The sequence below is a fragment of the Pantoea sp. Ft-CA_14 genome, assembly GCF_024520875.1.
Classification (GTDB): domain Bacteria; phylum Pseudomonadota; class Gammaproteobacteria; order Enterobacterales; family Enterobacteriaceae; genus Pantoea; species Pantoea agglomerans.
On sequence record NZ_JALNPM010000010.1, the window covers coordinates 1 to 57,529 of the forward strand.

Consider the following 57,529-nt stretch of genomic DNA (forward strand, 5'->3'; position numbering starts at 1 on the left):
GTCGTTAGCTCAGTTGGTAGAGCAGTTGACTTTTAATCAATTGGTCGCAGGTTCGAATCCTGCACGACCCACCAATTCAGAATAAAGCGCCTTAAGGCGCTTTTTTCGTTTCCGCGGCACGGACTTTACCGTGCAGGATGAGAACCTGCTGCAGGTTCGCCTGAATCGCCGGGAGCGATTCAGGCTGATGCGACAGCATCACCCGCAGGGCGAGGCTCACGACGGGCCGAGGCTATCCTGCACGACCCACCAATTCAGAATAAAGCGCCTTTAAGGCGCTTTATTCGTTTCTGCTATTGAGAGATTTCCTGCGCTTCAGGGTAAAACTGCTTTTTCCAGCTATTTCAGACTTTAAACAAAGTGCTGGCTCAGGGAGCAAGGGCGAAGCTGCCCTTTGCTAAGGTACTGGATAAGCTCTCGCCTTTTCGCAACCTTAACAATTTCAGCTCTCAAGTCGTTTCACAGCGTGCCGATAACGTATCTGACAACTTACAGGGAGAAAAATGATGTCTTCAATTTCCGGAATTCTAAGCAGTGCAGTCAGTGGCGGTGACAGCGGTGGCGGCAGTGTTGCCTCGCAGGTCGCGGCGCTGAATAAACAGATTCAGAACGTCTTAACGCAAGTCAAAGAGCTGGCCGACAACAAAGAACTGACTGACGAACAGAAGTCTGAAATGCAGCAGATGTATCAGTCACAAATCACCATGTTGCAGGCACAGATTGCTCAGCTGGAACAGAAGCAGGCCGAGCAGGATCAGCCAAAGAGTGACAGCTCGTCCGTCAGTGAGAGCAAAGCAGACGGGATTAACCGCCCTACCGACACCAACAAAATTGATGTCTACATCTAAAATGCGGGCCTGGCCTCGCGTTGTTGCGCCAGCAGCGTCGCCTGCTGGCGCACCTCCTGCCAGATCGCTTCGGCAGCAGGCGTCAGCGAACGGTTTTTACGCTTGATCAGCGTGAGGCTGCGATTGATTTCAGGATATAGACGCCGCACCGTTAATGCGCGATCCGCCGGTAACGGTAACGCCAGCGCGGGCAGAATACTGATGCCGATCCCCACCTGTACCATCGGAAACAGCGTAGCGGGATGACCAATCTCCTGAACGACTTCAGCCCTGATATTCTGCTGCTGCATCGCCGCATCAATGAGGACCCGACTGCCCGAAGCGTAGTCCTGAAGCACCATGGTGCGGCCATCCAGCATTGACCATTCTGCCCTTTCCACCTGCGCCAGCGGATCATCATCACGGCATAGCAGCAGGAAAGGCTCATCCAGAATCGCGATGCTGTCAAAATCGCTGTCGCTGAGTGGCCCAATCACAATCCCGAAATCGACTTCGGCGTTACGCACACTTTGCAGCACCCACTGCTGGGCGCGATCGTGCAGTATCACTTTGATGTCAGGAAAGTGTTGCTGGCTGGCGGCCAGACATTGCGGCATCAGATGAGCGGAAATGGTCTGGCTGGCTGCCACCCTGACGGTACCACTGCGCTGTTCGCCAAAACTGCGGATATCCAGCAGCGTGGTATGAATCTCCTCCAGCAGGCGCTCCATGCGTGACGCCAGCTGTTTTCCCGCTTCAGTCAGCATCACCTCCCGGGTGGTTCGATCCAGCAATCGCACGCCGGTTTCCGCTTCCAGCTCTTTAATACTGTGGCTGACCGCCGACTGACTCAGACCTATCGCCTGCCCCGCCTGGCTGAATCCGCCATAGTGAGCCACCGCAATAAAGGTTCGTAGCTGACGCAGGGTGTAATTCATCGATTCCGCTCATAGATTAATTCAATAAATCAATTTTATTTCTAAACAGGTTTCACGCACAATCGCGCTATTGAAAAATTTACCGGAATTTAACAATGGGATTTTTAAAACTCGATCCGATGATGGTTAAACTCATCATCACTGTGCTACTGGCCTCTTTCCTGCCAGCCAGAGGGATCTACGTTGATATATTCAGCTATCTCGCGACGGCAGCGATAGCACTGCTGTTCTTTATGCATGGTGCCAAGCTGTCGCGTGAAAAGATCATCTCAGGCAGCAGTCACTGGCGGTTGCATCTGTGGATTATGTTCAGCACCTTTGTGCTGTTTCCGGTGCTGGGTCTGTTGCTGGTCTGGTGGCATCCGGTTAATGTCGGCCCGGAAATTTATACCGGCTTTATCTACCTCTGTATCCTGCCTGCGACCGTGCAATCCGCTATCGCGTTTACCTCCATGGCGGGCGGTAACGTTGCGGCAGCGGTATGCAGCGCCTCTGCATCAAGCCTGCTGGGTGTGTTTATTTCGCCGTTGCTGGTGAACCTGGTGATGGATATTCACAGCAGCGCGCCCAGTGATGGACTGGAGCAGATCGGGAAGATTATGCTGCAACTGATGGTGCCTTTCGTGCTGGGACACCTCTCACGGCGCTGGATCGGGGGCTGGGTTGAGAAGCACCGCAGCCTGATTGGCAAAACCGACCAGACCTCCATTCTGCTGGTGGTCTACTCCGCCTTCAGTGAAGCGGTGGTTAACGGCATCTGGCATCGCGTTGGGTTGATTACGCTGCTGTGGATTGTGGCAGGCTCAATCATCCTGCTGACCGCCGTGCTGATTATCAACCTGCTGGCCTCGCGTCTGTTCCGCTTTAAACGCGCCGATGAGATTGTGGTGCTGTTTTGTGGTTCGAAGAAGAGTCTGGCGAATGGCGTGCCGATGGCGAATATCCTGTTCCCGGCCAGTACCGTGGGGATTATTGTGCTGCCGCTGATGATTTTCCATCAGGTACAGCTGATGGTCTGCTCATTTATTGCCGGACGTTATAAGAAGACCAATGAGAAGCAGCAGCAGGCTGTGCAGGTCAAGGATTCGGTAATGGAGTCTCAGAAATAGATCGGCTGCCCGCCAGTGCGGGCAGCGTTACTTACGGGTCTGAAGCGGTTTAACTAACCCTTCCAGACCCTCAATTTTTATTGTCAGGGTGAGTTGCATGAGATCACCCAGCAGACCAGACGGAAAGTCCCCACTGCGGGCAAACCACAGCAGATAAGGCTCAGGCAGATCGATCAGCATCCGCCCCTTATATTTGCCAAACGGCATAGGCGTATTGGCTATCGCCACCAGCTGATGTTCATCCATCTGAGGCTCCCAGCAGGCGGATCATTTCCGCTTCATCAATCACTTCAATGCCAAGCTCCGCTGCTTTCGCCAGCTTTGAACCAGCCGCTTCACCGGCAATCAGCAAATCAGTTTTCTTTGAGACACTGCCGCTGACTTTTGCGCCCAGCGCGATCAGCTGCGCTTTGGCATCATCGCGGTTCATCTGCGACAGTGAGCCGGTCAGCACCACCGTTTTACCCGCGAACGGACTGTCGATCTCTTCGGCTCTCACCACCACCACCTGCGGCCAGTGAATACCGATATCCTCGACCAGCTGGCGGATAACCTCACGGTTGCTTTCCTCTTCCATGAAGTTGCGCACGTGTGCCGCAACGACTTTGCCGACATCCGGCACCGCAATCAGCGCCTCAAGATCGGCATCCATGACCTTCTGCAACTCACCAAAATGGTTAGCCAGATTGGCAGCGGTGGCTTCACCCACTTCACGAATGCCCAGTGCATAGAGGAAACGCGCCAGCGTAGTCGATTTCGCTTTCTCCAGCGCGTCGACAACGTTTTGCGCCGATTTCGGCCCCATGCGATCCAGTCCGGTCAGTTTGCCCGCCGTGAGACGGAACAGATCCGCTGGCGTGTTGACGTACTCTTTCTCCACCAGCTGGTCGATAATCTTATCGCCCATGCCATCAACATCCAGTGCCCGGCGCGAGACAAAATGCTTCAGCGCCTCTTTGCGCTGAGCACCGCAGATTAAACCGCCCGTGCAGCGCGTGACCGATTCCCCTTCGACCCGTTCTACTTCGGAACCACAGACCGGACAGTGTGCCGGGAACAGGACTTCACGCGTCTGTTCAGGGCGCTCGGCCATCACCACGTTGACCACCTGCGGGATCACATCACCGGCGCGGCGAATAACGACCCGATCCCCGATGCGTAATCCCAGCCGCTCGATTTCATCCGCGTTATGCAGCGTGGCATTGCTGACGATCACGCCCGCGACCTGCACCGGCTCAAGGCGAGCCACCGGTGTGATAGCCCCGGTGCGGCCAACCTGAAATTCGACGTCCCGCACCCAGGTCAGTTGTTCCTGTGCCGGGAATTTAAAGGCAATCGCCCAGCGCGGCGCGCGCGCCACAAAGCCCAGTTTTTCCTGCAGTTCCTGTGAATCGACTTTGATCACCACGCCATCAATATCAAAACCCAGATTCGGACGCTGTTGCTCAATATCACGATAGAAGGCCAGGGCTTCTTCTGCGTTGTGCACCAGCTTAATGCGGTCGCTGACCGGCAGGCCCCAGGCTTTAAACTGTTGCAGACGCCCCATGTGACTGTGCGGCATCTCACCGCCTTCCAGCAGGCCAAAACCGTAGCAGAAGAAGGTCAGCGGACGTTTGGCGGTAATGCGCGGATCCAGCTGACGCAGAGAACCGGCTGCTGCATTGCGCGGATTAGCAAAGACTTTGCCATCAGCCCGGCGTGCTTCCTCATTCAGCTTTTCAAAGCCGCGCTGCGTCATAAATATTTCGCCACGCACTTCCAGCCGTGCCGGAATGTTGTCGCCTTTAAGCCGCAGCGGGATAGCGCGAATGGTGCGGACATTGGCGGTAATGTTCTCGCCGGTTGTGCCGTCACCGCGCGTTGCGGCCTGGACCAGCAGACCATTTTCATACATCAGGCTGACCGCAGCGCCATCGAGCTTGAGTTCACAGCAGTAGGTTATGTCGTCACTGCTTTTCAGGCGATCCTGCACCCGCTTGTTGAAAGCCATAAACGTGGCTTCATCAAAGGCGTTATCCAGCGACAGCATCGGGACTTCATGGCGCACCTGCTCGAAGACCGTCAGCGGCGCGGCACCCACGCGTTGTGTCGGCGAGTCTGGCGTAATGAGATCCGGGTGTTCCTCTTCCAGCTGACGCAGTTCGCGCATCAGACGATCGTATTCAGCATCCGGCACTTCCGGCGCATCCATAACGTGATAGAGATATTCATGATGGCGCAACGTGGTGCGCAGTTCGGTGATGTGATCCTGGACGGATTTCATAAAGCCCCATCAGATAAAAAACCCCCGACAGGCGGGGGTTTGTTTTTAACAATTCAGATAGCGTTTAGCGCAGGTCTCAGACGCCAACCACATCGCGGATACGCGCTTTGTAAGTTTCCAGCTTCTGTGGCGTCATCATGCGACGCTCATCATCCAGCACCACGCCACCTACATCATCAGCGATACGCTGAGCCGACTGCAGCATCAGCTTGAAGTTCTGATTCGCATCGCCATAAGAAGGCACCATCATAAAGATAGAGATGCCAGGCGTGCTGAAATCGGTCATCAGGTCAGGATTGAATGAGCCCGGCTTAACCATATTGGCCAGACTGAACAATACCGGGCCGCTGCCAGCCGGACTGAGATGACGATGGAAAATGTTCATTTCACCAAACTGGAAGCCCGCCTGGAGAATACCCTGCAGTAGTGCCTCACCGTTCAGTTCACCGCCCGAGTGTGCGGCAACATGCAGCACCAGTACCGCTTCTTTCGGTTTTTCCGCTGGCGCTTTAGCAGCAGGCTGTGCTGGCGCGGGAGCCGGTGTCACTTCAGGCTGCGGCTCAGGTTCTGCCTGGTACTGCGGTGCTGGCTGTACAGATTCCAGCGGGTCGAGATCCAGCAGCGGGTCGGCCTGAACGGGCGGCGCGACAAAAGTGGGTGCGGGCTGCTGACGAACCGGTTCAGGGCGCGACTGCGGAGCAGGCTGCGGTGCCGTGTTAAAAAGCGGGTCGCTTTCAGGTTCGGGTTGAGGTGCGGGTCGTGGCGCAGGCTGACGCACAGGCTCAGCGGGCGCAGGCTTACGCGGCGCTTCTGGCTGTGGCTCGCGAATCTCATCGAAACGCGGTTCCTGATGTACGTTGCGATCAGAACGAACGCGAACCTCGCCGACGCCATCATCCTCGTCGTCAATCAGGTCCTGCTCATCATTTTCATCACGTTGTTTTAGACGTTTGTGCGGGCGATCGCGGAACACTGACGAACGCTCTTTACGGCTGGTCCACAGCCCGTGAAGAAGGAGCGCTATAATGGCGATCGCGCCAACAACGATTAATATCAGACGCAAATCCTGCATCATTGTATTCTCTGTTGTTCCAATACCTTGCCACCGCGGCAAACTTTATCCTCTAACTGTATTTGCCCTGCTACACAAGTGCAAGTCTGTGCACTATTTTCTGACAAATAAGATAGGCAACCCACGCTTTTTCGCTGTTTTTTTACCCAAACGGCACCTGGCCTGGAGAAAAAGCCAGGTTATAGTGGGCGCGCCTTAACATCTTCAGGAGAACTGGCTTTATGGCCCTTGAGAATTCCGTCTCAAATTTTAACGGCATGCACTACTTTAGCCAGGGCTGGAAACTGGTACGTCTGCCTGGCATTCGCCGCTTTGTGGTGATGCCGTTGCTGATCAATATCGTGATGCTGGGTGGCGCTTTCATCTGGCTTTTCTATCGTCTCGGTGACTGGATCCCGCGTCTGATGGCCCATATTCCGGACTGGCTGCAGTGGCTGAGCTATCTGTTATGGCCGCTGTCGGTGATTGCGATTGTGCTGGTGTTTAGCTACTTCTTTTCGACCCTGGCAAACTTAATTGCCGCTCCGTTTTGCGGCCTGCTGGCCGAGCAGCTGGAAGGCCGCCTGACAGGCAAGCCTCTGCCGGACAGCGGCTGGGCTGGAATGATCAAGGATGTGCCGCGCATTATGAAGCGCGAGATGCAAAAACTGGGTTATTACCTGCCCCGCGCGCTGGGACTGCTGCTGCTCTACTTTATTCCTGGCTTTGGCCAGACCGTTGCGCCGGTGCTGTGGTTCCTGTTCAGCGCCTGGATGTTGTCCATCCAGTATTGCGACTATCCGTTCGATAACCACAAAGTGCCGTTTCAGCAGATGCGCAACGCCCTGCGTCAACACAAAACGGCCAATATGCAGTTTGGCGCGCTAATCAGTCTGTTCACCATGATCCCGGTTCTGAACCTGGTGATCATGCCGGTTGCCGTCTGCGGTGCCACCGCCATGTGGGTCGATCGCTACCGGTCAACGCTGGCACGTCATGAGTTGCGTTAAATTCATCAGCGCGCCTTATGCTCTTTTTAGCAGGGCTTATTGCCGGGCGACATATAGATATACGATTTCTTTCCTTCCGCCACCAGGCAGAAAAGGTATGCTCATAGGGTTCCCAATAATTCATACAGTTAAGGACAGGCTATGAGTAAGATCTATGAAGACAACTCTTTGACAATTGGTCATACGCCATTGGTTCGACTGAACCGCATCGGTAACGGCCGCATCCTTGCGAAAGTTGAATCCCGTAACCCGAGCTTCAGCGTAAAATGCCGTATCGGTGCCAATATGATTTGGGACGCAGAAAAACGCGGTATTCTGAAACCGGGTGTTGAACTGGTTGAACCGACCAGCGGCAACACCGGTATTGCTCTGGCCTATGTCGCCGCAGCGCGTGGTTATAAATTAACGCTGACGATGCCAGAAACCATGTCAGTGGAGCGCCGTAAATTGCTGAAGGCGCTGGGCGCGACGCTGATACTGACCGAAGGCACCAAAGGCATGAAAGGTGCCATCAGCAAAGCTGAAGAGGTTGTTGCCAGCAATCCGGATAAATATGTGCTGCTGCAGCAGTTCAGCAACCCGGCCAACCCGGAAATCCATGAAAAGACCACCGGCCCGGAAATCTGGGAAGACACGGACGGCGAAGTGGATGTCTTTATTGCCGGTGTCGGAACCGGCGGTACGCTGACCGGCGTGAGCCGCTACATCAAAAACACCAAAGGCAAAAAAGATCTGATTACCGTCGCGGTTGAGCCGACCGATTCCCCGGTGATTGCTCAGGCGCTGGCGGGCGATGAGATCAAGCCCGGCCCACACAAAATTCAGGGTATCGGCGCAGGCTTTATCCCGGGCAACCTTGAGCTGAATCTGGTGGACCGCGTCGTGGCCATCACCAATGAAGAAGCGATCAGTACGGCGCGTCGGCTGATGGAAGAGGAAGGTATTCTGGCCGGTATCTCATCCGGTGCTGCCGTTGCCGCGGCGCTGAAGCTGCAGGAAGATGAAGCCTTCGCCAACAAAAATATTGTGGTGATCCTCCCCTCCTCCGGTGAACGCTATCTGAGTACCGCCCTGTTTGCCGATCTCTTCACTGAAAAAGAGCTTCAGTAGCAGAGGCCGATAGTCCGAAAATGGAGAAAAAAGCACCCAATCGGGTGCTTTTTTGTGGTGCAGATCTCACTTTCATCACCCGGCAGATTGATTTCAGTGACGCCGCTCTGGTATTTAGACTGCCAATTATTTCGATGCCTGAAATTAATCCGCGTTTGAAGTGGATCAAGCTGAATCGATTTACGGATTCAGTGAAACGGCGAATCACGGCATAATTAACCGGTGACGTGTAGAATCGGTTTTGAGACGCAACGGACTGTAGATTTGACGCATGCGCGTCTTTGGTCAGCATGAAGCTATACCCGCGCACCTACACAGGCTAAAGTAAAGGCTCCAGGCTAGACTTTAGATCCATAACACTCATCCTGATAACGTTGGGGAAATAGAATGTTCCAGCAAGAAGTTACCATTACTGCACCAAACGGTCTGCACACTCGCCCAGCTGCGCAATTCGTTAAAGAAGCCAAAGCTTTCCAGTCAGAAATTACCGTGACCTCTAACGGTAAATCAGCGAGCGCGAAGAGCCTGTTCAAGCTGCAGACACTGGGTTTAACCCAGGGAACGGTTGTGACCCTTTCCGCGGAAGGTGAAGACGAGCAGAAAGCAGTTGAGCATCTGGTCAAACTGATGGCTGAACTGGAGTAATCTCCGCTCAGCTCTCCAGCAAATCGACTCCTCTGCGCCATTGAGTGCAAACATCTTGATCGCGGACAACCTGTCCGCGTTATTGCTTTCGTAGAGTACGTGTCCCGCGACAATGGCACCGCACAGAGTCCCATCAGCCATCGTGATTAAAAGGTAGCGTTATGATTTCAGGCATTTTAGCATCACCAGGTATCGCTTTCGGCAAAGCACTGCTGCTGAAAGAAGACGAGATCGTCATCAACCGCAAGAAAATTTCTGATGACCAGGTTGAGCAGGAAGTCCAGCGCTTCCTCGATGGCCGCAGCAAAGCGGCATTACAACTGGAAGCGATTCGCGTCAAAGCGGGTGAAACCCTCGGTGAAGAGAAAGCAGCAATCTTCGAAGGCCACATTATGTTGCTGGAAGATGAAGAGCTGGAGCAGGAAATCATCGACCTGATCAAAAAAGATCACGCTTCTGCCGATGCTGCTGCTTACTCGGTTATCGATGGCCAGGCGAAAGCACTGGAGGAGTTAGATGACGAATATCTTAAAGAGCGTGCGGCTGACGTACGTGACATCGGTAAACGTCTGCTGCAAAACATCCTCGGTCTGCATATCGTTGACCTGAGCGCTATTCCGGACGAATCCATTCTGGTGGCAAAAGATTTAACGCCGTCAGAAACCGCACAGCTGAACCTGAAGAAGGTGCTGGGCTTTATCACCGATCTGGGTGGCCGTACCTCACATACCTCAATCATGGCGCGCTCGCTGGAGATCCCAGCCATTGTTGGTACCGGCAATGTGACCGTCACGGTTAAAAATGGCGATTTCCTGATTCTGGATGGCGTTAACAATGCGATTCACGTCAATCCTTCAGAAGCGATTCAGGAAGAGCTGAAAGCCGTACAGAACCAGTATCTGTCGGAAAAACATGAATTAGCTAAGCTGAAAGATCTGCCAGCCGTTACGCTGGATGGTCATCAGGTTGAAGTCTGCGCCAACATCGGTACTGTGCGCGATATCGCCGGTGCTGAACGTAACGGCGCTGAAGGCGTGGGTCTCTACCGCACCGAATTCCTGTTTATGGATCGTGACTCACTGCCAAGCGAAGAAGAGCAGTTCCAGGCTTACAAAGCCGTCGCTGAAGCCATGGGTTCACAGGCCGTTATCGTGCGTACCATGGACATCGGCGGCGACAAAGATCTGCCTTACATGAACCTGCCAAAAGAAGAGAACCCGTTCCTCGGCTGGCGCGCTATCCGTATCGCCATGGACCGCAAAGAGATTCTGCATGCGCAGCTGCGTGCCATCCTGCGCGCCTCCTCTTTCGGTAAACTGCGCATCATGTTCCCGATGATTATTTCGGTTGAAGAAGTACGCAGCCTGAAAGCGGAACTGGAACTGCTGAAAGCGCAGTTGCGTGAAGAAGGTAAAGCCTTTGATGAGAGCATTGAAGTCGGCATCATGGTGGAAACCCCGGCTTCAGCCGTGATTGCTCATCATCTGGCGAAGGAAGTCGACTTCTTCAGTATTGGGACAAACGATCTGACGCAGTATACTCTGGCGGTCGATCGTGGTAATGATTTGATCTCGCACCTGTACAACCCAATGGCGCCGTCTGTGCTTAACTTAATCAAGCAAGTCATTGATGCATCTCACGCTGAAGGTAAATGGACCGGCATGTGTGGTGAGCTGGCAGGTGATGAACGTGCTACACTACTGTTACTGGGAATGGGGCTGGACGAGTTCAGCATGAGTGCCATTTCTATCCCTGGCATCAAGAAAATCATTCGTAATACTAATTTTGAAGATGCGAAGGCATTGGCGGAGCAGGCACTGGCTCAACCGACAGCGGAAGATTTAATGAACCTGGTAAACAAGTTCATTAAGGAAAAAACGCTCTGCTAATCCGCATGATGCTGGCCCCAAATTACTGCTTAGGAGAAGATCATGGGTTTGTTTTCTAAACTTTTTGGCGAAAAAACGGATAGCGCTGGGACAATTGACATCGTAGCGCCTCTGTCAGGCGAAATCGTGAACATTGAAGACGTACCAGATGTGGTGTTTGCAGAAAAAATCGTGGGCGACGGTATTGCGATCAAGCCCAGCGGCAACAAAATGGTTGCTCCTGTTGATGGCACTATCGGTAAGATTTTTGAAACCAATCACGCTTTTTCGATCGAATCAGACAATGGCATTGAGCTGTTCGTCCACTTCGGTATCGATACGGTTGAACTGAAAGGTGAAGGCTTCAAACGCATCGCTGAAGAAGGCCAGAAGGTCAAAAAAGGCGACGTGGTTATCGAGTTCGACCTGCCGTTGCTGGAAGAGAAAGCGAAATCAACCCTGACACCGGTTGTCATCTCCAACATGGATGAAATCAAGGAATTGATTAAGCTGACTGGCCAGGTCACCGTCGGCGAAACGCCGGTGATTCGCATCAGAAAGTAAGCATTCGTTCATAACATAACGGCACCCGCGGGTGCCGTTATCGTTTCTTCTTTCTGCCTGTTCAGGGCTGCCAGTGCGGCAGACGCAGCGTCAGTTCCAGTCCGCCTTCTGGCCGGTTTCTTGCCTCGACCTCACCATGATGCGCCAGCACCACCTTGCGCACGATAGCCAGTCCCAGACCATAACCTTTGCCCATCAGCGGCGAATTCACCCGCACAAACGGGTCAAAGATGCTGGAGAGTTTATCCTCATCGACACCCGGCCCCTGATCGCGCACCTGAATCACCAGCCACTGCTGTTCTGTGCGCAGATGAACATCAATCCGCTGCCCTGGCTGAGAGAAGCGCAGCGCATTGCGTAATACATTCTCTGCTCCGCGCCGTATCAGCTCTGCATTGCCCCGCACGGTGTAATCAGCCCGATCGTCGACCTGCAACTCTACCTGCACGCCTGGGATCTGCGCTTCATAACGGACATCGGTAATAACCGCCTGCAGCAAGCCGGTCAGATCAAAATATTGCTCATCCGGGATGCTTTCATGCTCAGCCCGCGACAGTGTCAGCAGTTCACCGATCATCTTGTCCAGCCGACGCGCCTCTTCATCAATGCGATCAAGCGAACTATTCACACTTTCTGGCGTCTGTCTGGCCAGCCCGGTCGCCAGCTGCAGTCGCGCCAGCGGTGAACGAAGCTCATGTGAGATATCATGCAACAGTTCTTCACGGGCGCGCACCAGGGTATCGAGCCGCTCGACCATGGCGTCAAAGGCTTCAGCGACGTTTGAGATCTCGTCGTGGCGCTTACGCATGATCGGAAACAGCCGCACGCTTAAATCGCCCTCAGCCACGCGGGAAAATCCTTCCCGCAGCTGACGCATAGGTCGCGTCAGATTCCAGGCCAGAAGCAGACTGAACAGCAACCCTACCGAGCCAGCGAAGACAAACATCGGCTCAGGAATATTCAGAAATTTGCGCGGCATCATGTTCAGCGTACTGTCTTTACGCATGCCATCCAGGTCGTAGCGCAGCTTATAGGCTTTGCCATCCGCGCCGCGAACCCAGCGCACCACCTCTTCAGGAAAACGCCCTCTGATATCCAGGTTGCCGCTGTTTTCTGATTGTGACGGTTTTGTCTGTTGGGTAACGTGGAAGAACTGCCGGTCGCTGTTATCCCAGTCCGAGAGCATCGCATTCAGCGCATCAGGCCCGCCCCGCTCCAGCACTGACGCGGCGGAGGTCATCTGCAGATCCACAATACGGCGGATAGCCACGAGTTCAGGCGGTTCATGCCGTTTACCGGAGAGCGTAAAGCCGAGCCAGATAAGCTGGCTCATGATGACAAAAACGATCCAGAAGCCGATAAAGATCTTCCAGAACATGCGTCCACGGTAACTCTGTTTCATCGAATACGGTAACCGATGCTGCGAACGGTTTCGATGTTGATGCTGTCAGCGGTTAATGCACTGAGCTTCTGACGAATGTTACTGATATGTACATCGACGCTGCGGTCATAGGCTTCACGCGGACGACCGAGTCCCTTTTCAGAGAGCTCATCTTTTGACACCACTCTGTCCGGCGCACGCAGCAGCAGATCCAGCAGATTAAATTCCGACGCTGTGAGATCAAAGGTTTTACCCTGCCATTCGCTTATGCGGGTGGCGGGATTAAGCATCAGTTCCCCCCAGCGCAGCGGCTCTCTGGCGTCTGGCTGTGGCGCCTGCTCTTCGAAACGGCGCAATACGGCGCGCAGTCGTGCCACCAGCTCTCGGGGATAGCAGGGCTTGGGCATATAGTCATCCGCGCCCATCTCCAGACCGATCACGCGATCAATATTATCGCCTTTGGCGGTCAGCATAATCACCGGTATCCGGCTGTTCTGGCGCACCTGACGCAACACATCAATGCCGCTCATGTCGGGCAGCATAATGTCCAGGATCATGGCGGTGAACTCTCCCGATAACGCGCCCTGCACGCCGGCGCTGCCGGTCAGAACCAGCTGAGCATCAAACCCTTCCCCGATCAGGTACTGGCTTAACATCGTGCCTAATTCAACATCATCATCAACAAGCAAAATTTTCATGGTTATCTCTCTGGAGAATTGCCGCTATTTTGTCCTGTGCTGAACATTCGCGCAGCCTGATTTACGCGATCCTTACAGATTCAGTCTGTCTGGCACCGAAAATTGTGGTTAAAAAAAGGCCTGTGGGCAGTAAATGCACGCACAGGCCTGATTCCGCATCGGCAGAGGTTACTGATGGTAGAGTCCGGTAGAGAGATAACGGTCACCACGATCGCAGGCGATCGCCACCACCACGCTGCCAGGATTGGCCTGCGCGATGCGCAGCGCTCCCGCCACCGCGCCGCCTGAACTGACGCCACAGAAAATGCCTTCACGGCGTGCCAGCGCGCGCATCGTCTCTTCCGCTTCCTTTTGCGTCATATCCATCACATCATCCACCAGATCGGGACGGTAGATCCCCGGCAGATAGGCCAGCGGCCAGCGACGAATACCCGGAATACTGCTGCCTTCGCTGGGCTGCAAACCGATCACCTGCACGCCCGTGTTGAGCTCTTTCAGATATCGTCCTACGCCGGTAATGGTGCCGGTGGTGCCCATGCTGGAGACAAAATGAGTCATGCGCTGGTTCGACTGCTGCCACAATTCCGGGCCGGTGGTCTGATAGTGACCCAGCGGATTATCGGGATTATTAAACTGGTCCAGCACCCGGCCTTCACCGCGCGCCGCCATCGCCTGGGCCAGATCGCGTGCGCCCTCCATGCCCTGTTCACGTGGCACCAGGATTAACTCTGCGCCATAGGCGCGCATCGCGTCCTGCCGCTCCTGACTCATGTTGTCGGGCATCAGCAGGCGAAGTCGGTAGCCTTTCATCGCCGCGATCATCGCCAGCGCAATCCCGGTGTTGCCGCTGGTAGCTTCAATCAGCTGATCGCCAGGTGCAATATCACCACGCAGCTCTGCCTGATTGATCATCGACCAGGCCGCGCGATCTTTTACCGAACCTGCCGGATTATTGCCTTCCAGCTTGAGCCAGACCTCGCTGCCGTTGGCGGGCGTCAGGCGCTGCAACTTAATCAGCGGGGTATTGCCGATGGTATTTTCGAGAGTCGTCACGGTGCGGTTCCTGGCATCTTACAAACCAGATGCGAAAAAAAGGCGGGAGTGTCACTCCCGCCCGGTGTTGAAGAGAAAATATCAGGCGCTTTGTGCAAAGGCAACTGCGCGCAGTGGCGTATCGCCCTTATAGAGACGCGCCTGCTGCAAGCCAACAAACAGACGCTCGCCGCGAATCGGCGCTGTCTGCTCACCTTCAAACACCACCGAGACCGGCTCGCTTTGCCAGCCTGCAGGCTGGACGACCAGCTGCCAGAAGTGTCCACGCGGGCTCACTTCCAGTACCTGTACCGGCAGCGGGGTTTCCAGACTGCTGCGGCGTGACACGTCGATTTCCCACGGACGCAGGAACAGCTCAACCGCGCCCTGGTGGGCCGAGGTATAGCCCAGCGGCCAGTGGTGCGCGCCAACGTGGAACTGTGATCCCTGAATCTCGCCATCAAAGCGGTTCACTTCACCCAGGAATTCCAGCACAAAACGGGTCGCCGGATCGCGCCACACATCATCTGGCGTGCCGACCTGCTCGATGTTGCCCTGGCTCATCACCACCACGCGATCTGCCACTTCCATCGCCTCTTCCTGGTCGTGGGTGACAAACACGCTGGTGAATTTCAGCTCTTCATGCAGCTGACGCAGCCAGCGGCGCAGCTCTTTACGCACCTGAGCATCCAGCGCGCCAAAGGGTTCATCCAGCAGCAGAATCTGCGGTTCAACCGCTAACGCACGCGCCAGCGCCACACGCTGTTTCTGGCCGCCCGACAGCTGTGCCGGGAAGCGATTCGCCAGATGAGCCAGCTGCACCATCTCCAGCAGACGGGTAACACGCTGTTTGATCTCCGCCGTTGAAGGACGCTCACGACGTGGCAGCACGGTCAGGCCAAAGGCGATGTTGTCGAATACCGTCATATGACGGAACAGTGCGTAGTGCTGGAAGACAAAACCGACCTGACGATCGCGCGCATGCAGGCGGCTGACATCGTTGCCATGAAAACGGATGTGACCGCTGTTCTGATGCTCCAGCCCGGCAATGATGCGCAGCAGCGTGGTTTTACCCGAGCCTGATGGGCCAAGCAGCGCCACCATTTCACCCGAGGCAATATCCAGAGAGATATCGTTCAGCACCGATGTGCGACCAAAGGATTTGTTGATCTTGTTAATCTCAATGCTCATGATTTCCCTCCTGTTGCAGGCGTTTGTGCTGTTGCTCTAAACGCCACTGCACAATACTTTTCAGAAACAGCGTCACAATTGCCATCAGGGTTAACAGGGCGGCCGCGGTAAACGCGCCAACGGTGTTGTAGTCCTGATGCAATAATTCAACCTGAAGCGGTAACGTGTAGGTCTCACCGCGAATCGATCCCGATACCACCGAGACCGCACCAAATTCACCAATCGCACGGGCGTTGGTCAGCACGATGCCATACAGCAGCGCCCAGCGAATGTTCGGCAGCGTTACGCGGCGGAACATCTGCCAGCCAGAGGCGCCCAGCAGCACTGCCGCTTCATCTTCGTGACTGCCCTGACTCAGCATCACCGGGACCAGTTCGCGCACCACAAACGGACAGGTCACAAACACCGTCGCCAGCACCATGCCAGGCCAGGCAAACATAATCTGGATGTTATGCGCATCCAGCCAGCCGCCTGCCGGGCCATTAACGCCCCAGAACAGCAGATACATCAGACCGGCCACAACCGGCGACACGGCAAAAGGAATATCAAACAGGGTCAGCAGCAACTGACGCCCCGGAAAGGTGAAGCGCGTCACCAGCCAGGCGAGCAGCGTGCCGAACACCAGGTTAACCGGTACGGTGATCAACGCCACCATCACGGTCAGCCAGATGGCGTGCAGCATGTCCGGATCCGCCAGATTGCTGAGAGCGACAATCAGCCCCTGATTCAGCGCTTCCCAGAAGATGGAGGCCATCGGCACCACCAGCAGCAGAATCGAGATCAGCGCGCCGATACTAATCAGCAGCCACTTGCCCCAGTTCACTGGCTGACGTGCAGCGTGATTAATCTGTGAAACCTCAGCCATTAGTGACCTCCCAGACGACGGCCAAAGCGGCTCTGTAATGTGTTAATCGCAAATAACAGAATCAGCGATGCCGCCAGGATCACCGAGGCGATGGCGCTGGCCGCCGGATAGTCGAACTCCTGCAGCCGGACAAAAATCATCAGTGAGGTGACTTCCGTTTTCCAGGCGATGTTACCGGCAATAAAGATCACCGCACCAAATTCACCCAGGCTGCGGGTAAAGGAGAGCGCAGTCCCGGCCAGCAGCGCCGGAGCCACTTCCGGCAACACGACGCGGCGGAAGCTCTGCCATGGCGTGGCACCCAGCGTTTCGGCCGCCTCTTCATACTCCGGGCCTAACTCTTCCAGCACCGGCTGTACGGTACGCACCACAAACGGAATGCTGGTAAAGGCCATGGCGATGGCGATACCAATCCAGGTGTAAGAGATTTTGATGTCGAACTGAGCGAACCACTGTCCATACCAGCCGTTGACCGAAAAGAGTCCGGCCAGGGTCAGACCCGCCACCGCCGTAGGCAGTGCAAACGGCAGATCCATCAGGCCATCCAGCAGCGTCCGGCCCGGAAAACGGTAACGGGTCAGGATCCATGCCATCAGCATGCCGAACACCGCATTAAACAGTGAGGCGACGCCTGCAGAGAGCAGCGTTACTTTATAGGCGGCAATCAGCTGCGGATTGGTCACCACATCCCAGTACTGTTGCAGCGTCATCTGCGACAGCTGCATGATCACCGCGCTGATAGGCAGCAGCAGAATCAGACAGGTAAAGAGCAGACTGGTGCCGAGGCTGAGACCAAAGCCGGGCAACACGCGTTTCTGGCTGGCTGCAAACATTATCCGCGCCCCGCCGCTAACAACTTATCAAGCTCACCGCCGCTGACGAAGTGCGTCTTCATCACCTTATCCCAGCCGCCAAACGCCTCTTCCACCCGGAACAGGCTGGTCTGCGGGAAGCGATCTTTCTGCTCCGCCATCAGCTGTGCATTGTTCACGCGATAGTAGTAGTGAGTAATAATATTCTGCGCTTCAGGTGTATAGAGATAGTTCAGATAAGCGCTGGCCGCATCAGCGGTTTTATTGGTGGCGACGTTTTTATCCACCCATGCCACCGGAAACTCCGCCAGAATGTTGGTTTTCGGCACCACCACTTCATACTCATCTTTGCCGTACTGGTTGCGGATGTTATTCACTTCGGACTCAAAGCTAATTAATACGTCGCCCAGGCCACGCTCAGCAAAGGTCGTGGTGGCACCGCGACCACCGGTGTCGAATACTTCAACGTTTTTCAGAAATTGCGTCATAAAGGCACGGGTTTTGGCCTGATCGCCCCCGTCCGCTTTCTCCGCTGCGCCCCAGGCGGCCAGATAGGTGTAGCGGCCATTACCTGAGGTTTTCGGATTCGGGAAAATCAGCTTCACATCACTGCGGGTCAAATCTGACCAGTCGTGAATCTGTTTTGGATTCCCTTTGCGCACCAGAAACGCCATGGTGGAGTAGAAAGGCGAGCTGTTATTCGGCAGACGGCTTTTCCAGTCTGCGGCAATCAGGTTGCCTTTATCGTGCAGCACCTGCACATCCGTAACCTGATTGTATGTGACGACATCCGCGCGCAGTCCCTGCAGGATAGCCAGCGCCTGCTTCGATGAACCGGCGTGCGACATCTTAATGGTCAGTGGATCGCCGGGATGGCTGGCATCCCACTGTTTAACGAAGGGAGCATTCAGGGCGACAAACAGCTCCCGCGAAACATCGTAAGAGCTATTAAGGAGTTCAGTGGCATTGGCTGCGCCGGCCAGGCTCAGCGACAACGCGATACCGCTCACGATTTTTTTCATCGCTTGTAATGTCATTTGGCACCCTGAAAAAGTTTGATGCGGATCTCACCCGCTGAGGCACCAGTTTATTTATAACTCAGTGAAAACCAGTAACGGTTTTATATATCGTTTGATGATTTCAAAGTCGAAAAAAGCATAAGACGACGGCACTGTTTATGCAGAAATCAGCAAAAGCCGATAGGGAGGAGGAACCCCGTGCCGTGCGCGCCGGCAAAGGTTTTGAGAGGCTCAGCGGCCGCCTGACGGGCGGCGCGCTGAAGACGAGGGATTAACGCTGCCAGACAATCTTGCTGATTTTCCAGCTTTTCAGCGTATCGTCCGAGGGCATTAATCCCTCTGGTCCATGCCAGTCACCCTGATAAACATAGGTCAGATGCTGACTGTCAGGCGCACGGCACGCCACGTCACGTGCATCGGTGCCGCTGGCTAAGGTGCAGTTGTCGAAGGCTTTGCTGAACTTATTACTGAAGGCATCACCCACTTTGCTGCCATCGCTGCTGGCGATTGCGCTGTCCATGACCTCAATACGTTCGACCTGCGACTGCCCGTAAATCACCAGCTTAACTTTGCCATCATCCAGCGCCTGCCAGAAAGAGACCACCTGACCGTTCTGGCTGCGCATGCCCTGACGCAGGCTATAGTCACCGTTCAGTCCGGCATTAATCGCGTCCTCTTTCATGGCGGTCGAGGCAGTTAACCCACCCACACCCTGTTCAGTCGCGGTCAGCGAGGAACCGAACCAGTTCCACGGCAGCGCCGAAGACCAGTGATACGTCAGCGGATTCCACCAGCTTGCCTGCTGGCTGCTGTCAGCGCCGGAACCCGAACTGGCACAACCGCTCAGTACAACCGCGGCGATCAGTAGCGTGGAACGAACAGCTTTCATGAGAACTCCTGTAAATGCGATGCCGGAAAGGCGGAACTGATTGGAGTCGCAAAGCGACAAAAAGTTTAGTGAAGATGATGTTCGGGCAGAAAGCAGTCGCGACAGCGGCGGCTGGATTGCAGCCAGATCAGCGCCAGCAGGTCAAAGAGCGTCAGCAGCAATGGCAGCGGTGAGGTGAGCAGATCGCCCTGCACAAACTGCATTCCCTGCCAGAGCAGATTCACCAGCAGCGACAGCGCCAGCACGCTGCGCCAGTGCTGCCAGAGTCGTGGCAGGCGGGTGCGATAGCCGGTCAGCAGCAGGCCTGCCAGCGCCGGTAAACCCAGCGCAAGGCCGATCCAGAACGCCTGACGATCCGGATAGAACAGCGCCAGCAGATCGTTGCCCTGCTGCCGAGACGCCCCGGCCATCACCAGCAGCAGCCAGGTCCGCGCCTGGAGTAACAGGATCAGCCAAAAAAGAAACGGCAGCCGCAGCTGCCCTCTGGCGTCATACTCGTCCGGCAGATAGCCCGGTGACGGCTTAGTATTCACGATCTTCGATCAGACGTTTACCAAACAGCAGCGCATCGACCGGCTCATAATCAAGCTTCTCATAGAACGCCACCACCTGATCATTCTCTTCACGGATCATCAGATGCAGTTTCGGACAGCCGCGCGCGATAAGCTTCTTCTCCAGACGGTTCATCAGCGCATTCGCAAAGCCGCGTCCCTGATAGTCGGGATGCACGGCCAGATAGTAAGCCGCGCCGCGATGGCCATCATAGCCGCCCATCAGTGTGCCAACGACCACGCCGCCCACTTCAGCGACCAGAAAGAGATCGGGGTCGTGATTCATTTTGCGTTCGATATCCAGCTCAGGATCGTTCCATGGCCGTAACAAATCGCAACGTTCCCATAAGGTGATCACTTCTTCAAAATCTTCCTGGCGGAAGGCGCGGATTTCCATCTTCTTTACCTGCAAATAAGCACAATTTGCTGATTATCACGCATTCTCTGCCGCACGCAACCCTCCATGACGGGCGACAAATAAAAAAAGCGCAAATTTACTGTTCGCGACCTGCAATACAAAGTAATGCCCTGAAATGGTTCTGTGATCGCAGGCAGCAGCCCCTTAGGCTATAACACCGGCAAGATTCCTGTTACCGGACCCGCACATGCACCTGCTTAAACGTTTGATTCATCGCCGTCAGTTACTGCTTTCCGGGCTGGCTCTGGCCATTTTATCGCCGCGCGCGGTTCAGGCTAAAGAGCAGTCTGCGCTTACTGGTGCAAATCGTCACTCGCGCCCTGCCCCGCCCGCAAAGAACGGGAAACGTATCGTGATGATCGACCCCGGTCACGGCGGCATCGACTCTGGTGCCGTTGGCGAAGAGGGTTCAGAAGAGAAACACATCGTGCTGGAGATTGCCGGTAACGTGCAGCGTCAGCTACAGAGCCATCCGCGCATAGAAGTGCGTCTGACCCGCGACAGCGACCACTTTATTCCGCTCTATCAGCGGGTGGAGATCGCCCACCAGCACGGCGCAGATCTCTTTATGTCGATTCATGCCGACGGTTTTACCAGTCCCGATGCCAGCGGTGCCTCGGTGTTTGCGCTCTCTAATCGCGGTGCCAGCAGCTCGATGGCGCGCTATCTGTCACAGCGGGAGAACGATGCGGACAAGCTGGGTGGCGTGAAAGCGCAGCAGCAGGATCACTATCTGCAGCAGATCCTGTTCGATCTGGTGCAGACGGACACCATCAAAAACAGCCTGACGCTGGGCAAGCATGTACTGGATCAGATCCGCCCGGTTCATCATCTTCACAGCCAGCACACCGAGCAGGCGGCCTTCGCAGTACTCAAGTCACCGTCGATCCCCTCGGTGCTGGTCGAAACCTCCTTTATTACTAATCCGCGTGAAGAGCAGCTGCTCGGCACCACCGCGTTTCGTCAGAAAATCGCCTCGGCTATTGCCAGCGGCATCGTCAATTACTTTGATGAGTTTGATCGCCGCAACGCCTGATGCGTGTCGTCGGTTCAGGCCGTGCGACTCGCCGCACTCATGCAAGCGGCGCGGTTTTGCGTATAATCGCGTCAGACTTTGACAAACCATAAGCGAAAAAATGGCTGATATTTCCCGCGTAAAAGCGTTCCTGCTCGCATTGCAGGATGAGATTTGTAACCAGCTGGCGGCTGAAGATGGCGGCGCAGCGTTTGCTGAAGATAGCTGGCAGCGCCCTGGCGGCGGCGGCGGTCAGAGCCGCGTGCTGCGCAACGGCGCGGTGTTTGAGCAGGCGGGCGTCAACTTTTCGCACGTGCATGGCGATCAGATGCCGGCATCCGCCACTGCACACCGGCCGGAGCTGGCGGGTCGCAGCTTTGAAGCGATGGGCGTGTCGCTGGTGATCCACCCGAACAATCCCTATGTACCTACCAGCCACGCCAACGTGCGCTTTTTTATCGCGGAAAAACCGGGTGCCGATCCCGTCTGGTGGTTTGGTGGCGGATTTGACCTGACCCCTTTTTATGGCTTCGAAGAAGATGCGCTGCACTGGCACCAGACCGCCGCTGACCTCTGCCAGCCTTTTGGCGAGGATGTCTATCCGCGCTATAAAAAGTGGTGTGATGACTATTTCTATCTGAAGCATCGTGATGAGCAGCGCGGCATTGGCGGCCTGTTTTTTGACGATCTCAATACGCCCGACTTTGAGCAGAGCTTCAGCTTTATGCAGGCGGTAGGCCGCGGCTTTATGGATGCCTATCGGCCGATTGTGGCGCGCCGTAAAGATCACCCGTGGGGCGATCGTGAGCGTCAGTTCCAGCTCTATCGCCGTGGCCGCTATGTGGAGTTTAATCTGGTGTGGGACCGCGGCACGCTGTTTGGTCTGCAGACCGGCGGTCGCACTGAGTCGATCCTGATGTCGATGCCCCCGCTGGTGCGCTGGGAATATGATTATCAGCCCGATGCCGACTCACCTGAAGCCGCCCTCTATCGCGATTTCCTGCCGGTGAAGAACTGGCTGAATCTGCCAGTCTGATCGTTTCTGCCGCTGCAGCGCGGGTCTCAACCCGCGCTGCGCTTACCTCTCGCCTGATCGGCCTCTTCTTTTTTACAGGGCACAGATTGCTACAGTGTGGCCTGCGTCATTCCTCCTGACTGCTATGCTTATGGGTGGAATATGGCGCACCCCACGGTTAACACCGCATGACGGCTCCTTCGCACCGCCTCGCAGCGCAACAATCAGAGAAACCGCATGTTCATCAGAAACTCTCTGTTGCAATGTTATGGGTTCGCGTTCCCGGTAGCAGAACATGCCACAGACCGGCTGCGAGGCCTGAGGTGCCCCCTGTTCGCTTTCATTTTTCTTTTCAAGGAGTTTAGAGATGAACCAGCTAGAAGCCCTAAAACAGTTCACCACCGTGGTGGCGGACAGTGGTGATATCGAATCGATTCGTAATTACCATCCGGAAGACGCCACCACCAACCCCTCACTCATTCTGAAAGCGTCCGGTCTCGAAGGGTATAAGCACCTGATGGATGACGCGATTGAGTACGCCAAAAAACAGGGCGGCAGCAAAGAGACGCAGATTATCAACGCCAGCGACAAAGTGGCGATCAACCTTGGTATGGAAATCCTGAAAAGCATACCGGGCCGTGTTTCGACCGAAGTGGATGCGCGCCTCTCCTTCGATCGTGGCATGTGTGTGACCAAAGCAGAAAAACTGATTCGGATGTATGAAGAGCACGGTATCGATCGCTCACGCGTACTGATTAAGCTGGCCTCAACCTGGGAAGGCATCCGCGCAGCGGAAGAGCTGGAGAAAAACGGCATCCAGTGCAACCTGACACTGCTCTTCTCCTTTGCTCAGGCGCGTGCCTGTGCCGAAGCGGGCGTGTTCCTGATCTCCCCGTTCGTTGGCCGCATCTACGACTGGTATAACTCGCGCAAACCCATGGACCCCTATGTGGCGGATGAAGATCCGGGCGTGAAATCCGTGCGTCGCATCTACGATTACTACAAGAAGCACCGTTACAGCACCATCATCATGGGCGCCAGCTTCCGTAAAGTGGAGCAGATTATCGCGCTGGCGGGCTGCGACCGCCTGACCCTGTCACCTAACCTGCTGGAAGAGTTGCAGAACAGTGATGCGCCGCTTGAGCGCAAACTGGAGCCTTCAACTGAAGGTTTCCACCAGCCGTCGCCGCTCTCCGAGGCGGAGTTCCGTTGGGAACATAATCAGGATCCAATGGCAGTTGAAAAACTCTCTGACGGCATCCGCCAGTTCGCGGTTGACCAGCAGAAGCTGGAAGATGTGCTCGCCGCACGCCTGTAGTCTTTATTTTAGTCGGGCGGGACTTTCCCGCCCTGATGCATAACAAGGGAGAACTTTATGTCCTCACGCAGAGAGTTGGCAAACGCGATTCGTGCACTGAGCATGGATGCGGTACAGAAGGCAAATTCAGGCCACCCCGGAGCGCCAATGGGAATGGCCGATATCGCCGAAGTGTTGTGGCGCGACTTCCTCCAGCATAATCCGACCAATCCCGCCTGGCTTGATCGCGACCGCTTTATCCTCTCCAACGGCCACGGCTCGATGCTGCTCTATAGCCTGCTGCACCTGAGCGGTTATGACCTGCCGATTGAAGAGTTGAAAAATTTCCGTCAGCTGCACTCTAAAACGCCAGGTCACCCGGAAATCGGCTACACCCCAGGCGTTGAAACCACCACCGGCCCGCTGGGTCAGGGACTGGCTAACGCCGTGGGCTTAGCCATTGCAGAACACACGCTGGCCGCGCAGTTTAACCGTCCGGATCATGAGATTGTCGATCACCACACCTATGTGTTTATGGGCGATGGCTGTCTGATGGAAGGCATCTCGCACGAAGTCTGTTCACTGGCGGGGACCCTGGGTCTCGGCAAACTGATCGGCTTCTATGACCATAACGGTATCTCGATCGATGGCGAGACCGAAGGCTGGTTTACTGACGACACCCATAAACGTTTTGAGTCCTACAACTGGCATGTGATTGGCGATATCGACGGCCATGACGCTGATGCCATTCGTGAGGCGATCAAAGAAGCGCAGAGTGTCACCGATAAGCCTTCACTGATTATCTGCCGCACCATTATCGGTTTCGGTTCGCCGAACAAAGCCGGTAAAGAGGAGTCGCACGGCGCGGCGCTGGGTGAGGCAGAAGTTGCCCTGACCCGCAAACAGCTCGGCTGGAACTATCCGGCGTTTGAGATCCCGGCTGAAATCTACCAGCAGTGGGATGCCAAAGCGGCGGGTGCTGAACGTGAAAAAGCCTGGGATGCAAAATTTGCGGCTTACAAAGAAGCCCATCCAGAGCTGGCGAAAGAGTATGAGCGCCGGATGAATGGCGAAATGCCCGCCAACTGGGAAACCGAAGCGACCCGGTTCATTCAGGAGTTGCAGGCTAACCCGCAGAAAATCGCCAGCCGTAAAGCGTCACAAAACTCGCTGGAAGCCTACGGCAAAATGCTGCCGGAGTTCCTCGGCGGTTCTGCTGACCTGGCACCGAGTAACCTCACCATCTGGTCAGGTTCTAAATCGATCAAAGAGGATCCGGCCGGTAACTATATTCACTACGGCGTGCGTGAATTTGGTATGACGGCGATTGGTAACGGTATCGCGCACCATGGCGGTTTCGTTCCCTACACCGCAACCTTCCTGATGTTTGTCGAATATGCGCGAAACGCCGCGCGTATGGCTGCGCTGATGAAGGCACGACAGATTCTGGTCTACACCCATGACTCCATCGGTCTGGGCGAAGATGGCCCGACGCACCAGCCGGTAGAGCAGATCGCCAGCCTGCGTCTGACGCCAAATATGAGCGTATGGCGTCCGTGCGATCAGGTCGAAACGGCCGTAGCGTGGAAAGCCGCCGTCGAACGTCATCACGGCCCGACTGCGCTGATCCTTTCGCGTCAGAATCTGCTGCAGCCGGAACGTACCCCGGAGCAGATCGAAAACATCAAATGCGGCGGCTACGTGCTGAAGGATTGCGACGGCACACCAGAAGTGATTCTGATCGCGACCGGTTCAGAGATTGAGATCACCCTGGGTGCAGCGGATAAGCTCACTTCAGGCGGTCACAAGGTGCGGGTGGTTTCACTGCCTTCTACTGACCTGTTTGATGCGCAGGATGCCGCTTACCGCGAATCCGTACTGCCAAGCGGCGTGAAAGCGCGTGTGGCGGTAGAAGCGGGTATTGCTGACTACTGGTTCAAGTATGTCGGTCTGGACGGTGCGATTGTCGGTATGACCACCTTTGGTGAATCCGCCCCGGCCAGTCAGCTGTTCCCGGAGTTTGGCTTCACGGTTGAGAATATCGTCAGCCACGCTGAAGCATTACTCAAGCCAGTTTAATGCTTATGCCCTTCCCGGCTCACCGGGAAGGGCCATTTCCACTTATAGCCTGATACATAAAAAAAACTCCATTCCCCTCTTCCCGCCCTGCGCAAACTCATTACTATAGAGCCGTCATACTTAATGCTGCCTGTGCGCTGGCTGTCCGTCTGTTCCTGCTGTTGTTCTGCCGGGATAACGCGGTTCTGTCCTGATGCATCCCGATGAGTGAAGGCAGATTTCCTCCGATTTTATAGCGAAGCCACTTCCGTTGAACATGCGCACACCCTATTTACTGGCCCTGATGGTTTCACTGCTTCCATTAAAAAGCATGGCGCAGGTCGCGCCCGATCCGCTGCTGGCCTCTCAGATTGTTGATCGCTATGCGGAACATATCTTTTACGGCAGCGGTGCAACCGGCATGGCACTGGTGGCGATTGATGGTAATCAGCGGGTGTTCGCCAGCTTTGGTGAAACCCGTCCCGGCAACAATGTCCGTCCGCAGAAAGATTCGCTGATTCGCATCGCCTCGCTGAGTAAGCTGATGACCAGTGAAGTGATGGTGAAGCTGGCTGAGCGCGGACAGATCCGCCTCGACGATCCCCTGAGTAAATATGCGCCGCCGGGTTCACGCGTGCCCACCTACAATGGTCAGCCCATTCGCCTGATCAATCTCTCGACCCACACCAGCGGACTGCCGCGCGAACAGCCAGGCGGCAAAGCGCAGCGTCCGGTATTTGTCTGGCCGACCCGTGGTGAACGCTGGGCGTGGCTGTCGCGCGCTAACCTCAAAGCGGCGCCGGGCAGCAGTGCCGCCTACTCCAACCTGGGCTACGATCTGCTGGGTGATGCGCTGTCGCGCGCCACCGGCAAACCCTATCCGGCGCTGTTTCAGCAGCTGATTACCCGCCCGCTCGGCATGAAGGACACGACGTTTACGCCGTCGCCTGAGCAGTGCGGACGCCTGATGGTGGCGGAAAAAGGGGCCAGTCCGTGCAATAACACCCTGGCGGCGATTGGCAGCGGCGGCGTTTACTCCACGCCGGATGATATGGGCCGCTGGATGCAGCAGTTCCTAAACTCTTCGGTTAACCACCGCACGCCGCAGATCGATCGACTGCAGACGCTGATCTATCGTCGCGATCAGCTGAGCAAAGTAGAAGGCATGGATGTGCCGGGTAAAGCGGATGCGCTGGGGATGGGCTGGGTCTTTATGGGGCCGAAAAATGGTCGCCCTGGCATTATTCAGAAAACCGGCGGCGGTGGCGGTTTCATCACCTATATGGCGATGGTGCCGCAGCATAACGTGGGGGTATTTGTGGTGGTGACACGCTCGCCGCTGACCCGCTTTACGCCAATGAGCGACGGCGTGAATAATATGCTGGCCGAACTGGTCGGTAATCAGCTTGGCTCACCGATGATGGTGCAGGCGATTCGTTAACGCTGCTGTACGCCACCGTCAGACTGGCTGACCCACAGGGTTGGCCAGTCATCACTGCTGTGCCAGGCGTCACAGGTCGACTCTTCCGCATACTCCGCTAACACAAAACGCGTGCCATCAAACTGCCAGCGTGTGGCACTGCCACAGTCACCCAATCCACGCCCTTTACCAAAGGTGTAGAGCTGGCCGCTGGCCGCATCATATTCGGCGTTAATCAGCTCAAGCTGCCGATCACTGGCACCTGGTGGGGTAAACGGCAGAGTTAAGGTGATGCCGCGCGCGACATACGGCTGGCTGCGCGTTACTTCAAACGCCAGATCGATCACGTTATAAGCTCCCATTTCACAACTCACCAGCAGCAGCGCGCGCTGATCGGTGAGTGGCGCCACGCTGACTTCACGGCGCAGTGGATCGAGTGAGCAGGAGTCGGTATTGACCCGCCAGGTGCCGTAATCAATTAATCCGCTGGTCTCATCGCGTGTTAATGCCGCGGGTGGCTCGACAGCAGGCGGCAGTGGCGGCAGCGCAGGCGGCGGCGGAACATCCCAGCTGGCGCGATCGCCACGTTTGACCCATGCGCTCATGCTGTTGACCCGCCCCTGGGTGTCATCCATCAGCAACAGCGCGGCCTTCATGCCGCGCAGGGAGATCAACGCATTGGGATCGAAAGTGAGCTGAAGGGTTTTCGCCTCCATCACCAGATCAAGAAACTCATCAATTGCGATGGCATTGCTGGTGGCGAGATGGTGCGGTTCAACCGTCCAGTGTTTGAGGTCGGGTTTCAGACGACGCTGATCCAGTAGCAGGTTATCCTGAAGCGAACCGCCAGGCAGCGCGCCACTGTAGGCACTGCCGTAGTCGATTCGCAGCAAGGGGCGATCGTTGACGCCCGCATGCCGCGAAATCGTCATCACTAACCCTTTGTCGCCCGGAATATTGCGCGCCACGCAAAAGGCTTCATTGTTGCAGGTGATTTGCCAGTCGTTGAATGACTTTTGCAACGGTTCCGCCTGAACACAGGCAACCCACAGAGACGGCAACAGCCACAGCGATTTCATCCAATACGACATTAAGAAAATCGATCCCCGAATACCCAGAGTGGAGAGGATAGCGCATCAACGGGCCTGCCAGGGTTCCCATTCTGTGAACCTGTGCAAAAAGCGCAGTTAACTGCTTAAAAAGCGTGCATGAAAAGTGGATTATGCTTCACTTTCCACGCTCAACGCTGTCACGCTGCAACAGGCTAACTGCATGATTTTTTATGGTATCAGCCAGCCAGCGATCTGCGCATGCTGCAACAGCATGACGGTTTTGCCGTCGCGAATGCGGCCATCGGCGACCATTGCCAGTGCATCAGGGAAAGGCAGTTCCAGCACATCGATCGACTCATCTTCAACACCGCCGCCCGCATTGTCGCGCAGCGATTCATTATATTCCGCTGCGAAAAAGTGGATCAATTCAGTGACGCCGCCCGGCGACATATAGCAGGCATAAAGTTTCTCCACGTCGCCCACCGCATAACCGGTCTCTTCAATCGCCTCTTTGCGAATGCAATCTTCCGGAGAGTCGTCGTCCAGCAAGCCGGCACAGGCTTCAATTAACATGCCGCCCTCGTTACCGTTGACGTAAGTGGCGATACGGAACTGGCGCGTCAGGACCACGCTGTTCTTTTCACGGTTATAGAGCAGGATGGTCGCCCCGTTTCCGCGATCGTAGACTTCACGTTTATGGCGGATAACCTCGCCACGACGATCGGTGATCTCATAGGTGTAGTTACGCAGCACAAACCAGTTTTCGGACAGGAGCTTATCTTTGATGATGTTGATCTTAAACGACATGAGGACTCCGCTACCGCATAAAGGGAGCCTTTCATCATAGGGGCAAGCTTGCGGGAAAACTATCTTAATTCTCGCGGTGAATGAGGCGGTTTACGCCAAAAAAAAGCCAGCCCGAAGGCTGGCCTGATTGCTGCAGCGCTTATCAGCGCGAGGTGTCGTCAGCCAGTCGGGTCGGCTGAGGCTCCTCTTCGTGATGATCCTGTTCGGTCTCAGCTATGGCGTGAACACGCTTACGCACGCCAAACCATCCCAGCACCAGCAATACCGCGATCAGCGGAATGGAGGCGATGGTGTAAGTCCCGTTCGGGTAGTCAAACGCCATCAGCACCAGCACGCTGAACAGGAACAGCAGCGTCAGCCATGAGGTAAACGGCGCGCCTGGCAGCTTGAAGCTGACATCATCCGCCTTACCCTCTTTAATGGCTTTGCGCAGACGCAGCTGACAAACCACGATAAAGGCCCAGGAGGAGATAATCCCCAGCGAGGCGACGTTCAGGACGATCTCAAACACCTGAGAAGGCACATAGTAGTTAAGCACCACACCAATCACATAGACGGCGATGGTCACCAGAATACCGGCATAAGGCACCTGCTGACCGTTCATCTTAGACATGAATTTCGGTGCAGAGCCACCCATCGACATGGAGCGCAGAATACGCCCGGTTGAGTAGAGGCCCGAGTTCAGGCTGGAGAGCGCCGCACTCAGCACCACGATATTCATGATACTGCCAACGTAAGGCACGCCCAGCTTCGAGAAGAAGGTAACAAACGGACTCTGACCCGCCTGATAGGCGTTCCACGGCAGCAGCAGCACCAGCAGGACCACCGAGCCAACGTAGAACAGGCCGATACGCCAGATCACGCTATTGATCGCTTTCGGCAGCATGGTTTTCGGGTCTTTACATTCGCCGGCCGCCGTACCTACCAGTTCGATAGAGGCAAAGGCGAACACTACACCCTGAATCAGCACCAGCGCAGGCAGTAAGCCGTGCGGGAACATGCCACCGTTATCGGTGATCAGATGGAAGCCGGTACTGTTGCCATCCAGCGGTTTGCCGGTGCCAAGGAATACCACGCCCACCACCAGGAAGATCACTATCGCCAGCACTTTCACCAGCGCGAACCAGAACTCCATCTCGGCAAACCACTTTACGCCGATCATGTTCATGGTGCCGACAATCGCCAGCGCGCCCAGGGCGAAGACCCACTGTGGCACATCACCAAACGCGCCCCAGTAGTGCATGTAGAGCGCGACGGCGGTGATATCGACGATGCCGGTCATTGCCCAGTTGACGAAGTACATCCAGCCCGCCACGTAGGAGGCTTTCTCACCCAGGAATTCACGGGCGTAGGAGACGAAGCTGCCGCTGCTGGGACGGTGTAACACCAGTTCGCCCAGCGCACGCAGAATAAAGAAGGAGAAGATGCCACACACCAGATAGATGATGGCTAAGGCGGGGCCAGCAGCCTGCAAACGGCCACCTGCGCCCAGGAACAAACCGGTACCGATGGCACCGCCGATCGCAATCATCTGTACGTGACGGTTACCCATCGCCTTCTGGTAGCCGGCGTCATGAGAGTTGAGCCAGCGTCGTTTCGCAGCGCGCATCTCGCCTGGGGTTTTGTTTTTAGATTTCATAGCATTCCTGTTTGTCCTGACTATCAGTCGTCGCCCCCATTTCAGGCGTAATGCCCTGTGAAATGGGGTATTTTCCTCTGTGCGTTTGCCTGTGAGTGAGTGCCAGACAGCGCGGGAATTTACGGCGATGAATCCTACCCGTTCTGCAAGAACGAAGCAAAATATACCGGGCAGATGCACAGGCTGATTTGTAAGAATCCATCCTGATGCACAAAAACAAAAAAACCGGCCATTTTCAGGCCGGTAAAAGCTACAGGGATGGAAACAGGAGGGTTGGGTTAGCGATAAATCTCTGCGGTGCCGCTCCACAGGCTGGAATCGCCTGGGTTATCGACACCGATAACGCGGTAATGGCTGGCGCCCATCTCTTCCGCTTTTTGCGACAGCTGGCGATTCGCATCGTCCAGCGAGCCGCGAACGCCGGAGACCGAAACGCTACCGATGCTCTGCATACTCTGCGCCTGCGACTGATCGACCGGCGCGGCGGCGAAAGTGGCAAATGAGGCGGTAGCCAGTAATGCGCCCGCCAGGACAGCATTCAGCTTTTTCATTGGATGCTCCTTAATCTGTGATCGGGGTTGAGTTGATGACTGGATGAATTATTAGCGCTGCAATGAAAAGCAACATCGGGACGATGTAAACCTGTTCCTTTTTTAAGCGTTGAACAGCAGCACGTCCTGGGAACTGTCAGTTGCGGTCATTTTATGTGCGATGTGTAACGTCCTGTGCGATAAACAGGGAATGGATCATTTGCGTTACGTTAATGCGCTCTTATAATTCCCGCACTTTCAACAGGGCCATTCATGTGATTGTTAAACGTTCCGTAACTCAAAGCATCGCTCAGGCGCTCAGCGCCATTGTCCTGCTGTCGCTGCTCACCACCGGTCTGGCATTAGTCACGCTCCTGAGCAGCCAGCGCGACGCGGAGGCGATCAATCTGGCGGGTTCACTGCGCATGCAGAGCTATCGCATGGCCTGGGATGCCAGCCGTCAGCCGCAAAATCTGGCTCATCATCTGGCGCGCTATCAGCAAACGCTGGATGCCCCGGTGCTGCAAAAACTTGATCGGCCCTGGGTACCCCGTGAAGTAAGTGTTCGCTATCAACGGCTGCGTGCCGCCTGGCCCTCGCTGCAGCAACAGTTGCAACAGGGCGATACCGTGGCTTATCAGCAGCAGGTGCCGATCTACGTCGGTGAAATCGATCGCTTTGTGCTGGGTCTGCAACGCTATACCGAGTTGAAAATGCATCTGGTGGCCGCCAGCAGCCTGGTGGGGGTCATTGCGATTGTGGCGCTGGCACTGATGACGATTCGCTTTACCCGACTGCAGGTGGTGCGCCCGCTTAATGCGCTTGTCACCGCCAGTCGCTATGTTGAGAGCGGCAACTTTGCTTTTCCGCCGCTGCACGTTGAGCAGCAGAATGAACTGCGGGTGCTGTCGCATGCCTTCAGCGGCATGGCGGCACGGCTGCATTCGCACTACCAGCTGCTGGAAAGCACGGTGCGCGCCAAAACAGAAGATTTAACCCAGGCGAATCGCACGCTGTCGCTACTCTATGACAGCTCACAAATGCTGACCGCCAGCCCGCTGCATCCGGCACTGTTTGAAGCCGTGTTAACCAATGTACTGACGCGCGAGAAACTGACGGCGATCCGGCTCGACAGCGACCAGTTTCAGTTTCGTGCCGGTGATGATCAGGCAGCCGGTCAGTGGCAACGTCTGCCGTTACAGCAGGACGAGCAGCAGATTGGCGAGCTGCGCTGGCAGACAGCTGGTGCCTCGCCTCCGGATGAACTGATGCGCAGCCTGGCGGCGATGCTGGGACGGGCTATCTGGATCTGGCAGGCACAGCAGCAGTATCAGCAGATGCTGCTGATTGAAGAGCGCACGACCATTGCCCGGGAATTACATGACTCGCTGGCGCAGTCGCTCTCGTTTTTACGCATTCAGCTGACCCTGCTGCGCCGCGCCGTTGATAAAGACGATAGCGCCGCCCATACCATTATCGCGGACTTCGATCAGGCGCTGGCCGAGGCCTATCGTCAGCTGCGTGAGCTGCTGACCACTTTCCGTCTGACCATTGAGCAGGCGGATCTGGTGGCGGCCATGCAGGCGATGATCGCCTCGCTGCAGGAGAAGAGCAGTGCAGAGATACACTTTAACTATCAGACCGGCCTGCAGAGTCTGGAAGCACAACAGCAGGTGCATGTGTTGCAGATCGTCCGTGAGGCGCTGCTGAATGCGATTCGTCACGCCAGTGCGCAGGTTATCCGGGTGGATTATCAGCACAGTGAAAAAGGTGAGCACTTACTGACGATTACGGATGATGGCGTGGGGATGAACAGCACTGACGAACCGCCGGGCCATTACGGCCTGACTATTATGGCGGAGCGCGCTCAGCGCCTGAGCGGCCATCTGACCCTCCACGCACAGCCACGGGGTACCAGGGTGGCGTTGCGCTTTCCACCGCAACCGGCGCGCCCGCTGGAATAGCAGGCCAGAGCGGGTCTTAATTTATTAAAATAATCTATCGGTTTGCGACCGCGGACTATTCGATACAGAACAGGGTGTTGTCCCTGAACAATACCGTCTGATCTGCCGCAGTCTGAAACCAATGCAACGGAGAAAATATGCAACAGCCCGCATTAACATTGATGATTGTGGATGACCACCCGCTGATGCGCCGCGGTGTCCGTCAGCTGCTGGCGCTGGATCCCCGGCTGGAGGTGATCGCCGAAGCCAGCAACGGCACTGAAGCGCTGGCGGAGGCCCGCCATCAGGAACCGGACATCATTCTGCTCGACCTGAATATGAAAGGCATGTCCGGACTGGATACGCTGAAGGCGCTGCGCCATGAAGGGATCAGTTCGCGCATTCTGGTGCTGACCGTTTCTGACGCCCGCAGCGATATTTTTGCCATGGTGGATGCCGGTGCTGACGGCTATCTGCTCAAGGACAGCGAGCCGGAGGTCCTGCTGGCGCATATCCTGCAGGCATCACGAGGCGAAAAGGTCTTCAGCGAGGGCGTCACCCGCTATCTGGCTAATCGCCAGCACAGTGCCGATCCTCTGCGTCAGCTCACAGAGCGCGAACGGGATGTGCTGCAGGAAGTGGCGCGTGGCCTGTCGAATAAAGAGGTTGCCGCTATTCTGCATATCTCTGAAGAGACGGTAAAAGTGCACATTCGTAACCTGCTGCGGAAACTGGATGTCCGCTCACGCGTCGCCGCCACGGTGATGTGGCTTGAAAGCCGCAAATAGCCAACGAATTTACATTTTCTCCTCAATTTCTCCACGATTTCCCCCGCTGCCGCACGTAGAGTAAACGGCGGCGGAGAAACGTGGCAAAGACCCGCCGAGTTTCCTGCCAGAGCGCCCGTTGCTGGTGGGCCTGACCAACGATAAAAGTAGTGAGGAGTGTCGATTTAATGTCGAATTTCTTTATCGACCGCCCTATCTTTGCCTGGGTTCTGGCGATTCTGCTGTGCCTGTGTGGCACGCTTTCGATTATTTCGCTGCCTATTGAACAGTACCCCGATCTGGCACCGCCCAACGTGCGCATCACCGCTAACTATCCGGGCGCATCCGCCCAGACGCTGGAAAACACCGTTACCCAGGTGATCGAGCAGAATATGACCGGCATCGATAATCTGATGTACATGTCCTCTAACAGCAGCAACACCGGCCAGGCACAGATCACCCTCACCTTTACCGCCGGGACCAATCCCGATGAAGCCCGTCAGCAGGTACAGAACCAGCTGCAATCCGCACTGCGTAAATTGCCACAGGCGGTGCAGTCGCAGGGTGTGACCGTCAATAAAACCGGTGACAGTAATATTCTGATGGTGGCATTCGTTTCAACCGACGGCAGCATGGATAAGCAGGATATTTCAGACTATGTCGCCAGTAATATTCAGGATCCGCTAAGCCGTATTGATGGCGTCGGCCAGGTTGACGCTTACGGCTCGCAATATGCGATGCGTATCTGGCTCGATCCCAATAAACTGATCGCCTATTCGCTGACCACGGAAGATGTGGTTAGTGCGATCCAGTCGCAGAACACCCAGGTTGCCGTGGGTCAGGTGGGTGGCCTGCCGTCGGTAGAGAAACAGGCGCTTAACGCTACGGTCAACGCCCAGTCGATGCTGCAGACCCCTGAGCAGTTCCGGGCGATTACCCTGAAGAACAATCCCGATGGTTCGGTGGTGACGCTGGGCGATGTCGCCAGCGTGGCGCTGGGCGCTGAGAAGTATGATTATCTGAGTCGTTACAACGGCCAGCCCGCGTCAGGCCTGGGGGTGAAGCTGGCGTCCGGTGCCAACGAGATGAACACCGATAAGCTGGTGCGGGCGCGCATTGAGGAGCTGTCCCACTACTTTCCGCACGGTCTGGAAGCAAAAATCGCCTATGAAACCTCCCCTTTCGTTAAAGCGTCAATCACCGATGTGGTGAAGACACTGCTGGAGGCGATTGTGCTGGTATTTGGCGTGATGTACCTGTTTATGCAGAACTTCCGTGCCACCTTAATTCCTACTATTGCAGTGCCAGTGGTGCTGTTCGGCACCTTCAGCGTGCTCTATGCCTGCGGGTTCAGCATCAATACCCTGACCATGTTTGCCATGGTGCTGGCGATCGGGCTGCTGGTGGATGATGCCATCGTGGTGGTGGAAAACGTTGAACGTATCATGCATGAAGAGGGACTCTCGCCGCGTGCCGCCACCCGAAAATCGATGGGCCAGATTCAGGGCGCGCTGGTGGGCATCGCGCTGGTGCTCTCTGCGGTGTTTGTGCCGATGGCGTTTTTCGGCGGTACCGTCGGCGCCATCTACCGTCAGTTCTCAATTACCATTGTGTCGGCGATGGTGCTGTCGGTGCTGGTGGCGATGATCCTGACACCGGCGCTCTGTGCCACGCTGCTCAAACCCGTTTCACAGGGCGAGCAGCCTGAGCGTCGCGGCTTCTTCGGCTGGTTCAATCGTCACTTTAATCGCAATGCTGACCGCTACGAGCGCGGGGTCGCGGGTATCCTGCGCAAGGGCGGTCGCTGGCTGCTGCTCTATCTCGGCATCATCGGCCTGATGGCCTTTCTGTTTTTGCGTCTGCCGACGTCGTTTCTGCCGCTGGAAGATCGCGGCGTATTCCTGACGCAGGTTCAGCTTCCGGCAGGCGCGACGCTCGAGCAAACTGCCAGCGTCGTCGCCAAAGTCGAAAACTATTATCTCACCGAGGAGAAGGCCAACGTGCTGTCGGTCTTCTCCACCATCGGCGCAGGTCCGGGCGGCAATGGACAAAACGTGGCGCGTCTGTTTGTGCGGCTGAAAGACTGGGAAGCGCGGCCCGGTGCCGATCGCACCTCGTTCGCGATTATCGAGCGCGCGACGAAGGCATTTCAGAAGATCAAAGAGGGCCGGGTGATTGCCAGCAGCCCGCCAGCCATCACCGGCATGGGCAGCAGCTCCGGCTTTGACCTGCAACTGCAGGATCACGCGGGCGTCGGTCATACCCAACTGATGGCGATGCGTGACAAACTGCTGGAGATGGCGGGCAATGACAACGCGCTGTCGCGGGTACGGCACAATGGACTGGATGACAGCCCGCAGCTGCAGATCGATGTTGATGCACGTAAAGCGCAGGCGCTGGGCGTGTCGCTGGATACCATCAACGACACCCTGACCACCGCGTGGGGTTCCAGCTACGTGAATGACTTCCTGGATCGTGGCCGGGTGAAGAAGGTCTATGTGCAGGCTGCCGCTGAATTCCGCATGCTGCCAGACGACATCAACAAATGGTACGTGCGCAATAGCAGCGGCAAAATGGTGCCCTTCTCCGCGTTTGCCACCAGCCGCTGGGAGACCGGTTCCCCACGTCTTGAACGCTACAATGGCTATTCGTCGCTGGAGATTGTCGGCGAAGCGGCCAGTGGCGTCAGCAGTGGCACGGCGATGAATGAGATGGAAAAACTGGTTAATGCCCTGCCCCTGGGCGTCGGGTTCCAGTGGACCGGTGCCTCTTATCAGGAGCGGCTCTCCGGTTCGCAGGCACCGGCACTTTATGCGATTTCGCTGCTGGTGGTCTTTCTCTGCCTTGCCGCGCTGTATGAAAGCTGGTCGATCCCGTTCTCGGTGATGCTGGTAGTGCCGCTGGGCGTGGTCGGGGCGCTAATCGCCACCTGGATGCGTGGGCTGGAAAATGACGTCTATTTCCAGGTTGGCCTGCTGACGGTAGTGGGGTTATCCGCCAAAAACGCCATCCTGATTGTAGAATTTGCTAATGAGATCAACACCCGTGGACGCGAGCTGGTGGAATCTACGCTGGAGGCATCGCGTCAGCGCCTGCGGCCGATTCTGATGACCTCGCTGGCCTTTATCTTTGGTGTACTGCCCATGGCGATCAGCAGCGGAGCGGGCTCCGGCAGCCAGCATGCCGTGGGAACCGGTGTGATGGGCGGAATGATCTCTGCCACACTGCTGGCGATCTTTTTTGTGCCGCTGTTCTTTGTGCTGGTACGCCGCCGCTTCCCGCTCAAAGAGAAGCCGCTCGACTAAGTAGAGGCGCAAATAAAAAGCGGTCACTGATATCAGTGGCCGCCTTATTTCTGTGTGTGGTAAGAATTCCAGCAAGCGGGATTAACCTGCTTTTTTCTTCGCGCGTTACTTGTTGCGTAACATCGCTTCGATAAATTCTTTCCAGGTTCCCATTTCGGTGTCAATCATAATGCCCTCTCTTATTGTGCTGGCAATGTTACGCTCTTTTTTTATACAGGTGAATACGTTTACACCTGTTATATCTATCGGCATACGCCATAAAAACATGAATGTTGCTGGTTTTGCAAGCTGACGCACACTTCAGCAACTCCTTAACCCCGTTGAAAATAATTTATTTTAAACCCAGCGGTAGACTATTTTATCAACATGGCGAAATTCCTAAGCTCTTATTGATAAGCAGGGTAATGGTTAGCTGCGAAATTGATAGCGTTTACCCGATGCCGGACGATGACCTTGCTGCCGTGCTCTGTGGCCCGATTCCCGCGCCTGTGCAGATGCCGCAACGGATCACACTATGGTAAACTCGCACTTTGGCTGCTTTTTTCAGCTTTTACTTCTCACAGGACAATAAGGATCGGGCAATGAGCACGCAGTGGGTGATGTTCGGGATTAAAAATTGCGACACCATAAAAAAAGCCCGGCGCTTTTTAGCAGACGCAGGCGTTGACTATCACTTCCACGACTACCGTGCGGATGGCCTGAACGATGCCCTGCTGCAGGAGTTTATCGATGCACTGGGTTATCAGGCTCTGCTTAACACCCGGGGCACCACCTGGCGTAAATTGCCTGAGAGTGATCGCGACGCGGTTACCGATGCCAGCAGCGCCAAAGCGCTGATGCTGGCGCATCCCGCCATGATTAAGCGTCCGCTGTTGCGCGCCCCGGATGGCGCCCTGCTCGCCGGTTTCAGCGAAGCCACCTATCAGAATGCTATCCAGGAGAAGTCATAATATGTTTTGCCCGGTCATTGAGCTGACGCAGCAGCTTATTCGTCGCCCCTCTCTCAGCCCCGATGATGCCGGATGTCAGGCTCTGCTGATCGCCCGTCTTGAAGCCATTGGCTTTAAGATTGAAACGATGAACATCGACGACACCCTGAATTTCTGGGCCACCCGTGGCGAAGGTGAAACGCTGGCGTTTGCCGGTCACACCGATGTGGTGCCGCCTGGCGATGCCAGCCGATGGATTAATCCGCCATTTGAACCCACCATCCGCGACGGCATGCTGTTTGGCCGCGGCGCGGCCGACATGAAAGGATCGCTGGCGGCAATGGTGGTGGCTGCCGAACGTTTTGTTGCAGTACGTCCCAATCACCGCGGGCGACTCGCCTTTATGATTACCTCTGATGAAGAGGCCAGCGGGGCCAACGGCACGGTTAAAGTGGTTGAACGGCTGATGGCGCGCCGCGAACGGCTCGACTATTGCCTGGTCGGCGAGCCCTCCAGCACAGAAGTGGTGGGTGATGTGGTGAAAAATGGCCGTCGCGGCTCAATCACCGCTAACCTGATGGTGCATGGCGTGCAGGGCCACGTCGCTTATCCGCATCTGGCGGATAACCCGGTTCACCGGGCGATGCCAGCGCTGAACGAGCTGGTCGCGACCGAGTGGGATCAGGGGAATGAGTTCTTTCCGGCGACCAGCATGCAGATTGCCAACGTCCAGGCGGGTACCGGCAGTAACAATGTGATCCCCGGCGAGCTGTTTGTGCAGTTTAACTTCCGCTTCAGCACCGAACTCACCGATGAGATGATTCGTCAGCGGGTCGCAGAGCTGCTGGATCGTCACCAGTTGCGCTACACCATTGAGTGGAAACTCTCTGGCCAGCCCTTCCTGACCACGCGCGGTAAGCTGGTTGATGCCGTCGTGAAAGCTGTAGCGCACTATAATGAAATTAAGCCGCAGCTGCTGACCACGGGCGGAACCTCCGATGGCCGCTTTATTGCCCGGATGGGTGCACAGGTGGTGGAACTGGGGCCAGTGAATGCCACCATTCATAAAATCAATGAGTGTGTGAAAGCCTCCGACCTGCAGATGCTGAGCCGGATGTACCAACGCATCATGGAACAACTGATCGCCTGACGGCGGTTTTAAGGAGCAGCAAATGGAATTTATTAAAGATTACTGGTGGATCCTGGTGATCCTGCTGATGGTTGGCGTGCTGATGAACGTTTATAAAGATCTGAAACGCATCGATCATAAAAAATTTATGGATAACAAACCTGACCTGCCGCCGCATCGTGATTTCAACGATAAATGGGATGACGACGACAACTGGCCGAAGAAGAAGTAAACGAAAAAGCCCCTGCTATGCAGGGGCTTTTTTATGGTTCTTCACAAAGTCAGCTCTCATCAGCGTTAAGATCGAGCTTGCGCAGGGGCTTTTTTACATCATCACGATAACATCATCGTCACCCGGTTTTGCGCCGCTTAACGCCTCATCAAAGTAGCGTTTTGGCACCGTATAACGCAGATGATTCAGCGCCAGTTCCATGCTGCGGTGATCGATGGCGTGCTCGAGATCGTCAACGATATCCAGGGTAACGTCGCCACCGCAGGCGGTCAGCCGATGCTCCGCCTGCTGCGCATGGTGCAGCGGGACCTGCTCATCATAATCACCGTGGATCAGGTGGATGGTGGTGCGGGTACTGGCCTTCTCCGGCAGGGTAATAAACCGGCCATTAAACACCACCGCGCGGCCCGCCAGATCCGGATGCGCCTTAACCCCTTCCAGCACCATACTGCCGCCCTGCGAAAAGCCGATTAAGGCTGTCGCTTCCGGCCGCACGCTGCTCTTTTTTTGCCAGTGACGCACAGACCCAACAAACTGCGGCATGGCCGCATCAACCCGCTGCTGGACGGTCTGATCGTGCAGGTCGGTTTCGCCGAACCACTGACGACTCGCACCAGGCGAGCCGACGGACACCACCAGCGCGTCGGGAAACGTTCGGGCAAACCAGTTGCCAATCTCGCCCATTGAATCCGGGTTATCGCCAACGCCATGGTAGAGCAGAAACAGCTGTGCTGTGGTGGCAGGCTGTTGAACGATTACATATTTCAGTGTCATGTTGACCTCCTGTGTTCACTCTACGCCGCCTGGCATAAAATCATATGAGGATAATTTGAACCAGCTGGTCGAATTATTTCAACGGCAGGTGCAGCAAGGCTGCATCAACGCCCAGTGTCTGGAGGGCCGCTGCCGCCTGCTGACGCAGCGCTGCGACTAGCGCTTTGCGCCCGCTCACTCCCGCCTGCTGGGCCAGTTCGCTCAGGGCTGTGGGTGTGGCTACCGCCGCGGCCAGCAGCGGTACAGAGGCTGAACTGGCCTGCACCAGACGCTGCAACACCGGCAGGCTTGCTTCCAGTGGCCGCTGCGCCCAGGCAAAACCCGCCGCCAGACGAATATCCTGCGCGGTCAATCCGTCGTCAGTAACCTGATCAAACTGCAGTTCCAGTGCGATATGCTGGCGCAACAGTGGCCAGTCTCGCGCCAGCTGTTCTGCCGCGCGGTGCTGCAATGCCTCACCCGCAGCAGAACAGGGCAACATGGCCATCGCCGCGTAGCAGCCGCTGCTGGCTTCGCGCTGGCTACCAATCCGCACCAGGCTAAAGCCACAGGCGCGCCAGAACGCCCAGAGAGGTTCAGTGTAGCCAAAGCTGACGGAGAGGTAGTCATATCCGACGGCCGCACTGGCCGCTGCCGCAACCAGCTGCTGTCCGGTTCCCAGACGACGCCGCTCCGCCGCCACGGCAATACGGCTGATGCGCAGCGAGCGCAATGTCGCCGCCTCAGCCAGACCGGCGTGGGCTGCCAGCGACTGCGCCACCAGATTCCCGCGAGGTCGCCGGGTGCCCGCCCAGACCGCCTGTGCCAGAGCAGGTTCAAGACCGCCCTCTTCCACCAGCCAGAGCGCGCCCTGTAACGCCGGCGCATCGCCAGCCTGCCACAACTGCATACCGGGTGCATCCAGCAGACGGCGCAGATCAAGCGGCGAGGTACGATAGTGCGCACTGGTCAGCAGACGATACGCGGCCTCCAGCGCGCTGAAATCGTGGCGCTCAACACGATGAGGCGTTACAGGATAATCGGGGGCGGTCGCGGCGGCATCCTCAAACAGCAGCGCCTGGTTCAGCCACTGCTCCAGCGGGTCGAAACGCGACCAGCGCAGCGGCTCATCGAGCGTAAAATAGTGTGCATCAGGAAGCCCGGCGCAGAATTTAAGGATAAACCCGCGCCCGCTTCCTTCGTAGCCCTGTACGGTGGTGGTGAGCAATACGCGGGGATATCGACTGACCAGCGCCTGCAGCAGCGGTGCCGGGATCGCCGCCGCTTCATCCACAATCAGCCATTCCGCCTGCGGCGGCGTCTCCAGCGCCAGCAGCGCATCGGGTGCCATAAAGTGAAAAGCGTCAGCGGCGAAGGTGCTCAGTACCTCCGTTGAGGCTTTGGCCGGAGCCGTCACCAGACAATGTCCGTTCAATTGTGCCAGCATGCCCGCCAGCGCCGATTTACCGCGTCCACGGGGCGCGGTCAGCACGGCAACTCCCGATGGCAGCCTCATCAACTGATCGAGTATCGCCTGCTGCTGCTGCGGTGCCTGACAGTGCCACTGCGGCCAGTCCGGCTGCGCCGGAAACCGGCATGGCTGATGCTGCCGCTCCAGCAGCACCTGGTCATCCGCTAAAATCAGCTGTTGCAGGTGGTGAACAAAATAAGGGGTGGCGATGGGTTCAGCGACATCGGCCCAGCGCAGGCTGTCGCTGTCAGGCTGCTGCGCCCACTGTTCCCAGGGCGGCACCAGCAGTAACAGCCAGCTACCGGCGGTGAGCGTGCCAGCCAGCGCAGCGAAAGCGTCGGCATGAAAGCCCTGACGGGCGTCAAACAGAGCATGACGAAATTCACGACCAAGCAGCGTGCGCACCGCAGCAGGCTGTTTGTGCAGGACCGGCGTTTTATCGTGATCCGGGCCTTTATCCGAAGCAGAGAACAGCGGTTCCGGGCTCAACGCCAGCCAGTCGCCGGTCAGCGTTTCACGCCACGCCGCAGCCCGTAGTAAACACCAGGCCGGGTCGCCGCTGATCACCGCCAGACGACGCACACCGGCCTGCTGCATAAGCTGCGTAAGAGGCTGCAGACTCATTAGTTGCTGGCGAAGGTGTTGCACTGTCCTGGATTGCCACCATCAAACCCGCGCTTGAACCAGGTGTAGCGCTGCTCAGACGTGCCGTGGGTGAAGCTGTCCGGCACTACGCGGCCCTGACCTTTCTGCTGCAGGCGGTCATCGCCAATTGCCTCGGCGGCATTCAGCGCTTCCTGCAGATCGCCCGCTTCAAGGATATTTTCCTGCTGCATATAGTGTCCCCAGACACCGGCAAAACAGTCCGCCTGCAGTTCCATTTTGACGGAGAGCTGATTAACCTGCGTCTGGCTGGCACCCTGCTGCATTTCACGCACTTTCGGTTCAATACCCAGTAGTTTCTGGACATGGTGGCCAACTTCATGCGCGACGACATAGCCCTGGGCGAAGTCACCGTCCGCGCCAAGTTTGGTTTTCATCTCGTCATAAAAAGAGAGGTCGATGTAGACGGTCTGATCGGCAGGACAGTAGAACGGCCCCATGACTGACTGTCCGGTACCACAGCCGGTGCGGGTTGCGCCGCGATACATCACCAGCTTCGGTGCCACATACTGTTTGTTCATCTGCTGGAACAGTTTGCCCCAGGTGTCTTCCGTGGTGGCCAGGATCACCTTCGTGAATTTCGCAGCCTCATCATCATTGGCGCTGACGCTGCGCTGTTGCTGCTGGCTGGTCGGTGCAACTTCGCCGCCTGTCAGCAGTGCGGTCAGGTCGTAACCGTAATAACCCGCGATGGCCACGACAATCAGCAGCACAATACCGCCTTTACCGCGCGGCAGACGAATCTGGCGGCCTCCGCCGCCTAAACCGGACGATTGATCGCGACGGTCCTCTACATTGTCGCTTTCGCGACGCCCTTGCCAGCGCATGCTGTATTCCCTCAGTCATTTTTTCAGATGGCATGATTTTAGTTGTGTGAGGCAGCAATCACCAGCTTTACCCTGAAATGAAAAAAGGAGAGCCGGGGCTCTCCTTTTTCTTTCTGCGCGGCAGGCAAACTCAGTCGAGCTTCACGCCCAGCCGCTGTGCAACCGCTTCATAGGCTTCCACCACGCCGCCGAGGCTCTGGCGGAAACGGTCTTTATCCATTTTATCCAGCGTCTCTTTGTCCCACAGGCGCGCACCGTCTGGCGAAAACTCATCGCCCAGCGTCACTTCGCCGTTAAACAGACCAAACTCCAGTTTGAAGTCGACCAGAATCAGACCCGCATCGTCGAACAGTTTGCTCAGCACCTCGTTGGCTTTAAAGGTCAGCTCCTGCATCCGCGCCAGGTTCTGTTTGCTGACCCAGCCAAAGGTTTCGCAGTAGGATTCATTGACCATCGGGTCATGCTTTGCATCATCTTTCAGGAAAAGATCAAACAGCGGCGGATTGAGCACAATGCCCTCTTCCACGCCCAGACGTTTTACCAGCGAGCCTGCGGCGCGGTTACGTACCACGCACTCTACCGGCACCATCTCCAGCTTCTTCACCAGCGCTTCAGTATCTGACAGCAGCGCTTCCATCTGGGTCGGGATACCCGCTTCCTGCAATTTAGTCATGATAAAATGGTTAAACTTGTTGTTAACCATTCCCTTGCGATCAAATTGCTCGATTCGGGCGCCATCACCTGCTGACGTATCGTTGCGGAATTCGAGTATCAGCAGATCCGGGTTATCGGTGCTGTATACGGTTTTCGCTTTACCGCGATACAACTCAGCTCGCTTTTGCATCTTGTTCACTCCAGACTTGAAATAACGGGTGTTCAGCGGCCAGTGCCGCTGCGGCGATTGCCTTGACGCAATCGTTTACTTCGCCGCGCGCTATTATGCCAAAAACAAAATAAAAAGGCCGGAGAATCTCCGGCCTGTGGCAACTTTATTTGTTCAGCGCCGCCTGGAACACGGCCACCAGCGCATCGTTCTGCGACTGGGTCAGCACATGCCCTTTCGGGTCGATGAATTGCAGACTGGTGCGGTTGTCGAGATCGCCGACCTGCACTTTGTAATCACCGTTTAGTAATTCCGGATCTTTCGCACCGACTGAATCCCAGTCGCTGCTGCTCAGTGACTTGTAGGTCACCTTCATGCTGCCGGTTGAGCGGGTCGTGTCGGTCACTTCCATCCCGACGCGTTTCATTGCATCAGGCAGACGCTGCCATGCCACGTTGTATGGCGTACGCAGGATCAGCAGTGGCAGGCCGGTATCATCTGCACCGCTCTGCACATCAATGGCCCCATTCACCCGACCAGAGGCCGCGTTTTCACTCGCCGTATCAATCTTGTCCATACCGGTGCTGATGTCATTCAGCATCTGCGCGGTGTAACGCTGGATCTGCACAGGTGAGGTAATGGTTTTACCATCCTGCTGCAGCTCCAGCAGACGAACGGTTAACTGCTGCTGATAGCTCTGCGACTGCACGCTGATCTGGTAGCGGCCACGATACTGCTGATCTTCATCAGCACGGTTCCACTGCACCCAGTCCGTCGTCAGCTGCTGGCCTGCGTCATTACGGGAAGCAATCGGGAATTTGTAAGACTGCACCACGTTGACGACCTGCGACCAGACTGAACCGCGGCTGTTATCAATCATCAGCGCGCCGGTATTGTTGCTGAACTGTGCGCGGGTGCCGTTCATCAGCGCCAGCGGCTGGGCTGGCGGACGGATGTCGAGCTGCTTGCCGGTGGGTGCCTGACTGGTCGTGCGCGGCACGTCGAAATCACCACGCTGCACCGGCAGGATCATTCCGGCAGGCGCTTTCAGTTCATTTAACTGACTGGCTTCAAGATAAGATTCGTCACCGCTGACCTGGCGCTTATAACGCTGATCGCTTGAACAGGCCGACAACAGCATCAGGGTAGAAAGCCCCACCACTGTGGCTACTGTTGACCGCTTTACTGAGTAATTCATTCAAACTCCCTAAATTATCGCAAACCCGCTTTCACCAGCGCCTGCTCCACTTTCGGCTGGCCGGCTGCAGTCAGTGGCGTCATTGGCAGACGCAGCGTGTCGTTAGCGATTAATCCTAGCTGTTTCGCAGCCCATTTCACCGGGATAGGATTGGGTTCACAGAAAAGCGTCTGGTGCAGATGCATCAGACGCTGATTCAGGCGGCGTGCCTCGACGAAATTGCCCTGCTGTGCGAGTTGACACAGTTCGACCATTTCGCGCGCAGCCACGTTGGCCGTCACCGAAATGACGCCTTTGCCGCCCAGTTGCATAAAGTCCAGCGCAGTCGCGTCATCGCCACTCACCAGAATGAAATCTTCATTAACCAGCTCTTGGATCTGACTAACCCGCGATAAGTTCCCGGTTGCCTCTTTGATTCCGATAATATTTTTGATTTCGGCCAGGCGGGCAACGGTTTCCGGCAGCATGTCGCAACCGGTACGCGAGGGAACGTTATACAGCATCTGTGGCAGGCTGGTGCTATTCGCAATCGCTTTAAAGTGCTGGAACAGCCCTTCCTGCGTCGGACGGTTGTAATATGGGGTCACGGTCAGGCAACCCACAACGCCGGAATTTTCAAAACGCTTAGTCAGAGAGATGCCTTCAGCAGTGGCGTTTGCCCCGGTTCCGGCAATCACCGGAATACGGCCATCGGCCAGTTCCAGGGTCAGCATCACCACATCACCATGTTCTTCATGGCTCAGGGTAGCAGATTCGCCTGTGGTGCCGACGGAAACGATCGCCGCGGTGCCGCTGGCGACGTGATAATCAATCAGTTTTTTCAGACTCGACCGGCAGACATTACCGCTGTCATCCATTGGCGTAACGAGTGCAACAATACTTCCCGTAAACATTGGCGATCCCCTCGACAAACAAGTGCTTCATGGTACGTTTTACACTTAGGGAAAAGCAAGCCAGCCACGCCATTCCCGCGCTTGTCAGCAGTTTTTTTTATGTTTACCTTATGGTTATTAGCGAAAGCAGAGGAAAAGCCATTTTGCCGCAATCTCAGCCCCATCATCTGGTGATCACCGCGCTCGGTGTTGACCGTCCGGGTATCGTCAACACCATTACCCGACACGTCAGCAGCTGCGGTTGCAATATTGAAGATAGCCGTCTTGCCATGCTTGGGGATGAGTTCACCTTTATCATGCTGCTGTCGGGCAGCTGGAACGCGATCACACTGATTGAATCGACCCTGCCACTGAAAGGGGCAGAGCTGGAACTGCTGATCGTCATGAAGCGCACCAATGCCCGGCTCCGTCCGCCGATGCCCGACACCGCGTTCATTCAGGTTGAGGTGGCTGATTCGCCGCATATTATTGAACGCTTTACCGATCTTATCGATAAGCATCAGATGAATGTGGCCGAACTGGTGTCGCGCATTACGCCAGCGCAACACAATTTGCCCCCTACGCTCTATATTCAAATGACCGCTCACAGTCCGACGCGAACCAGTGGCACCCCGTTTGAGCAGGCGTTTAATACCCTGTGTCAGGAGCTGAATGCTCAGGGAACGCTGCGCCTTTACAGTGTGTCAGATGCCGACAGCAGCGAATCTGTCAGCGCGGTACGCTAAGCTTTGGTCAATTAACCGGAGTTATTTCTCCACATTACTGCCACTGAAAGGTGACCGGCTATGTGGTGAAATACCCCCTGATGGTAATTTTCCCTCTGGCCGTTTCTGACCGGATGGTGTATTACCCACAGCCTGAATAAGAAAATGGAGAGATGTAATGAATCCACTGAAAGCCGGAGATACTGCACCCGCATTTAGCCTGCCCGATCAGGACGGCGAACACGTGAATCTGACCGACTTCCAGGGACAGCGCGTTCTGGTGTACTTTTACCCGAAAGCGATGACACCAGGCTGCACCGTGCAGGCGTGCGGTCTGCGTGACAACATGGATGAGTTGAAAAAAGCGGGCGTTGAAGTGCTGGGCATCAGCACCGACAAACCGGAAAAACTGTCAAAGTTTGTCGAAAAAGAGCTGCTGAACTTTACCCTGCTCTCCGATGAAAACCATGAAGTCTGCCAGGCGTTTGGCGTCTGGGGTGAAAAAACGTTTATGGGGAAAACCTATGACGGCATTCATCGCATCAGCTTCCTGATAGATGCCGAGGGCAGGATCGAAAAAGTGTTTGATAACTTCAAGACCTCGAATCACCACGACATGGTGCTGGATTACGTCAAGTCAGCCTGATGTTGAGGGGCGCGGTAGCCTTAACGCCGCGCCCTGCTTAGCTGCCTCTTCCCCGCCCGTTTTTATCCTGCCGTTGCGAAACACTGTGAGTTAACGCGATTACGCGGCGGCCACGATAACGCAGTTGCGCCCGGCATTTTTCGCTTCATAGAGCGCCGCATCCGCCTGTTTTAAACTGCCTTCCAGCCCGACATCCTGCGAACCATTCCATGCCGCGACGCCGATAGACAAGGTAATGCGACCCACGTCGGTGAGCCAGGCTTCTGCAATGCCCAGTCGCACGCGCTCGGCGATAATCTGCGCCTCATCCAGCGCCGTTCCCGGCAGCAGCATCAGAAACTCCTCTCCGCCGTTGCGGCACACCACATCAGACTGACGGGCGCTGGCACGCAGCGTGCTCGCCACCTGCTGAATCACCCGGTCGCCCACATCGTGGCCCCAGCTATCGTTGACGTTTTTAAAGTGATCGATATCCAGCGCCAGCACCGAGAAAGGCTGGCGTAGCGTGCGGTAGTACTCCAGTACCGCATTAAGACCACGCCGATTCAGCAACTGAGTCAGGGGGTCGGTCTGGGCTTCAGAACTCAGACGACCGATTTTGTCCTGCACCAGTCCGATGCCGGTGAGCAGCGCGCGCTTGACCTGCGCCGCCTCAAAATACCAGGCACTGATGCCGCCAATCTCTTTTGATACGCCCTGCGCATCCATCCGGCTGGCTTTGCGGGCCAGCTGGAACAGTGGTCGGGCAATCAGCCGTGCCAGCCCTAACGCAACCAGCAGGGTCAGCAGTGCGAACGGCACCGAGTTCTTCAGGACTTTCATTAACAGGCCTGAAAGCGGGTTCAGCGTGACGTTAATCGGCTTCAGCGCCACCACCGTCCAGCCGGTGGTCGGCACGACGGCATAGCCCGCCAGCTGCGTGGACTCACCTGCACCCGCAAGCATCAGCGAGCCATTGGTCTGCTCGTCACGCGGACTGACGATGGCGGGCAGAACTTTACCAATCAGCTGACGATTCTGGTGATACAACACCTCATTATTACTGTCGAGCACATAGACCGTGGTGCCATCACGGTAGAATTGTTCACCCAGTAGCGCATTCAGAATGCTTTTTTTCTTCAGATAGATCGTGCCGCCGATGTAGCCCAGATAGTCGCCATCGGGACTCCAGATTGGCCAGGAGACAAACACCAGCAGATTATTGGCTGCAGAAAGGGTCGGTTTACTGATGATCGGCTGCCGCAGCGTCAGCGCTTCGCGGGAGGCGTCGCTGGTGACACGCATCCCTTTCAGCGTCAGGGATTCGGGCGAGATCGCTTTGATGGCGCCCTGCTCATCCACCACGGCAACCGAGTTGAAACTGGTAGTCTGCTCACGCAGACGATTGACTTCGCTATTCAGCAGTCCTTCATTATTAAAGTCACGGCTTAGCTGATTGGCGCTGTAGTGCAACTGTGACTGCGCCAGCTGGAAGAAAATTTCACTGGTTGAGGCCAGCTTGGCGGCATAGGCCCGGTTAGCCTCAAGCGTGGTGTCAATCAGCACCTGGCGCTGCACCCGCCAGGTGGCGTAGAGCGTATTCGCGAGCGTGATAACAATGCTGACAATCACCAGCAGGGCGATCAGATTGCGCAAGTCGGCCTTGGGCCGAAAGAGCTTTAACATGGCGTCGCCGCCCCGGAGAAGAGTGTCATGTCGTGAATGCCTGATTATTTTTTTAATGTGTGCCAGAAGCCCTGATAGCCGGGCTTAAGTCTACACTGTGTCGGCATTTTTGAGCAGCATTAAGACAAATATCACCCCGCTTAATACAGATTTAGCTGGCACTAATCGATTAACCCCTGACTATCGTAAAATGGCCAGGGGCCCGAAAAGTGGCCAATCGCGCACTGATGCGTGACCATTCCCTGCATTGGCTGCCAGCAATGGAGCAAAAAGCCGGGCGGCTCCAGAGTAAAGTGAGCCGGCCCCTTCGGGTGCAGATCCAGAGCCACCTGATGCGACACGCCGGGTGCGACACAGGCCAGGGTTCCGGCAAAGCGGGTCTGCAGGCTGCGATGCAGATGACCACAAAGCACCCGCTCAACCTGCGGATGGCGGGCAATGATCGCCTCAAGTGCCTCAGGTTGGCGTAACCGTTGCCGATCCATATGCGCAATGCCACAGGCAAAAGGGGGATGATGCAGCATCACCAGCGTGGGCTGATCCGCGGCCTCGCGCAGTGCCTGATCCAGCCATTGCAACTGCTGCTCATCCACCTCCCCCCACGGCTGTTGCGGTACGCTGGAGTCCAGGGCCAGCAGCCTGACGCCGCCCACGCTAAGCTGCCAGTTCAGGGTCGGCCCCGCCTGCAGGTAGGTGTGATCCGGGAAGGCAGCACGCAGTGCCTCGCGATCGTCGTGATTGCCCGCCATCAGATAAAAGGGCAACTGGAGGCGCTGCAGGGCTTCGCGCAGCGTCTGATACTCTTCCGGCCTGCCAAAATCGACCAGGTCGCCGGTAATCACCACCACATCGGGGCGCGGCTGCAGCGCGTTAAGGGTATCGATAACCTGCAGTAAAGCGGCATGGGTATCGACCTGTTTATAAGAGAGACGACCAAAAGCCTTGATATGCAGATCGCTGATTTGCGCGATGACTGTGGGTTGAACAGACACAACAGACTCCTTAGCAACTAAATTCCAGCGCGGCCTGGCGGGTCAGCGACCAGCTGATGCGCTGTCCCGCCTGCCAGATTTCGCGGGCATGACGCTCGACCTGAATGGGGTTATCCAGCCCGATATCGATCAGTAAGCGCTGCGAGGCGCCAAGAAACGTACTGCCCACCACCACACCGCGCTGGGCATAGCGGGTGTCGTCGGCCAGCAGCACATCTTCCGGGCGGCAAAAACGCAGGGGATGACCGTCGGGATCGTGCGCAATGCAGTTTACGGCGCCCACAAAATCCGCTACAAAGCGGGAGGCCGGGCGCTGATAAATTCCCTGCGGAGTATCGAGCTGCACCAGACGGCCCTGCTCCATCACCGCGATGCGATCGCCCAGCGCCATCGCCTCCTGCTGATCGTGGGTGACGTAAACCGCAGTGATCGCCAGCCGCTTGAGCAGCGCGCCGATCTCCAGCCGCAGTCGATCGCGCAGCCTGGCGTCAAGCGCCGCCAGCGGCTCATCGAACAACAGGACTTTAGGCCGTGCGGCCAGCGCACGTGCCAGCGCCACCCGCTGCTTCTGCCCGCCGGACAATTTATCAATCGCCCGGTGGGACAGATGTGTCAGGTCAACCAGTGCCAGCATTTCCGCGACCCGCGCATCACGCTCGGCACGTGGCACGCCCTGCACCTTCAGACCATAGGCGACGTTCTGCGCCACGTTGAGCGTCGGGAACAGCGCGTAGTTCTGAAACACCATGCCAACGTTGCGTTTCTCAATCGGCAGCGCGGTGACGTTACGCTTGTCAAACCAGATCTCTCCCGGGGGATCGCTGCTATCCAGACCGCTGATAATACGCAGCAGCGTGGTTTTGCCACAGCCTGACGGCCCCAGCAATACCAGTGTTTCACCGGCGTGAACCTGCAGGTCGAGCGGATGCAGCGCGACCTGCTGATTAAAGCGACGCGAGCAGTGGCTCAGCGTCACGTTGACGGCCTCATTCATACGGTTTCCTCTCTCTGCTGCCGCGAAGATTGCCGTTCCAGCCAGTGATTACAGGCGTTGAGCAACAGCAGCAGCGGTAAAATCATCATAATAAAGATCAGGGTATAGGCGGACCCGACTTCCAGTCGCATCGAGGTGTAGCTGTCGGCCAGACCGACCGGCAGGGTTTTGGTCAGTGGCGTGTGCAGCATCCAGGTAATGTTGAACTCCCCCACCGACAGGGTGATCACCATAAATGCGCCCGCCAGAATGCCGTTGCGGCAGTTCGGGACGACCACGGTAAAGAAGCGGCGCCAGAAGCCCGCCCCCAGGCTGGCGGCGGCTTCTTCAAGGCGCGGCAGATCAATCGCCTGCATCACCGACAGCACCGGTCGGATCATAAAGGGCAAGGTAAAGAGCACATGGCCGATCAGGATGAAGAGCCAGCTGTCGCGCAACGCGCTGAACTGACCATAGAGCAGAATGATGCCCAGAGCGGTGGCCAGGCCCGGCAATGCGACTGGCAGCATCAGGCACTCCTCAATGCGGCTGGCCCAGCGTGACGGTGATTTCAGTAAGCCCCAGGCGGCTGGCACGCCAGCGATAACCGTCACCGCCAGACAACTCAGAGCGATCAGCAGCGACAGCCAGAAGGTGTCGGCATACATCTGCCACACCTGTTCCACCCATTTCAGCGTCAGGCCGCTGCGCAGGCCAGTGAAATAGTTCTGCGTGACGCCCGCCAGCATCGAGAGCACAACCGGCACAATCATAAACAGCGCGGTGAGGCTGGTGATCACCACCTGCAGCCAGAACAAACCCCGGCGCTTCATACCGTCTCCTTGCGGCGGGCAGCCAGTCCGTTCGCCAGCATCAGCGCCAGCCAGGCCACCGCCCCCATCACCACCGAAAGCGCCGCTGCGGTGGCAAAGTTGGCGTAATTAGTGAACTCGCCATAAATGGTCAGCGGCAGCACCGCGAGCTCTGTGCCAAGGGTAAATGCGGTGCCAAAGGCGCCCATGCTGGTGGCGAAACAGAGCGCGCCGCAGGAGAGCAGCGCCGGTTTCAGCCCAGGAATGATGACGTCAATGATGATGCGCCACTGGCTGGCACCCAGCGATCGGGCGGCCTCTTCCAGCGAACGGTCCAGCTTTTCACTGGCCGCCACCAGCGTCACGATGGCGCGCGGCAGCGAAAAATAGAGATAGCCAATAAATAAGCCGCTGAGCGAATAAGCAAGGACCCAGCGCTCATGAAACAGGCTGAGACTGAGTTGCGCCAGAACACCCTGACGCCCCGCCAGCATGACCATCAGAAATCCCACCACCACGCCCGGAAAGGCCAGCGGAAAGGTCAGCAGCGCCAGCAGCGTGCCTCGCCCGGTAAAGCGCTGCCGTGCCAGAAAGCAGCCCACCACCGCAGCAATCAGCAGCGTCACCAGTGTGACCGCTGCCGAGAGCAGCACGGTATTCAGCAGGCTTTGCAGATATTGCGGCTGGCTGATTACCGTCCAGTAGCCGCTGTGGTGAGTTGTACGATCTTCCGTCATACCGATCTGCAACAGACGAGCAAACGGCAACAGCCAGAAGGCAGCAAAGAACAGCAGCGCAGGCAGCAGCATCCACGGCCAGTTTGCCCCCAGCGGCCGAAGGCGGTGGCGAACTGAGTCGCCAGCAGCAAACGGATTGATCTCTGAGAGTGACATCAGCGGATCTCGCTCAGGTAACGGGCGGAGAAGCTCTTCTGCGCATCGGCCATCTGCTGATAATCCACCGTGTGAGCGCGCGCATAGTCGCTGTCAGGCAGAAAATATTTCTTCGCTTCGGGTGACATCGCGCCCGCCCGGACCGGACGCAGCCAGGCATTAGCCCAGATCGCCTGACCGGCATCTGACAGCACGAAATCGATCACTTTCTTACCGTTGGCCGGATGCGGCGCATTTTTCACCAGGCTGATGACGTAAGGCACCGTGACCGTCCCCTCGCTGGGGATCACAAATTCCACATTGGCGTGATCTTTGTAGCGGGCGCGATAGGCATTGAAGTCGTAGTCGATCAGAATCGGGATTTCGCCTGAAATCAGCCGGGCATAGGCGGTCTGCTTAGGCACAATCGGCTGGTTGCGTTGCAGTGCTTTGAACCAGTTGATGGCCGGGGTGAAGTCATGAAGACTGCCGCCTTTCGCCTGGTTCACCGCGACGGCTGCAACGTAGCCCACAAAGGCGCTGGCCGGATCAAGATAACCTACCATGCCTTTATATTCCGGCTTCAGCAGATCATCCCAGGAACGCGGCACCGGCGCGCCACCCAGCGCATCAACATTGACCATAAAGCCCATGGTACCGGAGTGCAGCGCCACCCACTTGCCAGCAGGATCTTTCATGCCTGCCGGGATCTGATCCCAGTTTGCCGGTTTGTAAGCGCTGACCACGTCTGCACTGACTGCCTGAATGCCGAAGCTGACGCCATAATAGACCACGTCGGCGACCGGATTGCTTTTCTCGGCAACCAGCTGCGCCAGCGCCTGACCCGAATTTTTATTGTCCTGCGGCACATGAATGCCCGTCGTTTTTTCGATCGCCTGGAGCTGTGTCGCCCAGTCGGCCCACTCTGGCGGGCAGTTGTAGCAGATAGCATTTTCAGCCGCCTGCGCCCACGATGAGGCAAGCGTGCATCCGGCCAGCAGCGCAGCGCTGGCGATAGGTTTGAAGTTAACGGTGAGTGACATGATGTTTCCCTGAAAAAGAGCCATGAAATGCCGGGGCGACACTCTCCCCGAGACGTAAATGATGAGCCAGCAGATGGGTTTTACCGCCGACGGGATTCAGAAGCAGGTCAATGGCGCGCGCGCCCATTAGCGCAATCGGCTGCACCACGCTGGCCAGTGAAGGTGAAAGCTGTTCGCCCAGCTCAATGCCATCGAAGCCGACCACGGAGAGCTGATTCGGAACGCTGACGCCGGCACGCGCAGCGGCGCCCAGCAGGCTGATAGCCAGCAGATCGTTACTGCAAATCACCGCCGTCAGCGGCGAAGGTGCATTAATCAGCGGCAGCAACGGATGGAAATCGGACTGGATATGGCTGGGCATCTCAATCATCGCCTGTGGCGTCAGACCGGCCTGCTGCATGGCATCGCAGTAGCCGAGATAGCGCAGACGGGCGCGGTCAGATTGCTGCATAGGGCCCGCAGCCATCACGATATGGCGGTGGCCCAGTGACACCAGATGGGCGGTCGCTTCGGCAATGGCTTTGCGGTTATCTACGCACAGCGCGGGCCATTCGTGCTGTTGCGGTACGTTGTGGGTCAGCACGAAGGGCATCTTCGCCGCCGCCAGTGTCGGCAGCAGCGCACTGCTGTCGGCATCTGCCACCGTCAGTACCAGACCGGCGACACGCTGGTGCAGCATATGTTCGACAATCGCCGCTTCCCGCTCAGCCTGATAATCACTGGTTGCTACCAGCAGCCCATATCCCGCCAGACGAGCCTGCTGCTCCATCGCCTGTAACTGCATGGCAAAAACCGGATTGAGCAGCGAAGGCAACAGGACGCCAAGCGTGGTGGAGTGCTGGGTGCGGAGCTGACGGGCAATATGATTCGGGCGGAAACCGATCTGTTCCGAGGCGGCAAGCACCTTTTGCAGCGTGCCCGGTTTTAGCAGATGAGGGTCAGAAAAGGCGCGCGCAGCGGTTGCGCGGGAGACCCCTGCCAGTCTGGCTACGCTGATTAAATCGGTCATGACTGCCTCGTTTATTGTCGATGAGATCGATCTCATTGCGACAACACTAGCGGCGTTCTATGACAGGGGCATCACAGGAATTTGACGGGCAGGTGACAGCGGCAGTGACGCCGCTGTGGGGGAATTAAAGCATCAGGAAGGCGTAACCGCTGTTTTCCAGGGTCGCAACGGTGGTGCCGCTGGAGATAGTGTGAGTGACCATCGGGTCGATCCAGTTGCGCTCAAGCTGATGAAACGCCACTGACTGATCGCAGATAGTGACCTGAACGCCCGCTTTTTTCAGCTCGCTGATCAGCTTCAGGTTCGGGTTATCGACGCCGTAGGCTTTGCTGAACTGGTCATTATTCAGCGCTGATGAAACCGCGTCGCCGTTAATTGACACCACAAATTTCAGCTGGTCGAGTGGCACACCTGCCGCATAATAGAGGTTGGTGACGCGCGCTACGCGCTCCAGACCGAGATTCGGCTTACGAATATCCCCTTCACTGCGGTTGATCTGAAATACTATTTTATTACTCAGGCCCGCTGTCGTGCCGGGTTTAAATGCAGGCGTATCGACATAATGTATTTTTCCGTAGCCTTCAATCGCTGGCGTACTCCAGAAATCAGCAGGTTCGGATTTATTATCCGCCATTTTCCCGCTGACCTTATCGAATAATTCCGGCAACTGTAAAACATTGCCGCCGATAAATCCCGCTACGGCTGCCATCACCACTAAAGCTGCTGGACGCATTAACTCTTCTCCCGATCGTTTAAAACATCAATTACATTGCCAGCCACGCGTATCCCTGGTTTTGCAGGGTTGATACGGTGGTCGGACTGGAAAGCGCATGGACCACAGATTTATCAATCCAGTTATTAGGATAGTGATGGAATGCCACGGACTGATCGCAGACCGAGACTTTCACTCCCGCCTGATTCAGCTCATTAATCAGCTTCAGGTTTGGATTTTCGATGCCATAAAACTTTTTAAAATGGGCGTTATCCAGCATGGCGGGCGTCGCATCGCCGGTGACCGAAACGACAAACTTCAGCTGATCGGCCGGAATGCCGGAGGCGATATATAAATTCACCACGCGCGCCACACGCTCCAGTCCCAGATTGGGCGCGGTCATCGCGCCATCGCTTCGGGTAATCTGAAAAACAATTTTATTGCTCAGGCCTGCCACCGGTTTAAACGCAGCGTCGGGCTCATAATGAATTTTGCCGTAACCTTCAATCGCCGGTGTACTCCAGAATCCCGGGGCTTCCTGTGGCTCGGTTGCAAAATGGCGTGTCACTTTGTCATAAATCTCGCCACTCTGTGTGACAGCCGCGCCAACGACTCCGCCAATAATGGCGATTAACGCGTATGAAACAACTGAACGCATAACACTTCTCTCCGGCAAATAATGGCTGGCAGATTCAGGACTGAATCAGGTCGGCTATCTATATCACAGCGCAGGCATAATTCTCGCCTGCGTAAATTCAGGTCAGCGCGCGGCTGATAACTGCTGAAATTATTCACCTTCCGTATTAATCGAAAAGTTTCATTATGAGGAAAAAAAGGTCTTAATAAGAATGGACCTGACTTTTTGTGCTTTTTTCCATTTCTGTGACATTAACAGCAATAAATAACAGCCAGGCGTAGCTGGAATAAGCAGGATAAAGGCGGGAGCTACGATTTAATTTATCAATGGCGAAGAGGAGATTCACGGCTCAGAGAGGGCTATTTTTTCAGAGTAGACCTGGAAAAACTCATGCCATAGTCAGTTTTTTTGAGTGAATTTACATAACTTTAAAAAAATCCGCTCACAGGCTAAATCTGCGCGGCAGCAGATTCTGCTTTATTCTGCCGAAGCGCATTGGGAATAAATGAATAAGGCATTACTTAACCGCTCACAAACCCGGCGATACTCCGCCGGTTTTTATTCGTTTAACCGCGGTTTAAGTTGGCAGGATGTTCAGTTTTTTTCGTCAAAATGGGCGATCTTGCACAAATTACGTTGGTCGTTTGCCAGAAAACGACATTTCATTCTTTTGATGCTCTGGTTAAGATAGTCACGAACCGTCGTTATCTGCGAAAAATGGAACATTCCCGCTGCGCACCTGTCCATTTTCAGGGCCTCTCTACAGGATTAAGGCATGTTGAACCGGTTAAAGAAAACGCTGATCGCCGCGCTCCTTCCGACGCTCATTTTCACTACTCTGTCACCTGCTTATGCCGATGTCAGTGATTCACTTCCCGATATTGGCACTACGGCCGGTTCGACGCTGTCGATTAATCAGGAACTGCAGATGGGCGACTTTTATGTGCGCCAGCTGCGTGCCAGTGCGCCGCTGATCAACGATCCGTTGCTTAATCAGTATATTAATCAGCTGGGTCAGCGACTGGTGTCGCATGCCGACTCAGTGAAAACCCCGTTCCACTTCTTTCTGATTCAGAACGATGAGCTCAACGCCTTTGCCTTTTTTGGTGGCAACGTGGTGCTGCACTCAGCGCTGTTCCGCTATACCGAAAATGAAAGCCAGCTGGCGTCAGTAATGGCGCATGAGATCTCACACGTTACCCAGCGCCATCTGGCGCGCGCAATGGAAGATCAGAAGCGCAATGCGCCACTGACATGGGTCGGTGCGCTGGGCTCTATTCTGCTGGCGATGGCCAATCCGCAGGCGGGCATGGCAGCACTGACCGGCACCCTGGCGGGAACTCAGCAGGGGATAATCAGTTTTACCCAGGGTAATGAGCAGGAAGCTGACCGCATCGGAATTCAGGTACTGCAGCGCGCCGGGTTTGATCCCCAGGCGATGCCGAACTTTTTAC

At 56.2% G+C, this 57,529-nt stretch carries 55 protein-coding genes and 1 other RNA gene (1 of these 56 cut by a window edge); 22 read left to right on the top strand and 34 right to left on the bottom strand.

All coding sequences use genetic code 11. The features are described from left to right. Nucleotides 1-116 precede the first annotated feature (116 nt). Both NR195_RS15190 and NR195_RS15195 read left to right on the top strand, forming a co-directional pair. A non-coding RNA gene (locus tag NR195_RS15190) (RtT sRNA) lies at nt 117-252 on the top strand. 254 nt (nt 253-506) lie between these two features. Further along, nucleotides 507-848, top strand: coding sequence for a FlxA-like family protein (locus tag NR195_RS15195; protein WP_010259880.1), 342 nt, complete (start codon nt 507-509; stop codon nt 846-848). Here NR195_RS15195 and NR195_RS15200 read toward each other — a convergent pair. Then, nucleotides 845-1,765, bottom strand: a complete 921-nt coding sequence (locus NR195_RS15200; RefSeq protein ID WP_010259882.1) for a LysR family transcriptional regulator — start codon at nt 1,763-1,765, stop codon at nt 845-847. The two genes, NR195_RS15195 and NR195_RS15200, sit on opposite strands and share 4 nt — an antisense overlap. 95 nt (nt 1,766-1,860) lie before the next feature. Between NR195_RS15200 and NR195_RS15205 the strand changes: the two genes are divergently transcribed. Beyond that, nucleotides 1,861-2,874, top strand: a complete 1,014-nt coding sequence (locus tag NR195_RS15205) for a bile acid:sodium symporter family protein (RefSeq protein WP_010671370.1) — start codon at nt 1,861-1,863, stop codon at nt 2,872-2,874. A gap of 27 nt (nt 2,875-2,901) precedes the next feature. On the opposite strand, the gene NR195_RS15210 is transcribed toward NR195_RS15205, so the two are convergent. From NR195_RS15210 to zipA, 3 genes are all read right to left on the bottom strand, one after another. Further along, nucleotides 2,902-3,120, bottom strand: a complete 219-nt coding sequence (locus tag NR195_RS15210) for a DUF3820 family protein (RefSeq protein WP_003848878.1) — start codon at nt 3,118-3,120, stop codon at nt 2,902-2,904. Continuing rightward, nucleotides 3,113-5,140, bottom strand: coding sequence for an NAD-dependent DNA ligase LigA (ligA, locus tag NR195_RS15215; RefSeq protein WP_256844678.1), 2,028 nt, complete (start codon nt 5,138-5,140; stop codon nt 3,113-3,115). Before ligA ends, NR195_RS15210 begins: the two co-directional genes overlap by 8 nt. Nucleotides 5,141-5,216: 76 nt before the next feature. Then, nucleotides 5,217-6,215, bottom strand: a complete 999-nt coding sequence (zipA, locus tag NR195_RS15220) for a cell division protein ZipA (protein WP_022624162.1) — start codon at nt 6,213-6,215, stop codon at nt 5,217-5,219. A 218-nt stretch (nt 6,216-6,433) separates the two neighbouring features. On the opposite strand from zipA, the gene cysZ reads away from it, so the two are divergent. The 5 genes from cysZ (at nt 6,434) to crr (ending at nt 11,388) form a co-directional block, all read left to right on the top strand. After that, nucleotides 6,434-7,201 carry a sulfate transporter CysZ gene (cysZ, locus tag NR195_RS15225; RefSeq protein WP_033772369.1) on the top strand — a complete coding sequence of 256 codons (768 nt, stop codon included), beginning with the start codon at nt 6,434-6,436 and terminating at the stop codon, nt 7,199-7,201. Between the two features lie 141 nt (nt 7,202-7,342). Beyond that, the gene (gene cysK, locus NR195_RS15230; protein ID WP_010671366.1) at nt 7,343-8,311 is read left to right on the top strand and encodes a cysteine synthase A; all 969 of its coding nucleotides are present in this window, start codon (nt 7,343-7,345) and stop codon (nt 8,309-8,311) included. Between the two features lie 387 nt (nt 8,312-8,698). Further along, complete coding sequence (gene ptsH / locus NR195_RS15235) at nt 8,699-8,956, top strand: phosphocarrier protein Hpr (RefSeq protein WP_003848868.1); 258 nt, start codon at nt 8,699-8,701, stop codon at nt 8,954-8,956. Between the two features lie 161 nt (nt 8,957-9,117). Further along, a complete protein-coding gene (ptsI, locus tag NR195_RS15240) occupies nt 9,118-10,845 on the top strand; it encodes a phosphoenolpyruvate-protein phosphotransferase PtsI (protein WP_010259908.1) in 1,728 nt (575 codons plus the stop codon). Nucleotides 10,846-10,887: 42 nt separating this feature from the next. Beyond that, nucleotides 10,888-11,388 carry a PTS glucose transporter subunit IIA gene (gene crr, locus NR195_RS15245; RefSeq protein ID WP_010259911.1) on the top strand — a complete coding sequence of 167 codons (501 nt, stop codon included), beginning with the start codon at nt 10,888-10,890 and terminating at the stop codon, nt 11,386-11,388. Between the two features lie 61 nt (nt 11,389-11,449). Here the strand turns inward: crr and NR195_RS15250 are convergent, their stop codons facing one another. The 10 genes from NR195_RS15250 to NR195_RS15295 all read right to left on the bottom strand — a co-directional run bounded on the left by NR195_RS15250 (nt 11,450) and on the right by NR195_RS15295 (nt 20,223). After that, nucleotides 11,450-12,790: an ATP-binding protein gene (locus NR195_RS15250; protein ID WP_256844679.1), complete on the bottom strand. Its 1,341-nt coding sequence runs from the start codon at nt 12,788-12,790 to the stop codon at nt 11,450-11,452. Beyond that, nucleotides 12,787-13,467: a response regulator transcription factor gene (locus tag NR195_RS15255; protein WP_010671364.1), complete on the bottom strand. Its 681-nt coding sequence runs from the start codon at nt 13,465-13,467 to the stop codon at nt 12,787-12,789. The genes NR195_RS15250 and NR195_RS15255 overlap by 4 nt, the downstream gene beginning before the upstream one ends. 168 nt (nt 13,468-13,635) lie before the next feature. Next, nucleotides 13,636-14,520 carry a cysteine synthase CysM gene (gene cysM, locus NR195_RS15260; RefSeq protein WP_010259921.1) on the bottom strand — a complete coding sequence of 295 codons (885 nt, stop codon included), beginning with the start codon at nt 14,518-14,520 and terminating at the stop codon, nt 13,636-13,638. An 81-nt stretch (nt 14,521-14,601) separates the two neighbouring features. Next, nucleotides 14,602-15,690, bottom strand: a complete 1,089-nt coding sequence (gene cysA, locus NR195_RS15265; protein WP_010259925.1) for a sulfate/thiosulfate ABC transporter ATP-binding protein CysA — start codon at nt 15,688-15,690, stop codon at nt 14,602-14,604. Next, nucleotides 15,680-16,555, bottom strand: a complete 876-nt coding sequence (gene cysW / locus NR195_RS15270; RefSeq protein ID WP_010259929.1) for a sulfate/thiosulfate ABC transporter permease CysW — start codon at nt 16,553-16,555, stop codon at nt 15,680-15,682. The genes cysA and cysW overlap by 11 nt, the downstream gene beginning before the upstream one ends. Further along, nucleotides 16,555-17,388: a sulfate/thiosulfate ABC transporter permease CysT gene (gene cysT, locus NR195_RS15275; RefSeq protein ID WP_010259932.1), complete on the bottom strand. Its 834-nt coding sequence runs from the start codon at nt 17,386-17,388 to the stop codon at nt 16,555-16,557. The genes cysW and cysT overlap by 1 nt, the downstream gene beginning before the upstream one ends. Further along, nucleotides 17,388-18,404, bottom strand: a complete 1,017-nt coding sequence (locus tag NR195_RS15280) for a sulfate ABC transporter substrate-binding protein (protein ID WP_033758584.1) — start codon at nt 18,402-18,404, stop codon at nt 17,388-17,390. Before NR195_RS15280 ends, cysT begins: the two co-directional genes overlap by 1 nt. 253 nt (nt 18,405-18,657) lie before the next feature. After that, complete coding sequence (locus NR195_RS15285) at nt 18,658-19,275, bottom strand: RpoE-regulated lipoprotein (RefSeq protein WP_256844680.1); 618 nt, start codon at nt 19,273-19,275, stop codon at nt 18,658-18,660. Between the two features lie 65 nt (nt 19,276-19,340). After that, nucleotides 19,341-19,808, bottom strand: a complete 468-nt coding sequence (locus NR195_RS15290) for a DUF2919 family protein (RefSeq protein ID WP_010259942.1) — start codon at nt 19,806-19,808, stop codon at nt 19,341-19,343. Next, complete coding sequence (locus NR195_RS15295) at nt 19,798-20,223, bottom strand: GNAT family acetyltransferase (protein WP_003848834.1); 426 nt, start codon at nt 20,221-20,223, stop codon at nt 19,798-19,800. The genes NR195_RS15290 and NR195_RS15295 overlap by 11 nt, the downstream gene beginning before the upstream one ends. A gap of 208 nt (nt 20,224-20,431) precedes the next feature. On the opposite strand from NR195_RS15295, the gene amiA reads away from it, so the two are divergent. The 5 genes from amiA to ampH all read left to right on the top strand — a co-directional run bounded on the left by amiA (nt 20,432) and on the right by ampH (nt 27,070). Next, nucleotides 20,432-21,280, top strand: coding sequence for an N-acetylmuramoyl-L-alanine amidase AmiA (amiA, locus tag NR195_RS15300; RefSeq protein ID WP_010259947.1), 849 nt, complete (start codon nt 20,432-20,434; stop codon nt 21,278-21,280). A gap of 100 nt (nt 21,281-21,380) precedes the next feature. Beyond that, nucleotides 21,381-22,295 (top strand): oxygen-dependent coproporphyrinogen oxidase, encoded by a 915-nt coding sequence (gene hemF / locus NR195_RS15305; protein ID WP_010671360.1) that lies wholly within the window; start codon nt 21,381-21,383, stop codon nt 22,293-22,295. 346 nt (nt 22,296-22,641) lie between these two features. Further along, nucleotides 22,642-23,592, top strand: a complete 951-nt coding sequence (tal, locus tag NR195_RS15310; protein WP_010259954.1) for a transaldolase — start codon at nt 22,642-22,644, stop codon at nt 23,590-23,592. A gap of 57 nt (nt 23,593-23,649) precedes the next feature. Then, entirely contained in the window at nt 23,650-25,650 is a 2,001-nt protein-coding gene (gene tkt / locus NR195_RS15315; protein ID WP_256844681.1) for a transketolase, read from the top strand. A 256-nt stretch (nt 25,651-25,906) separates the two neighbouring features. Beyond that, entirely contained in the window at nt 25,907-27,070 is a 1,164-nt protein-coding gene (ampH, locus tag NR195_RS15320) for a D-alanyl-D-alanine-carboxypeptidase/endopeptidase AmpH (RefSeq protein WP_010259962.1), read from the top strand. Here the strand turns inward: ampH and NR195_RS15325 are convergent. The 4 genes from NR195_RS15325 to NR195_RS15340 form a co-directional block, all read right to left on the bottom strand. Continuing rightward, a complete protein-coding gene (locus NR195_RS15325; RefSeq protein WP_010259965.1) occupies nt 27,067-28,140 on the bottom strand; it encodes a DUF1176 domain-containing protein in 1,074 nt (357 codons plus the stop codon). The genes ampH and NR195_RS15325 overlap by 4 nt on opposite strands. A gap of 189 nt (nt 28,141-28,329) precedes the next feature. After that, nucleotides 28,330-28,908 (bottom strand): GDP-mannose pyrophosphatase NudK, encoded by a 579-nt coding sequence (gene nudK, locus NR195_RS15330; protein ID WP_061901209.1) that lies wholly within the window; start codon nt 28,906-28,908, stop codon nt 28,330-28,332. 142 nt (nt 28,909-29,050) lie between these two features. Continuing rightward, nucleotides 29,051-30,547 carry an L-asparagine permease gene (gene ansP / locus NR195_RS15335; protein WP_010259970.1) on the bottom strand — a complete coding sequence of 499 codons (1,497 nt, stop codon included), beginning with the start codon at nt 30,545-30,547 and terminating at the stop codon, nt 29,051-29,053. Between the two features lie 278 nt (nt 30,548-30,825). Next, on the bottom strand, nt 30,826-31,098 hold the full coding sequence (locus tag NR195_RS15340) for a DUF1471 domain-containing protein (protein ID WP_010671356.1): 273 nt from the start codon (nt 31,096-31,098) through the stop codon (nt 30,826-30,828). Between the two features lie 254 nt (nt 31,099-31,352). On the opposite strand from NR195_RS15340, the gene narQ reads away from it, so the two are divergent. The 3 genes from narQ to acrD all read left to right on the top strand — a co-directional run bounded on the left by narQ (nt 31,353) and on the right by acrD (nt 37,092). After that, nucleotides 31,353-33,041 carry a nitrate/nitrite two-component system sensor histidine kinase NarQ gene (gene narQ / locus NR195_RS15345; RefSeq protein ID WP_256844682.1) on the top strand — a complete coding sequence of 563 codons (1,689 nt, stop codon included), beginning with the start codon at nt 31,353-31,355 and terminating at the stop codon, nt 33,039-33,041. 137 nt (nt 33,042-33,178) lie between these two features. Beyond that, the gene (gene narL, locus NR195_RS15350; protein WP_010259976.1) at nt 33,179-33,808 is read left to right on the top strand and encodes a two-component system response regulator NarL; all 630 of its coding nucleotides are present in this window, start codon (nt 33,179-33,181) and stop codon (nt 33,806-33,808) included. A gap of 167 nt (nt 33,809-33,975) precedes the next feature. After that, nucleotides 33,976-37,092: a multidrug efflux RND transporter permease AcrD gene (gene acrD / locus NR195_RS15355; protein ID WP_256844683.1), complete on the top strand. Its 3,117-nt coding sequence runs from the start codon at nt 33,976-33,978 to the stop codon at nt 37,090-37,092. 105 nt (nt 37,093-37,197) lie between these two features. Here acrD and NR195_RS15360 read toward each other — a convergent pair whose 3' ends face one another. Beyond that, nucleotides 37,198-37,389 carry a hypothetical protein gene (locus NR195_RS15360; RefSeq protein ID WP_010259981.1) on the bottom strand — a complete coding sequence of 64 codons (192 nt, stop codon included), beginning with the start codon at nt 37,387-37,389 and terminating at the stop codon, nt 37,198-37,200. A 284-nt stretch (nt 37,390-37,673) separates the two neighbouring features. Here NR195_RS15360 and NR195_RS15365 point away from each other — a divergent pair, with 284 nt between their 5' ends. From NR195_RS15365 to NR195_RS15375, 3 genes are read left to right on the top strand one after another with little or no spacing between them, the layout of a single operon-like run. Beyond that, nucleotides 37,674-38,042, top strand: a complete 369-nt coding sequence (locus NR195_RS15365) for an ArsC family reductase (RefSeq protein WP_158131458.1) — start codon at nt 37,674-37,676, stop codon at nt 38,040-38,042. A gap of 1 nt (nt 38,043) precedes the next feature. After that, a complete protein-coding gene (gene dapE / locus NR195_RS15370) occupies nt 38,044-39,171 on the top strand; it encodes a succinyl-diaminopimelate desuccinylase (protein WP_010671351.1) in 1,128 nt (375 codons plus the stop codon). A 22-nt stretch (nt 39,172-39,193) separates the two neighbouring features. Next, nucleotides 39,194-39,382, top strand: coding sequence for a YpfN family protein (locus NR195_RS15375; RefSeq protein WP_003848800.1), 189 nt, complete (start codon nt 39,194-39,196; stop codon nt 39,380-39,382). A 93-nt stretch (nt 39,383-39,475) separates the two neighbouring features. On the opposite strand, the gene ypfH is transcribed toward NR195_RS15375, so the two are convergent. From ypfH to dapA, 6 genes are all read right to left on the bottom strand, one after another. After that, the gene (gene ypfH / locus NR195_RS15380; protein WP_010259992.1) at nt 39,476-40,156 is read right to left on the bottom strand and encodes an esterase; all 681 of its coding nucleotides are present in this window, start codon (nt 40,154-40,156) and stop codon (nt 39,476-39,478) included. Nucleotides 40,157-40,229: 73 nt separating this feature from the next. After that, complete coding sequence (locus NR195_RS15385; protein WP_256844684.1) at nt 40,230-42,230, bottom strand: tRNA(Met) cytidine acetyltransferase TmcA; 2,001 nt, start codon at nt 42,228-42,230, stop codon at nt 40,230-40,232. Continuing rightward, the gene (locus tag NR195_RS15390) at nt 42,230-43,096 is read right to left on the bottom strand and encodes a neutral zinc metallopeptidase (protein ID WP_010259999.1); all 867 of its coding nucleotides are present in this window, start codon (nt 43,094-43,096) and stop codon (nt 42,230-42,232) included. Before NR195_RS15390 ends, NR195_RS15385 begins: the two co-directional genes overlap by 1 nt. Before the next feature lie 130 nt (nt 43,097-43,226). Then, a complete protein-coding gene (gene purC, locus NR195_RS15395) occupies nt 43,227-43,940 on the bottom strand; it encodes a phosphoribosylaminoimidazolesuccinocarboxamide synthase (protein ID WP_010260002.1) in 714 nt (237 codons plus the stop codon). A gap of 145 nt (nt 43,941-44,085) precedes the next feature. After that, entirely contained in the window at nt 44,086-45,117 is a 1,032-nt protein-coding gene (gene bamC / locus NR195_RS15400) for an outer membrane protein assembly factor BamC (protein WP_256844685.1), read from the bottom strand. A gap of 14 nt (nt 45,118-45,131) precedes the next feature. Beyond that, entirely contained in the window at nt 45,132-46,010 is an 879-nt protein-coding gene (gene dapA, locus NR195_RS15405; RefSeq protein ID WP_010260008.1) for a 4-hydroxy-tetrahydrodipicolinate synthase, read from the bottom strand. A gap of 143 nt (nt 46,011-46,153) precedes the next feature. On the opposite strand from dapA, the gene NR195_RS15410 reads away from it, so the two are divergent. Continuing rightward, complete coding sequence (locus tag NR195_RS15410; RefSeq protein ID WP_010260011.1) at nt 46,154-46,735, top strand: glycine cleavage system transcriptional repressor; 582 nt, start codon at nt 46,154-46,156, stop codon at nt 46,733-46,735. A 157-nt stretch (nt 46,736-46,892) separates the two neighbouring features. After that, nucleotides 46,893-47,360, top strand: a complete 468-nt coding sequence (gene bcp / locus NR195_RS15415; protein ID WP_010260016.1) for a thioredoxin-dependent thiol peroxidase — start codon at nt 46,893-46,895, stop codon at nt 47,358-47,360. A 99-nt stretch (nt 47,361-47,459) separates the two neighbouring features. Here bcp and NR195_RS15420 read toward each other — a convergent pair whose 3' ends face one another. The 9 genes from NR195_RS15420 to NR195_RS15460 all read right to left on the bottom strand — a co-directional run bounded on the left by NR195_RS15420 (nt 47,460) and on the right by NR195_RS15460 (nt 56,096). Then, complete coding sequence (locus NR195_RS15420; RefSeq protein ID WP_010260020.1) at nt 47,460-49,025, bottom strand: sensor domain-containing diguanylate cyclase; 1,566 nt, start codon at nt 49,023-49,025, stop codon at nt 47,460-47,462. 161 nt (nt 49,026-49,186) lie between these two features. Beyond that, nucleotides 49,187-50,017, bottom strand: coding sequence for a phosphodiesterase (locus NR195_RS15425; RefSeq protein ID WP_256844686.1), 831 nt, complete (start codon nt 50,015-50,017; stop codon nt 49,187-49,189). A 10-nt stretch (nt 50,018-50,027) separates the two neighbouring features. Next, nucleotides 50,028-51,011, bottom strand: coding sequence for an ABC transporter ATP-binding protein (locus NR195_RS15430; protein ID WP_256844687.1), 984 nt, complete (start codon nt 51,009-51,011; stop codon nt 50,028-50,030). Continuing rightward, nucleotides 51,008-51,823 carry an ABC transporter permease gene (locus NR195_RS15435; protein ID WP_022624145.1) on the bottom strand — a complete coding sequence of 272 codons (816 nt, stop codon included), beginning with the start codon at nt 51,821-51,823 and terminating at the stop codon, nt 51,008-51,010. Before NR195_RS15435 ends, NR195_RS15430 begins: the two co-directional genes overlap by 4 nt. Further along, entirely contained in the window at nt 51,820-52,695 is an 876-nt protein-coding gene (locus NR195_RS15440) for an ABC transporter permease (RefSeq protein WP_191914178.1), read from the bottom strand. The genes NR195_RS15435 and NR195_RS15440 overlap by 4 nt, the downstream gene beginning before the upstream one ends. Beyond that, entirely contained in the window at nt 52,695-53,717 is a 1,023-nt protein-coding gene (locus NR195_RS15445; RefSeq protein WP_033769710.1) for an ABC transporter substrate-binding protein, read from the bottom strand. Before NR195_RS15445 ends, NR195_RS15440 begins: the two co-directional genes overlap by 1 nt. Beyond that, nucleotides 53,701-54,726 carry a LacI family DNA-binding transcriptional regulator gene (locus NR195_RS15450; protein WP_132499590.1) on the bottom strand — a complete coding sequence of 342 codons (1,026 nt, stop codon included), beginning with the start codon at nt 54,724-54,726 and terminating at the stop codon, nt 53,701-53,703. Before NR195_RS15450 ends, NR195_RS15445 begins: the two co-directional genes overlap by 17 nt. Nucleotides 54,727-54,850: 124 nt before the next feature. Then, nucleotides 54,851-55,459 (bottom strand): DsrE family protein, encoded by a 609-nt coding sequence (locus tag NR195_RS15455; RefSeq protein WP_010671341.1) that lies wholly within the window; start codon nt 55,457-55,459, stop codon nt 54,851-54,853. Between the two features lie 31 nt (nt 55,460-55,490). Next, entirely contained in the window at nt 55,491-56,096 is a 606-nt protein-coding gene (locus NR195_RS15460; RefSeq protein ID WP_010671340.1) for a DsrE family protein, read from the bottom strand. Between the two features lie 754 nt (nt 56,097-56,850). Between NR195_RS15460 and NR195_RS15465 the strand changes: the two genes are divergently transcribed. Further along, nucleotides 56,851-57,529 carry the start of a M48 family metallopeptidase gene (locus NR195_RS15465; RefSeq protein WP_010260049.1) on the top strand. Its footprint extends 785 nt past the window's final position, so 679 of the gene's 1,464 nt are visible here — the first part of the coding sequence; its start codon is at nt 56,851-56,853; its stop codon lies off the right edge, out of view.

Bases quoted from the DNA above. Each gene is read 5' to 3' on its own strand.
- NR195_RS15390 (WP_010259999.1), bottom strand. From the start codon at position 43,096: ATGCGCTGGCAAGGGCGTCGCGAAAGCGACAATGTAGAGGACCGTCGC.
- ansP (WP_010259970.1), bottom strand. From the start codon at position 30,547: ATGAAATCTAAAAACAAAACCCCAGGCGAGATGCGCGCTGCGAAACGA.
- amiA (WP_010259947.1), top strand. From the start codon at position 20,432: ATGCACCTGCTTAAACGTTTGATTCATCGCCGTCAGTTACTGCTTTCC.
- NR195_RS15365 (WP_158131458.1), top strand. From the start codon at position 37,674: ATGAGCACGCAGTGGGTGATGTTCGGGATTAAAAATTGCGACACCATA.
- ypfH (WP_010259992.1), bottom strand. From the start codon at position 40,156: ATGACACTGAAATATGTAATCGTTCAACAGCCTGCCACCACAGCACAG.
- NR195_RS15445 (WP_033769710.1), bottom strand. From the start codon at position 53,717: ATGTCACTCACCGTTAACTTCAAACCTATCGCCAGCGCTGCGCTGCTG.
- NR195_RS15420 (WP_010260020.1), bottom strand. From the start codon at position 49,025: ATGTTAAAGCTCTTTCGGCCCAAGGCCGACTTGCGCAATCTGATCGCC.
- acrD (WP_256844683.1), top strand. From the start codon at position 33,976: ATGTCGAATTTCTTTATCGACCGCCCTATCTTTGCCTGGGTTCTGGCG.
- NR195_RS15285 (WP_256844680.1), bottom strand. From the start codon at position 19,275: ATGAAAGCTGTTCGTTCCACGCTACTGATCGCCGCGGTTGTACTGAGC.
- NR195_RS15450 (WP_132499590.1), bottom strand. From the start codon at position 54,726: ATGACCGATTTAATCAGCGTAGCCAGACTGGCAGGGGTCTCCCGCGCA.
- cysZ (WP_033772369.1), top strand. From the start codon at position 6,434: ATGGCCCTTGAGAATTCCGTCTCAAATTTTAACGGCATGCACTACTTT.
- NR195_RS15435 (WP_022624145.1), bottom strand. From the start codon at position 51,823: ATGAAGCGCCGGGGTTTGTTCTGGCTGCAGGTGGTGATCACCAGCCTC.
- NR195_RS15375 (WP_003848800.1), top strand. From the start codon at position 39,194: ATGGAATTTATTAAAGATTACTGGTGGATCCTGGTGATCCTGCTGATG.
- NR195_RS15295 (WP_003848834.1), bottom strand. From the start codon at position 20,223: ATGGAAATCCGCGCCTTCCGCCAGGAAGATTTTGAAGAAGTGATCACC.
- ptsH (WP_003848868.1), top strand. From the start codon at position 8,699: ATGTTCCAGCAAGAAGTTACCATTACTGCACCAAACGGTCTGCACACT.
- nudK (WP_061901209.1), bottom strand. From the start codon at position 28,908: ATGTCGTTTAAGATCAACATCATCAAAGATAAGCTCCTGTCCGAAAAC.
- NR195_RS15460 (WP_010671340.1), bottom strand. From the start codon at position 56,096: ATGCGTTCAGTTGTTTCATACGCGTTAATCGCCATTATTGGCGGAGTC.
- NR195_RS15455 (WP_010671341.1), bottom strand. From the start codon at position 55,459: ATGCGTCCAGCAGCTTTAGTGGTGATGGCAGCCGTAGCGGGATTTATC.
- NR195_RS15280 (WP_033758584.1), bottom strand. From the start codon at position 18,404: ATGACATTACAAGCGATGAAAAAAATCGTGAGCGGTATCGCGTTGTCG.
- narL (WP_010259976.1), top strand. From the start codon at position 33,179: ATGCAACAGCCCGCATTAACATTGATGATTGTGGATGACCACCCGCTG.
- NR195_RS15195 (WP_010259880.1), top strand. From the start codon at position 507: ATGTCTTCAATTTCCGGAATTCTAAGCAGTGCAGTCAGTGGCGGTGAC.
- NR195_RS15430 (WP_256844687.1), bottom strand. From the start codon at position 51,011: ATGAATGAGGCCGTCAACGTGACGCTGAGCCACTGCTCGCGTCGCTTT.
- NR195_RS15205 (WP_010671370.1), top strand. From the start codon at position 1,861: ATGGGATTTTTAAAACTCGATCCGATGATGGTTAAACTCATCATCACT.
- ptsI (WP_010259908.1), top strand. From the start codon at position 9,118: ATGATTTCAGGCATTTTAGCATCACCAGGTATCGCTTTCGGCAAAGCA.
- tkt (WP_256844681.1), top strand. From the start codon at position 23,650: ATGTCCTCACGCAGAGAGTTGGCAAACGCGATTCGTGCACTGAGCATG.
- NR195_RS15200 (WP_010259882.1), bottom strand. From the start codon at position 1,765: ATGAATTACACCCTGCGTCAGCTACGAACCTTTATTGCGGTGGCTCAC.
- cysK (WP_010671366.1), top strand. From the start codon at position 7,343: ATGAGTAAGATCTATGAAGACAACTCTTTGACAATTGGTCATACGCCA.
- NR195_RS15210 (WP_003848878.1), bottom strand. From the start codon at position 3,120: ATGGATGAACATCAGCTGGTGGCGATAGCCAATACGCCTATGCCGTTT.
- NR195_RS15440 (WP_191914178.1), bottom strand. From the start codon at position 52,695: ATGTCACTCTCAGAGATCAATCCGTTTGCTGCTGGCGACTCAGTTCGC.
- zipA (WP_022624162.1), bottom strand. From the start codon at position 6,215: ATGATGCAGGATTTGCGTCTGATATTAATCGTTGTTGGCGCGATCGCC.
- crr (WP_010259911.1), top strand. From the start codon at position 10,888: ATGGGTTTGTTTTCTAAACTTTTTGGCGAAAAAACGGATAGCGCTGGG.
- bamC (WP_256844685.1), bottom strand. From the start codon at position 45,117: ATGAATTACTCAGTAAAGCGGTCAACAGTAGCCACAGTGGTGGGGCTT.
- NR195_RS15255 (WP_010671364.1), bottom strand. From the start codon at position 13,467: ATGAAAATTTTGCTTGTTGATGATGATGTTGAATTAGGCACGATGTTA.
- ampH (WP_010259962.1), top strand. From the start codon at position 25,907: ATGCGCACACCCTATTTACTGGCCCTGATGGTTTCACTGCTTCCATTA.
- hemF (WP_010671360.1), top strand. From the start codon at position 21,381: ATGGCTGATATTTCCCGCGTAAAAGCGTTCCTGCTCGCATTGCAGGAT.
- bcp (WP_010260016.1), top strand. From the start codon at position 46,893: ATGAATCCACTGAAAGCCGGAGATACTGCACCCGCATTTAGCCTGCCC.
- cysW (WP_010259929.1), bottom strand. From the start codon at position 16,555: ATGGCTGAGGTTTCACAGATTAATCACGCTGCACGTCAGCCAGTGAAC.
- NR195_RS15325 (WP_010259965.1), bottom strand. From the start codon at position 28,140: ATGTCGTATTGGATGAAATCGCTGTGGCTGTTGCCGTCTCTGTGGGTT.
- cysT (WP_010259932.1), bottom strand. From the start codon at position 17,388: ATGTTTGCAGCCAGCCAGAAACGCGTGTTGCCCGGCTTTGGTCTCAGC.
- NR195_RS15340 (WP_010671356.1), bottom strand. From the start codon at position 31,098: ATGAAAAAGCTGAATGCTGTCCTGGCGGGCGCATTACTGGCTACCGCC.
- dapA (WP_010260008.1), bottom strand. From the start codon at position 46,010: ATGTTTACGGGAAGTATTGTTGCACTCGTTACGCCAATGGATGACAGC.
- dapE (WP_010671351.1), top strand. From the start codon at position 38,044: ATGTTTTGCCCGGTCATTGAGCTGACGCAGCAGCTTATTCGTCGCCCC.
- NR195_RS15250 (WP_256844679.1), bottom strand. From the start codon at position 12,790: ATGAAACAGAGTTACCGTGGACGCATGTTCTGGAAGATCTTTATCGGC.
- purC (WP_010260002.1), bottom strand. From the start codon at position 43,940: ATGCAAAAGCGAGCTGAGTTGTATCGCGGTAAAGCGAAAACCGTATAC.
- cysA (WP_010259925.1), bottom strand. From the start codon at position 15,690: ATGAGCATTGAGATTAACAAGATCAACAAATCCTTTGGTCGCACATCG.
- ligA (WP_256844678.1), bottom strand. From the start codon at position 5,140: ATGAAATCCGTCCAGGATCACATCACCGAACTGCGCACCACGTTGCGC.
- NR195_RS15385 (WP_256844684.1), bottom strand. From the start codon at position 42,230: ATGAGTCTGCAGCCTCTTACGCAGCTTATGCAGCAGGCCGGTGTGCGT.
- tal (WP_010259954.1), top strand. From the start codon at position 22,642: ATGAACCAGCTAGAAGCCCTAAAACAGTTCACCACCGTGGTGGCGGAC.